Below are 57,671 nucleotides of genomic sequence, written 5' to 3' on the forward strand. Positions count from 1 at the left end.
GTACTTCAATCTCATATGACGTAACTGGTTATGATGAATATATTGAACATGGCGTAAATGGGTTAGTAAGTTACAATAGAGATAATAATGATATTGTAGATAAGATAAATCAACTTGTAGAAAATCGCTCACTATTAGCTTCATTAAAAACGAATGCTCTTGAAACAGCTAAAGATTGGCCTACATGGCAGGAAAGCTCCCAACAGTTCGAGCTTTCTTGTCAAAAAATATTAACTGAAACTAAGTTTGACCAAAATATCGACCAAATTTCAGTTAAAGCAGACTTAATGTTTTCAACATATGAGGCTCATATCGCTGTACCTCAAGGACAGGTCATTACACTAGGGATAAAAGCTGCATTAATACAAAGAATGCGTCTAAGTACACCGAACTTATTCAACTTATTAACGAAGGTAAGAAACTACCTACATCCCTTATTAAATAGGTAATTAAAGCTTAAGGAAGCGTTTTGAAAAAGATTTGTTTTTTGGTCGGCTCGATTGGGATAAGCGGTGGAACTTATGTAATAATTCAACATGCCTCTTATCTTAGAGAGCAAGGTTATAACGTATTCATAGCTATACAGTCGAGCTTCAATGAAAAAACCTTAAAGTGGCATGATAAATTAAGCCAGTTAAACTGTGTTTCCTTTGATGATGCAAAATTAGAAAAGTACGATCTAGTTATTGCGACTTGGTGGAAGACAGCGGTTCACCTTCACGAATTTAATTCTCAACACTTTGGGTATTTTATACAGTCTATAGAGTCTAAGTTCTACTCTTCTGAGCAAACTGCATTAAGGCAATATGTTGATGCAACATACAAGCTTCCTGTTCATATGGTTACGGAGGCAACTTGGATTCAAGGTTTTCTAAAACAACAATTCGGTCAAAATGCTTCATTAGTAAAAAACGGTATTAGAAAAGACATTTATAACAATACCAATAAGAGGGAAAGAACTGGCTTTCGAGTATTAGTTGAAGGGCATTTTGGTGTGCCATTTAAAAATACAGCGCTAGCTATAAAGCTTGCAAAACAAGCTAATGTTCGTGATATATGGGTTTTAACAGGCAGCCCTATAAAGTGGTTACCTGGAGTCAGTAAAGTGTTTTCTCAGATTCCAATGTCAGAAACAGCTAATATATATAAACAATGCGATGTGATCATTAAATTAAGTACGGTTGAAGGTATGTTTGGTCCACCCTTAGAAATGTTTCACTGCGGTGGTACAGCTATAGTATTCAATGTCTCAGGTCACGACGAATATATCATAAACAATTTCAATGCACGTGTAATTGAAGATAATAACGTTGATGAAGTTGTTCGTTTTATCCGAGAACTGCAAGAAGATGTCGATAAGCTAAACGCGTTAAAAGACGGAGCCTTGATCACTGCTGACTCTTGGCCTAGTTGGGATTATTCATCAAAAAAATTCTCCGAATGGATAAAAGGAATACTAATACAGCCTAACAGCAACTCTGTTAGTAATGATATTAAAGAAATAAATGACTTTCATCTCACAACTTATCGCACTTCAACAAGCGCCAAATTATCAAAACGAAGAAGTACTGCATTTGTTATGTTTGTGAAAAAATCATCTCATCACATACCAATACACATAAAATCTATAATCAAGCAATGCCAAGCAATTTTTGAAGTCCTTTCTCAAAAAAGAGATGTAAAATAATGACGAAACTACTTTCATTAGATGTTTGGGACACCTTAATACGTCGCGAAGTATATCCGGAGTATCCTAAACTCTACACTATGAATGTATTATTATGCATGTATCGCTCTCTGATTTATGATGAGTATAAATGTAAAAATAAACTTTATCAAAAGCGTATCTCTATCGAAGCACAACTGGTGAAGAATAATTCAACACTAAATGGTGAGTATGCAATTCAAGATGTATTTGAACAGTTACTCATAGATGTTACAGACCTAGATGATGTAGGTAAGTTAGCAAGTTTACTGATTGAGATAGAGATTAACTACGAGAAAAAGTATACTTATCTAGACTCTACAATACTTCAAGAAATATCTAAAATTGAGCGGGATTTTACTGTTTTCATTTCAGACTTCTACATGGATTCTAAGTCCATATCAAAAATATTAGCTAGCAACAATATCAATACACTTATTGATACCGGTTTTAGCTCTTGTGAAATGGGTACTAACAAAAGGTCCAAGAAATTATTTGAGTTAGTCCAGAATAAATTGAATATCACAAGCAATAATCATACACATATTGGGGACCATGAATTCTCTGATTTTACGGCACCCAAGTCTCTTGGTATTAATTCGATTCATTTTTGGCCAGATGAGGAATCCAGAAAGAGAATAATAAACGAATACCATTGGCATTCACGCGATTCTTTGTTAAAGCACTTATTATCAAGCTCAATACAGCAAACTAACGCAGAGAATAGTCTCGTCGAGCCCCTTACTCCATTAATGGTTGGGTTTCTTTTAGACATTGCAGAGCAAGCAATTGAAAACGAAATAGATTTCATAGGCTTTTGCACTAGAGAGGGAGAGTTTTTTTATGACTGTTGGAAGCGCCTATTTCCAACAGGCTTCTTCTTTGGTAAGCAATTACCAACTATCGAAGTAATTGAAGTTAGTCGAATGGCAACATTTTCGCCAACAATTACCGAAGTAACTACAGAACAAATGCAAAGAATGTGGTCGTTATTCAAAACACAGTCTATAAAGACGATGCTGAGTTCACTCAATATTCAAGTAAAACTGGTCGAACACATATTGGAAAGGCATAAAATTGACGCTAATTTCGAATATAGTGGTTTAAAGGATAATAAGGTTATCTCGCGATTATTTGAAGACAGCGAGTTTTGTCACATAATCGAATCACATTGTTTAAAGCAAAGAATGTTGATAAAAAAATATCTTGGTTCAAAATTTAACAATAGTAAAAAAGTTGCTCTTATCGATATAGGTTGGAGGGGGACTATACAAGATAACATTTGTCGAATATTTCCAGACATTGATTTTATTGGTTTTTACTTAGGGCTTCATAAATTCATTAACAATCAAGAATCTAATTCTAAAAAGAATGGGTATTGTTTTGACCTAAACATAGACAATTCAGATTCGATGCTACTTGAAGATGCTACTATCTACGAAATGCTCTTTAACTCCCCAAATGGGTCTGTAATTGGTTATAAAGAGAACGGAGATATGGTCATCGCAGAAAAAATAGTTTCTGATGATGAAAACAAAACCTACTTCGATTACTCCTTAATTTTTCAAAAAGGGATTATTGAAAATATTGAATTTTGGCCAAGGAATATTGAAAAGTACGTATTACATTCTAGAGAGTTTCGCCCCGTAGCAAGGCGTGCACTTGAAAACATTACTCGTAGCCCAGGAAAAAATTTAATTATTGCTCGATCCAATCTTCATCATAATGAAATGTTTGGTCTAGGAGAGTTCAGCTCATCTAGTCAAGTCCCAACTTATTATGAAATATTTACATCGTTGTTAATTAATCAAAGTAGAAAAGAGCTAATCACTTTCTTCAGAGCACATAAATGGGTTCAAAGTATTAAAATGATTGAGGGAATTTCGCCGTTAAAGAAAAATATCCTTATCGCTATACTAAGAGCCGTGAAACTAATTTTTCGAATCAAAACCCGATTTTTTTGAGAAACGAATGAATAATAAAAAACTTGTTTTTATAATTAATGTTGACTGGTATTTTAAACTTCATTGGATCGATCGTGCTAGATACTTTCAGAGTTTAGGTTATGATATTCATATTATAACTTCGTTTACAAAGAATAAAATACTTGATGAACTTTCATACGAAGGTATGCAGTGCTATAACTTAGAGTTTAAACGGAACAGTTTGAATGTATTAAGAGAGATTAAAACTACCATACAATTAAAAAAAATATTGTCTGACATTGAACCGGACATAATTCATTGCATCACAATCAAACCCAACATTTATGTGGGTTTGATTAACAGAATAATATTTAGAAAAAAAATAGTATATAGCATCACTGGACTTGGTGCCGTATTTAGCTCTGAAAACAAGAAATTCAGATTTATCAGAAAAGCCATACAGTCACTATATAAACTTGTATCAACAGACCATAGTATGTTCATATTTGAAAATAGTGAGGACTATGCCTTTTTCGAGAAAAAAAACATATTAAAGCACTCTAATGGTATAGTTATTAAAGGTGCAGGGATTGACCTGTCTCTATTTGATAAGAGCCAACATACACCTTGTCTAAATATTTTGTTTGCAGCTCGCCTGCTTGAAGACAAAGGCCTTCGCATTCTTATAAACGCTTGCAAGCAATTAAAACAAGAAGGTATTCCTATAAAGTTACTAGTTGCAGGAATTATAGATCTGGACGTCACATCAGCCATACCCATGGAAGAAATCAATCAATGGAATAAAGATGGTCACATTAAATGGCTAGGTAACGTCAAAGATATGCCTGATTTAATCAAATCCAGCCACATCATTTGCTTACCAACGGTGTATGGTGAGGGTGTTCCGAGAATACTAATAGAAGGTGCTTCTTGCCAGCGTCCTATTATAACTACAAATGTACCAGGTTGTAGAGAACTAGTTGAGCATAATGTTACCGGGTTGTTAGCCAAACCTGGAGATGTAAGCAGCCTAAAACATTGTATAAAAGCAGTTATACTTGATGATGATAATGCTCGTGCTATCGCTTACAATGCGCGAAAAAAAGTAGAGACCGAATTCTCACAAGAAATAGTTTTTAGAAGGACGAGAGAAGTTTATGACCGCCTGTATGACTCGTAACCTTCCCAGCGACTTTAAGGCGCTCGATGTTGCATATCATTTTAAAAATGACTTTAGCAAAGGTCAATGGTTTACAGATGTGCACTGCACTTAAAACCTCGCTATACTCCTACCCTATAATTTTTCGCCCAATAACGAATAAGAGTTCAAGATATGCAAGAGTTAGTTCCATTTGTTCAAGAGAATATGATTTTAGCCATCGTATGGATCGGCTTGGTTGTTGCCATCATTGCGAACGTTATCAAGACATCAAACGCAGCTTACAAAGAGATCACGGCAGCGCAAACCACACACATGATTAACCGTGAAAACGGTGTTGTGGTTGATATTCGAACTAAAGATGAGTTCAAAAAGGGCCATATTACTGACGCAGTTCACATTTTGCCGTCAGATATCAAAGCAAATAGCTTTGGTAGCCTTGAAAGCCACAAAGCAGACCCAATCATCGTAGTATGTAAGACAGGTCAAACAGCTCAAGAAAGCGCTAACCTACTGGTTAAAGCTGGTTTCGAAAACGTAAGCGTGCTGAAAAGCGGCTTAGTGGCTTGGAGCGAAGCTAACCTACCTTTGGTGAAAGGTAAAAAGTAGTTAAAGGTAAGCTGACCTAACTAAACGAATATGACTTTAAGGTTTTGTTCAACAGAGATGGCGAACGAAACCTAATTATAAATTTTTAAGGACAAGAAAATGGCTGAAGCAGCACAACAAGACGCACAACAGAACTTCGCAATCCAACGTATCTTCCTAAAAGACGTATCTTTCGAAGCGCCAAACTCTCCAGACATGTTTCAAAAAGAGTGGAACCCAGATGTAAAACTGGACCTAGACACTCAAAGTCGTGAACTTGGCGAAGGCGTGTACGAAGTAATCCTACGTCTAACGGTCACGGTTAAAAACGCAGAAGACACTGCATTCCTTTGTGAAGTTCAACAAGGCGGCATCTTCTCTGCAAGCGAAATGGAAGCAGGCCAACTGGCTCATTGCCTAGGTGCATTCTGCCCGAACATCCTGTTCCCATACGCTCGTGAAACAATTTCTAGCCTAGTGGTTAAAGGTACGTTCCCACAACTGAACCTAGCACCAGTTAACTTTGATGCTTTGTTCATGAACTACCTACAAAACCAAGCTCAACAAGCTGAAGGCGAACAAGCTTAAGTCTCAAAATAGAGCTTAACTCTAACGATTCAAGCGCTAGTTAGCTTTTAAATGCACATCGCAACTTCTGCGATGTGCATTTTTTCTTTACACTGTACTAAAATTGAAAGCTCCTCTGATTTTAGTGGATAGCTTTTCCAAGACTCTTCGATTTCCCTCATTATTTTTAGGTGGAAGCATGACAGAAACAACTCGCCCGACAATCTCGACAAACGCTTACGGCAAAGAGATCGCCATGACAGTCATTGGCGCAGGTTCTTACGGAACATCTTTAGCTATATCTCTAGCGCGAAACGGTGCAAACGTTGTTCTGTGGGGGCATGATCCTGTTCACATGGCTCGCCTCGAATCCGAGCGCGCAAATAATGAGTTTCTACCAAATATCGACTTCCCAGAAAGCCTAATCATCGAGTCGGATCTTGAGAAGGCAGTAACAGCAAGTCGTGATCTTCTTGTTGTCGTCCCTAGCCACGTGTTTGGTATTGTTTTAAATAGCCTTAAGCCTCACTTAACAGAGAACTCTCGCATCTGTTGGGCAACCAAAGGCTTAGAGCCAGAAACAGGCCGCCTGCTTAAAGATGTCGCGCACGGTGTACTGGGTGATGGTTACTCGTTAGCGGTTCTATCAGGGCCTACCTTCGCCAAAGAGTTAGCGATGGGCATGCCAACGGCTATCTCTGTGGCTTCCCCTGATGCAGAATTCCTTGAGCAACTTCAAGAAAAAATTCACTGTGGCAAAACGTTCCGTGTGTACGCAAATTCAGATTTTATTGGCATGCAACTTGGAGGTGCGGTGAAGAATGTTATCGCAATTGGCGCAGGCATGTCGGATGGTATTGGCTTTGGTGCCAATGCACGTACTGCACTCATCACTCGCGGCTTAGCTGAGATGAGCCGATTAGGCGCAGCTCTTGGTGCGCAACCAGAAACCTTCATGGGCATGGCTGGATTGGGTGACCTAGTGCTAACCTGTACTGATAACCAATCACGTAACCGTCGCTTTGGTTTGGCACTTGGCGCAGGTAAAGATGTAGATACAGCACAAGAAGAAATTGGCCAAGTAGTGGAAGGTTATCGCAACACCAAAGAAGTTTGGTTACTATCAGAACGTATGGGCGTTGAAATGCCCATTGTTGAACAGATTTATCAAGTGTTGTATCAAGGGAAAGATGCACACCTAGCAGCACAAGATCTGCTTGCTAGAGACAAAAAGTCAGAAAGATAGTAAGAGCAGATACGAAGAGAGTTAGAGGTACGGGGAATCAAGATGCGAATAGCATAAAGTAAATGACTCAAACAAAGTTCTCCAACTCGCTCCTCACTCTTGAAGATAACGTTAATATAATGTTCGTCATTCCAGAATTGAGGAACAAAGTATCTGGAATCTCATTTACGCTAATTGGTTTTTCTAAGCTTTTCGTATCTCTCATCTCGCTACGCGTATCTGGTTTAAAGGAATGGATGGAAAAATGAAACACTGTGAACAACAAAAAGTTTGGCAATGCATTGTGAAAGAAGCTCGACAGCAGTCTGAGCAAGAGCCTATGCTAGCGAGTTTTTACCATGCAACGATTATCAACCATGAAAGTTTAGGCGCTGCCCTTAGCTACATCCTAGCAAACAAGTTAAAGACAGCTTCAATGCCAGCAATGGCAGTCCGTGAAGTAGTTGAGCAAGCATTTAAGCAAGATCAATCGATTATTGATGCTGCTGCTTGTGATATTTGCGCAACGGTAAATCGAGATCCTGCGGTCGAAATGTACTCGATGCCTCTACTTTATCTGAAAGGCTACCACGCTCTGCAAGGTTACCGAGTAGCTAATTGGTTGTGGAAACAAGGGCGTATCGCACTTGCTACTTACCTACAAAACCAAATTTCAGTTGCTTGCCAAGTTGATATTCACCCAGCGGCTCGTATCGGTAAAGCTATCATGCTCGACCACGCCACTGGTATCGTGATTGGTGAAACTGCTATCGTCGAAAATGATGTATCGATCCTTCAAGACGTGACCCTTGGTGGTACCGGTAAAGAAGGCGGCGATCGTCACCCTAAGATTCGCGAAGGTGTGATGATTGGGGCCGGTGCTAAAATACTCGGCAACATTGAAGTAGGTGAAGGCGCGAAGATTGGGTCTTGCTCTGTTGTACTACAAGCCGTACCACCTCATACAACAGTCGCAGGCGTTCCTGCAAAAATTGTCGGAAAACCGAAAACAGATAAACCATCTTTAGATATGGACCAAGGCTTCAATGGTCGCTCGCAAAATTTCATTCATGGTGATGGAATATAAGAGCTGATTCTAGGTTCGATGAGCCGAGATACGAAAGACTTAAGAGCAGATGCTGAAAACTAATAAGAGCAACATGACGATAATGATGAAACCAGTCCAAGTAATTAGCACTGTTCTTTTGATATCAGCCAGCCTTTGCGCTGTTTTCTTCTCAACATCGCCACTTGCCGCATCGAAAGGGGAGCTGAAAGGTGTGTCGAGTGAGATATCTCGTCAACAAAAAACACTATCCTCACAACAGAAGAAGCTCGACAATTTACAAGCAAACCTCAAGCAACAAGAGCTCTCTATCTCCTTGCTTGAAAAAGCCATTAAAACAAGTAAAAAACAACTCAATACCGCCAATGCTAATGTTGCTAGCTTAGATAATAAGATTAAAGCGCTTACAGCACAGAAAAAAGCCCATACCGATAAGTTAGAGCAGCTGATTCAGACTTACTACATGACCAGCAGAGCCAAAGCCTCTTCTCACATCCTAAATACTGGCGTTGAAGAAGACCGCATCAGTCACTATTACCAACACCTCGCCAAAGTACGCTCTGCCACAATCAAAACGATCGAACAAACTCAACTTGAGTTAGAAGAAAGCCATAAGCAACGCCAACTTGAGCAAGAACAAATAGCAACACTGTTAAAACAACAGGTAGCAAAGCGCGATAAACTATCGCAGACCCAATCACTGCGTAAAAAGACCGTCGGCAGTATTAAGAAAAACATCTCTGGCGACAAAAATTACTTAGCCGAACTTCAACGCAATGAAACTCGCCTAAAAGCCGAAATAGCGAAAGCAGAAAAAGCCGCTCGAGAGAGACGCAATGCTATTCCTATGGATGGCTTAGCCAAACGTAAAGGTAAACTGCCTTGGCCAATCAAAGATAAAGTTCTGCATAACTACGGCTCACGCCAAACCGGCCAGGTAAATTGGAAAGGTATGGTGATCAAAGCGAAATACGGTCAGCAGGTAAAGTCTGTTTACTCAGGCACCGTCGTATTCGCTGAGTATTTACGTGGGTATGGTTTAGTGGTACTGCTTGATCACGGTAAAGGTGATATGACACTGTATGGCTTTAACCAAGCGCTTTTAAAGAAAGAAGGTGACAAGGTTAAAGCTGGTGAGGCTATTGCTCTCGCAGGTGACACTGGTGGACAAACCCGCCCATCGCTGTACTTTGAAATTCGTAGAAACAGCCAAGCTCAAAATCCGAAAAGATGGTTAGTTAGGTAAAAACAGATACGAGATATAAGTAACCGAGATGCGAAGAGCAAGCCCAAAGAGCTGAAAATCTCTGAATTCGCATTTATCAAACTCAGTCATTCCAGAATTGAGGGACGAAATATCTGGAATCTCTATCTCACATTGCCGTGAGTCATCTTTCGAGCCCTGACATAAAAAGATTCCCTATCACGCTCGTTCCTCGCTGTAGGGAATGACGTCGCGATTTATATCCCACCACTCGAATCTGCGCTTTCCCGCTCTCGTTACCCGAATCCCACTTACCGCTTACCCACATCTTCGCTTTTATTTGCTGTTCAACGCTCTTACACCATCTTCTAACAATGTCAGCTGCTCAAAGCCTTGAGTAGTTGCAATCGGTTTAACCGTGGCGATCATCTGCAACATTCCTTGATGCACAACTTGCTCTGTAATTTGAGCTTTTGGAGACATCGCAGACTGATACGCCAACCAACCCGATGCGATCAAGTGAAGAGAAGTCACCATCGATTTCATTTCTGTATCGGTTGCTTTGAGCAAGTTCAACTCAACAAAGGCTCTCATAATATCCACAAGATTCGTTTGCAGCTTTTCTTGAACGGCCATGTAATCAAGGTGCAGTTTTTCATCACGTGACAATATTTCAGGCAAATTTGCATAGAAGAATCGATACTTCCACATCAACGTGAAGATGGAATCTAAGTAGCTCTTTAGTAGCGTCAGGCTTTCTTGCTGCCCTTGAATCGGAGTAAACCTTTCAAGCAACTCTGTCGAATAGAGAGTAAAGATATCACGTACAATTTCTTGTTTGTTGCGGAAGTGGTAATAGAGGTTACCAGGGCTGATTTCGATGTGTTCAGCAATATGATTGGTCGTAATACTACGCTCGCCATGCTCATTAAAAAGCTCTAGAGCTGCGTAAACAATCTTGTCACGTGTTTTCATTAGCAATTAGATCCCTATCCGTTTAGTGGTTCAGTATATCGCCACTAAACAGATAGATCGACCTGTTCACATCTGGTCGAATTAGCTCTGACGAAAATAGAGTGGAATCAATCGTCCCTCAAATTAGCTAGGTCTATTGATTACAATATAGATTTTAGAGCCTGTGAAAAAGAGAGCGCACATTTATCTTTCTCCGATAGCTGAATAGATTGCTCTTGAGTCAAAGGCCACTCAACACCCAGTTCCGGATCATTCCACGCGATTGACATTTCCGCATCTGGGTTATAAAAGTCCGTACACTTATAAACAAACTCAGCCATATCGCTCGTCACATAAAAACCATGAGCAAAACCTTCGGGCACCCACATTTGACGCTTATTTTCTGCGGAAAGAATCTCTCCAACCCATTGACCAAAGGTCGCAGAGTCTTTGCGGATATCAACAGCAACATCAAATACCTCTCCCGAAATAACCCGAACTAATTTACCTTGGGTATTTTCAGTTTGGTAATGTAAACCGCGTAAAATACCCTTCTTAGACTTAGAGTGGTTATCTTGTACAAATTGTGTTGGCTTACCTGTGACTAATTTTTCAAATTGTTTTTTGTTCCACGTTTCCATGAAAAAACCGCGCTCGTCACCAAATACTTGGGGTTCTATAATTTTAACATCAGCTATGCGGGTATCTATCACTTTCATTATTTTATCCTGCGTACGCTTTGATATTGCTTAATGCCGCCTTCCAGTCACTAGGCTCGACCGCGAGAAGAGTCATAATTTTCTCTGTACTCAATTGAGAATTGCTTGGACGCTTTGCTGGCGTGGGATATTGTTCGGTCGCAATACTCGTGAGGCTCGGTTTGCTTGCAATGACACCTTGCTCGACTGCAATATTGAAAACAGCATCAGCAAATTCAAACCAACTCACATGCGGCAGACCCGAATAGTGATAAACACCATATTCCACCACATCACCTTCGTTAATGAGGTTCGCGATTTTGATCAAGGTACTTGCTATATCACCTGCATACGTAGGCCCACCAAACTGGTCACCCACGATACTCAATGTATCTCGGTTTTCACCTAAGCGAAGCATGGTCTTAACGAAATTATTGCCATTCTCACCAAACACCCAAGCAGTGCGAAGAATGATATGTTTATCACACGCTTCGGTAACAGCTATTTCACCAGCTAACTTACTTTTACCGTAAACACCTTGCGGGTTTGTGAGATCACTCTCTAGATACTCTCCTACTTTATCGCCTTCAAAAACATAGTCCGTCGAAATATGTAGAATCGCGGCCCCTAGGTTTTGCGCAGCTTGCGCTAAGAACTTAGGACCATCACGATTGATCGCATAAGAAAGCTCAACTTCCTCTTCAGCTTTATCAACCGCAGTATGCGCCGCTGCATTGATAATAATAGTAGGTTGAAATTCGCTAACAACGGCATTGACAGACTCTTGGCTCGTAATATCAAGATGCTCTCTATCAAGCGCTAATACCAATGTATTCTCATTGTTAGACAGTTGTTTAGTTAGACAAGAGCCAACTTGACCATTACAGCCAGTAATTAGTACGCGCATTAAGCTTTTGCCTTCTTTTGAAGTTCCGTGACTAAACGAGTCAAATACTGACCGTATTCATTTTTCATCATTGGCTTAGCAAGTATTAACATTTGCTCATCAGTTAACCAACCATTACGCCAAGCTATCTCTTCTAAACAAGCAACCTTTAGCCCTTGTACATTTTCAATAGTTTGAACAAAAGATGAAGCCTCATGAAGACTTTCATGTGTCCCTGTATCTAGCCACGCAAAACCACGACCTAATAGTTCCACATTCAGAGAACCATCATTTAGATACATTTCATTGAGAGTGGTAATTTCCAACTCACCTCGAAGAGATGGCTTCACTTGCTTTGCCATTTCTACAACTCGATTATCGTAGAAATACAAACCGGTTACCGCATAGTTAGATTTTGGTATTGCAGGCTTTTCTTCAATCGAAACAGCTTTCATTTTTTCATCAAATTCAACCACGCCAAAACGCTCAGGATCTTTAACTTGATAGCCAAAAACAGTAGCACCAGACTCTTTTGAAGCGGCATTTTGTAGCGTTCTAGAAAAAGACTGTCCGTAGAAGATATTATCCCCTAACACCAAACAAACACTGTCATCACCAATAAACTCTTCACCTATGATAAAAGCTTGCGCTAAACCATCAGGGCTTGGTTGAATTGCATACTCAAGGTTGATGCCAAAATCTGAGCCATCACCAAGTAAGCGTTGAAAACCAGCGTTATCCTCAGGGGTCGTAATAATCAAAATATCTTTGATACCAGCAAGCATTAACGTCGAGATGGGGTAAAAAACCATCGGCTTATCGTAAATGGGCAAAAGCTGTTTTGATACGCCGCGAGTAAGTGGATATAAACGCGTGCCTGAGCCTCCAGCAAGAACAATCCCTTTCATTACTTATCAACCTTACCATTTACAACTAAATCTGAAGAAACACCTAAGCGTTCACCAGCGTAAGAGCCATCTAATACGCGTGACCACCATTGTTTATTCTCTAAGTACCACTCGACTGTTTTACGAATACCTGATTCGAAAGTTTCTTCAGGCTTCCAACCCAATTCACGTTCGATCTTTGACGCATCGATTGCATAACGTACATCATGTCCAGGTCTATCAGTGACATAAGTTACTAAGTCAAGGTAGTTACCCACACCTTCTGGCTTATTGGGCACCAACTCTTCAAGTAATGAACAGATCGTTTTTACTACATCAATGTTTGCTTTTTCATTGTGACCACCAATATTATAGGTTTCACCTACCTCACCTTCAGTGACCACCTTGTACAACGCTCGTGCGTGGTCTTCGACAAACAGCCAATCACGGATTTGCATACCGTTGCCATACACTGGCAGAGGTTTTCCATCGAGAGCATTCAAGATCATCAATGGGATTAATTTTTCAGGGAAGTGGTAAGGGCCGTAGTTATTTGAGCAATTAGTTACGACGGTTGGTAAACCATAGGTGCGTAGCCAAGCTCGGACCAGATGATCAGAAGAAGCTTTCGAAGCGGAGTATGGGCTTGATGGCTCATACGACGTCGTCTCAGTAAACAAGTCATCCGTACCTTCTAAGTCGCCATAGACTTCGTCAGTAGAGATATGGTGGAAACGAAAAGCAGCTTTATCACTTTCAGAAAGCTCATTCCAATAGGCTCTAGTTGCTTCAAGTAATGTATATGTACCAACAATATTAGTTTCGATAAATGCAGCAGGGCCGTCAATCGAACGGTCAACATGAGATTCAGCAGCCAAGTGCATTACTGCATCAGGCTTATGCTGCTCAAAAATACGGTCTAGCTCAGTACGATTACAAATATCCACCGCTTCAAATGCATAGCGTTCGTGCTCTCCCACATCAACAAGAGACTCTAAGTTACCCGCATAAGTCAACTTATCAACATTCACGACGCTGCAAGATGTATTATTTATAATGTGACGAATGACTGCTGAACCGATGAAGCCAGCGCCGCCTGTAACTAATATCTTCATGAGATTTCTAAAACCCTAAAATTCAAAGGAAAAGTTCTTCTAATTTTGCAAATCTATTTATTACTATTCGAAGGATAGTTCGATACGTTAATACCAGCTCAAATGCTCACCAACTAAAATAGTTCAGAATCAATTGCGACTAAACAACGCTCATGTCGCGCGTAAGCCGCCCTTCAAAAAAAGTCGAAGACGTAGAATCTTTCATACTAAGACCGACAAGATCGTGTTGTGAGTAGGTAATAATGACTAGATTAACACAATCATATCACACTAGAATTAAAGAATTATTCCGCTAGCTCGCTTCGTTTGTTCCTTGCTATACTCGTGTGAGTTTGTATTCAAAAAAGTAGGAAGAAATATGATTATCGTAACTGGTGGTGCAGGCATGATTGGCAGCAATATTGTTAAGGCGCTCAATGAAGCAGGCCACAACGATATTCTAGTTGTCGACAACTTAAAAGATGGCAAAAAATTTAAGAACCTGGTTGACCTAGATATCACCGATTACATGGATCGTGATGACTTTCTAACTCAAGTTATGGCTGGTGATGATTTCGGTCATATTGAGGCTATTTTCCATGAAGGTGCATGTTCTGCGACCACCGAGTGGGATGGCAAATACATGATGCTCAACAACTATGAATACTCTAAAGAGTTACTGCATTACTGTATCGAGCGTGAGATTCCGTTCTTGTATGCTTCTTCTGCTGCCACTTATGGTGAAACCGATACCTTTATCGAAGAGCCGCAGTACGAAGGCGCGCTAAACGTATACGGCTATTCAAAACAGCAATTTGATAACTATGTGCGTCGCTTAACTGCAGATGCAACTGCACACAACGAAACGCTTTCTCAAATCACTGGGTTTCGATACTTCAATGTCTACGGTCCACGTGAACAGCACAAAGGCAGCATGGCTTCTGTCGCTTTCCACCTAAACAATCAAATGAACGCTGGTGAAAACCCGAAATTATTCGCAGGAAGCGAAACCTTCAAGCGTGATTTTGTGTATGTGGGTGATGTTGCGGCCGTAAACCTGTGGTTCTTAAAAAATGGCGTATCAGGTATCTTCAACCTAGGTACAGGTAATGCCGAATCATTTGAAGAAGTCGCAAAAGCGGTGATTAAACATCACGGTAAGGGAGAGATTGAAACTATCCCATTCCCTGAGCATTTGAAAGGTGCTTACCAAGAGTTTACTCAAGCTGATTTAACTAAGTTGCGTAATGCCGGTTGCGATGTTCAATTTAAATCGGTTGCTGAAGGTGTCAGCGAGTACATGCAGTCCGTTAATCGCTAGATTACACTCTCCTGAAAACAAGCTAACGGTATACTGTTAGCTTGTTCAATATATATCGCCAGTTAAAGGTTTACAGTGACAACTCAACGCGACGACTACGATCCTAAAGCATACAATCCTAAATTCATCAGTGCGTTTTTATCACCAAAACACTGGGGAACTTGGCTCGGGCTATGCCTATGTCTACCCATTTCTTTGCTGCCAAACTCGATTCGAGTAGCCATAGCAAAATTAGTGGCGACAAAAATGGCGAAGAAGCAACGTGGCTCAGTACAAAAGGCACGTATAAACCTCGCGCTTTGTTTTCCAGAAAAGTCTGTTCAAGAGCGTGAAACCATTCTAACCAATTGCCTAACAACTGCTGGCGCCTTTTTACTTGGTTTTCCTGCCATATCATTACGCAGTAAACGCTGGCTTGAAAGGCACTCAGAAATCATTGGATTAGAACACTTACAGCAGCTACAGCAAGACAATCAAAGTGCTATTTTGCTCGTACCTCACTCTTGGTGCATCGACATTCCGGCAATCCTTTTAGCTTCAAGAGGCTTACCCGTTTCTGCGATGGCAAATAGCCAGAAAAACCCTCTGACCGATTGGCTCATGCACAAGCAAAGAGTTCAGTATGGCGGGCGAGTTTATGATCGCAGTGGCGGCATTAAGCCTTTTATCAAATCAGTCAAAGATGGCTACTTGGGATATTACCTGCCAGATCAAGACCATGGCCCAGAGCAGAGTGTATTCTCAGACTTCTTTGCGACTGAAAAAGCGACCTTGCCCGGACTTGGAAAACTAGCAAAAGTAAGCCGAGCGAAGATTGTTCCGACTTTTGCCAGCTATAATATTGAGACGGGTAAGTACGAAATTGAAATCAAAGCGCCCATTGAGTTATCCGGCGATGAACATCAAGACGCTAGGGCAATGAATGAAGTCGTTGAAGGTTTTGTTAATCCGAAACCTGAGCAGTACATGTGGATTTTAAAGTTGTTAAAAACACGCAGGAATGGACAAGACCCATATGTGGGTTATTAACCTACATATGGGTATAAACCTACACGTAGGCATATAGACTCGATTGATTAGTTAGAAGTTTCTAACTAATCAATAACTTAAAATCTTTGATATTAATAAAGGCACCTTGATGCTCTTTGATTTTTTCAAGTGGCCATTCCCACCACTGTTCCATTAAAAGAGCTTCTCTTTCCTCTTCAGTAAAGCGCTTCTTAATTTCCTTCGCTGGAACACCACCCACAATACTGAATGCTTCTACATCTTTGGTCACAATAGAACCTGTTGCAATCACTGCACCATGCCCGATAGCCACTCCTGGGAATATTTTCACGTCTTCACCAATCCAAACATCGGATCCAACAACAACTTGGTAATGCTCCTCAACATACTTAGTATGCGAGTAAATAGTACCTTTGTTAAAATCCAATCCTTGTTTCTGCATCAGTCGATGATCTGCTCGATGAAAGCAAGGGTGAGTCGACACATAATCATTGACCGGGTGGTTATTTAGGACAATTTTCACATTATTAGCAATCGAGCAAAAACGACCTATTTTGACATTGTTCATATTACAATGAGTATCAATATAAGTACCGAAGCCAATATATGAAGCATTCACATCACAATCACTTGCTACAGAGTTACAGCCTTCAAATTGAGTGTCTGTAAAGTTTGATTTTCGAGAAAGGAAGTTCTTCTGTTTTTTTTGATCACGAATGAATATTAGCTTCTTAATCTTGCGTATGATTTTTTTCATAATGAGTCTATTCGCCATTACCAGATAGGAGTTTGTGATAAAAACCATCAACAGTATAATCTTCAAGCTTAATCAAAACTGATTCGTCAAAGTCGCTAGAGATAAAGCCTTCAATATTACTAGCAAGTTCATTTAGAGAGTCAAATATAAGAAAGTTATCTTTTGAGTATAAAGGGTGATTGTAAAGACTCGTATTATTCGTGATTACTTTTTTTCGAGCATATAACGCTTCTTTAACCCTCATAGTATCAGACGTCTGTCCATCAAGAACCATTTCCAATACACATTTGGTATTGAGCATCACGGTTAGGTATTCAACATAGGAATAAGACGGTTTCTTGTCAAAAACAATAAAATTGCACTTAAACCCATCCAGTGCATCTTTTATTTTTTGAACCTTTTCTTTCCTTCCTTTATCAACACCAACAAAAGAAACATCGTAATCAGATGATTTTGCTATCTCATCGATGATTTTAAGTTGAGGCATAGGTAGGTAAATATGCTTAAAGTTGTACTTTTCCGCATCACCTTCATCAAAAGTATACGTTTCGAAACCTTTTAGATGATGGTTCAGGCTTCCATCTGTGACATTTCTAAAAACAATCACCTTCCTCCCATCTACCTTTGATATCGACTTTATATCCCTCAAAGAGTCGGTGGTGAATATGACATCGAAGCCATTTAGTGCCTTTATTTTTCGTCTTATGATCGCTCCATAAGCCTCATGATAATGTTTTTTACTATAGAAAAATAAAAAGGAAACCAATTTAACTAGCCACTTACTTAGGAAAATATGATGCTTTTCATAATCAGACGATAGGACGTCAATTTCTAGTTTTTCATACTGTTGCTTATAGCCTACAAAAACCAGTTTCGGTTTCAATTTATCGTTCATAAGGCAACCTTTTAAAAGACTCGACAATACTTCCTAATGCACTATTGGCTTTATTACCTTCAACTACCTTCTCGTAATAACTAACATACGCTGCAGCCATGACATTGGCATTGAATTGATCTCTCGCGTATTCATTACAACGAGCTGAATCATAGGTGTCAGAATTTAAGATCCCCTCTACGAGCTCTTGTTCACAGCTCGATAAAAGACCTACCTCACTAGAAACTAATTCCGGCAGTGAGCCATAGGGTGTACCAAACACAGGGCAACCAAAATACAAACTCTCTGTAATCGCTAAGCCAAACGGTTCATGCCAAGTCACGGGGAATATCAGACCTTTTGACTGAGTCATGATCTGAGATTTCGTTGTATCGTCCACCATCCCTAAAAAACGAACATGACGATCTAACGTTAACCTGAAACCCATTTTTAGGTTCAAGCGATGCCCGCCCAAGACATCAAGCTGCTGGCCAGCTTTCTTGGTAATATCAATGGCACCTTGAACATTTTTAACTCGCCACGCCGCTTTCCCAAGAAAATGGAAACGTTCTCGTTTCAAGTTAAAGTTAGGCTTTTGGTAGTTATCCCAATTCAAGCCATTGTACACATAAGCTTGTGCACCATGATTTTTTGCGTGCTGAGATGAAACAAAGACGGTATTAGGGTCAATAGGGCCGTCTGAATTACCATGCTGCGTTAAAATGTAGGGATAAGAGATAGGCTCTAGATCAGAGTGGAAATGTACAACATCAATATCATTTGGAAGCTGACTTTGCAGTGGTACATTCGGTTGATACTCGATGACTCTCGCCCAATCACACTTTGTGCCTTTGCCAGCGAGCAGCGTCACTCGGTGCCCGGCAAGATGCAAAGCATAAACTAAGTCCCAAATGACTCGTTCGGTTCCACCATAATTCACCACAGGTAACGTGGCTCTTGTATACATTAAAATATTCATAATCACTTAATTTTTAAAAGCTTTTACTTTAGCGACAACAGCTTGATGAACACACTCTGGAACAAATTGCTCTATGTCTCCACCATGAATAGCGACTTCACGAACCAATGTTGATGATAAAAAAGCAAACTCTTCTGAAGGTGTCAAAAACAAGCTCTCTAGTTCTGGTTTTAATCGACGATACATTGTCGTCAAACCAAATTCATACTCAAAGTCCATTGTCGTTCTTAAGCCACGCACCAAAATTGAGGCGTTTTGCTCGGTCGCGAAATCAACCAGCAAACCGCTAAAACCTTCAACGGAAACATTAGGTAATTCATGGCAAGTTTCTCGCAATAAGGCCACACGCTCATCTAAGCTAAATAAGGTGGCTTTACTTGGGCTCTCTGCGACACCAATGACAAGTTTTTCAAACATACATGAGGCACGTTTAATTAAGTCATAATGGCCGTTAGTCACTGGATCAAAAGTACCTGGGTATATTGCTATTTTCATGACATTCCTTTATTCACTGGATGTTTTCTTGTTTTTCAATCGGCCTAATACACGGTCTAGCTGCTCAATCACCGATTCTGTAGAAATAAGAGCCATAAAATCTTTTCCTTTTACTCGGGTTCCCCATGGAAGCTCGTCAACCGCTTTACCGTGTTGCTCTTCAGCAATCTGTTCATAGACAGAAACCACACTGTCTAAACTATGGTAAGGCCCTGTTCGCATTGGGTTACTGTGCGCATACAAACCAATCACGGGGACACCTTGAGTCGTCGCAATGTGTGCAGGCCCTGAATCAGGAGCGATCACAACACTGGATTTACCAATCACTGCGGTAAGCTGCTTTAACGAGGTTGATCCTACTAAGTTAATACAAGGTGATGTCATGTGCTGAGAGATATTGTCGGTTAAATTGCGCTCTCTATCCGTTGGAGCACCACAAAAAACCACTTTAAAGCCTAACTGATAAGCGTGATCGGCGACAGCGGCATAGCGCTCAACTAACCAGTTTCTCTCATCTTTACTCGCGGCAGGGCTAATAACAATATACGGCTCATGCGCAAGCTCCATCGATAGTCTTTGATCTTCATCAGACAAAGCAAGATCCCATGTCGGCACCTGTTTGGGACATCCCAAAAAGTAAGCAAATTCAGAAAAATTATCTAACACATGAGATGCGTCCGTTTTTGGTAGCTTGCGATTGGTAAAGAGCCACTGCCCCTCTTTAGCACGTGTCCAACTAAAACCAAGTTTTACTTTTGCCTTTATTCCTAACGTTAACAGACTGGCTCTTAATGCAACTTGCATATGCAGTAAATAATCAAACCGAGTTGGACGCAGGGATACCCATACTTCTTTCATTCCTTTTAGGCCGCGTTTTTTATCAAACACTACAACTTGAATTCCAGGTATATCACCAAGTAATTGAGCTTCGATTTTTCCCATCACCCACGTGATCTGACATTCTGGATAGGTAGCTTGAATAAGTTGCACCACAGAAAGGGCATGACAAACGTCACCAATGGCAGATAAACGCAGAATACAAATAGATTTTGGAGCAGAAAGAGCGTTATTCATTGATCGATTCCAATGGCATCATTTCTAGAACAGCAGAAACAACGTTATCTGGCTTGATATCTTGAAGGCATGGCGAATAGACATCATCGCTAATTTGACATCTGTTTTTATAACAAGGGACGCAATTACGTTCAGATTGCACAAGTCGAATATTAGCGACTCTTTGGGAGCTAACACCATTGCTGTATAAATTGTTCGTTACATCAATTGGCTCTTCATATGGCCAAGGTGACCACATGCTTGCTGGCGCTACGCTAATAATAGATACAATTGGGATAGAGTAACCTGATGCGAGGTGACCCGGGCCACTATCAGGTCCAACAAAACCATCACTGTGTTTTATTAATACAGAGGTTTGAGCTAATGATAATTCCCCCAAAACACTGACCAGTTGATTCGATTCAGGAACTTGGCTAATGATTTGTTCAACAATGGTCTCGTCTCGTTCTAATTTAGCGCCAGATAAGACAATATTATAACCTGTAGATATCAGACGATTGATGACTTCAACCCAATACGAGACTGGCCACTGCTTAATTTCGTTGGAGGATGGCGCATGAACAACAATGTAGTTTGATGGCAATCTCTTTTGAACCGCTGAAGGTAATAACTCTTCGGGAGAGACTAGCCGTGCAATACAATTAACATCTATGGTATCCAGCATACGAGCAACGCGACTCATTTTATGCTCAAAACGATGCTGTTCTTTAATGTAATGAGTATAAATTAACTTTTTAACCCATGCTCCAGAAAGCGATTCATCAATTGCACCAAGTCTTTTCTTGCCAAAGATAAAACTATAGATAGCGGTTCTATCATTAAGCATTTCATTGATGACTAAATCATATCGACCATGCGCTTTTAAAATCCGGTAATAGTCCTTAATTGATGCTCTTGGCGGAATTTCAACTAAAGAGTCAACGTCTGGATTGGTACCAAAAACCATCTCCCCTCTAGCATTCACTAACACATCTATTGTTGCGGTCGGAAACGCTTTTCTCAGACTATGGGTAAAAGCAGAGATCAACAAACTATCACCAATGCAATGAGTGGCAACAACTAATATTTTTTGGTAACTACATGAATCGTTCATTAATCTGTTCGGCGTTTGATATACTGTTCTACCAAGTATGCCATAAACTCCCCAATACGAGACAGTGATTCATGTTTACAACAAAGCAAATCCATAAAACAACGTACTGGTATAATCCTAAATTACTCACCGAAGACGTTGAATTGGCTTTTTCTGTGGATTATTGGAAGGCGAATCAAGCAATACTGGGGCACGCTCAAGGTAGAGGAACAACATGGTTTGTTAAGGGAGAAAAAAGCGATTTCGCTCTTCGACATTATCACCGCGGCGGCTTGTTTGGAAAACTCGTTCGAGACAGCTATTTATTTACTGGATTAGAGAGCTCACGAGCATACCAAGAGTTAATGTTACTTGAGCTTCTAGCTAAACATAACGTTAATGTCCCAAGCCCAGTTGCTGCAAAGGTATCGAGAGAAGGGATCGTTTACAAAGCCGATATTTTAATTGAAAAGATTTCCGACGCAGAAGACTTAGTAAAGATATTGTCGAACAAAAAACTATCCGATACCCATTTCAACGATATTGGCCATCAAATTCGAAAAATGCACGATGCAGGGGTCAATCATACCGACCTCAATATCCATAACATTCTCGTAGATAAAGCAGGTAAGGTTTGGATTATCGATTTTGATAAATGCTTAACGCAGACAGGCAGCAACTGGAAAGAGAGTAATCTAAAGCGACTCGAGCGCTCATTCGAAAAAGAAGTTCGATTAGGAAGGATTGATGCTCAGCACTTTGATTTTTCACAAATTGAACAAGGGTACAAAGTGAGTACCCTTGAGAAACTGTGATTTATTCTTCTTTCAAACCAAATAACTTACGAAGTTTCTTTTTCTTTTTATAGATATGCCCTCGAATCACTTCAGCAAGAGGGCGCTTGAAGGACACTTCTTTAGCTAAGCGTATTTGCTCTTCAAATGGTTTATCTCCATGTGCTTCAAAGAACTGTTCCAACACCGTTCTCGCCCAGTCTTTTCGTCCACTCGTTGAATAATGATTGAGCCAAGCTTTCGCTGGTTCAATATTCACCTGTGTAGAGAGCGCTTCAGATAACGCAAACTGCTCTAAAGTGTGCGCCTCACACCCTTCTTGACGTAACGCTTGAATCAACACATCGGCATAATCAAAAGCTGATGTGTGTTTCCCGGTGATACCGATGACTGCCGACGCCCACATAACTGAGTCTGGATTGGTGCGGTAGACACTGCCATCCATAAGCTTTATATCTCTATCTCTAATATGTGCGTATTCATTGGTGCTTGGCAAAGTATTGATGTTCACTTCAGAGCAAAACAGTAACGCGTTTTTATCCGATATAGAGTCGAAGTAGACGTTTGTTGGCACGTTAAAATACGTATCTGTATCTAAAAAAAGCAGTTTATCTTCAGGACTCAACTCTAAATTATCACAAAGATATTTTAAGCCGCGGTTCTTGATTCTAAAGTGATAAGTATTGTCTAGACTCCATTCAGCCTTTTGAGCTGGCGATATCGGAAACACTTTAATTGGCATATTAGCGAAGTGCTCAGGCTCTTCTGCTAGAACAGAAATTTCAGGCCTAGTTCCATTTGCCTCAACCCAATTGGCTAAAAAAGACAAAATGCAAAATCTTGCGCCTTGATAGTAAGTTCTATCATTGCCATAAATGACAAATGTTAAGTGTTTTCTAGCCAATTCTGATTTCATAATTTAGTACTTCGTAATATTTTTAAAAAGTGCTTTGTGCTTGCTGCTGACATGGCTTCGAACATGAGTTCGGTATCCCTCTTTAAACCAACTTCTAACCGTCGCATAAAGTCCTGAGGTTCTACCACTCAACTCACTATCAAATGCACCGGTTTTACTGCCCTGACGAACCAAAGGTGGGTGTGTCCAAAAAATATTGTACTCTAATGTCGTTCGCTCATTACCAATATAGCCATCAATAGGTGCGTCAGTTATATTGCTTTCCATATGCTCTACCATTGCACGAGCAAAACTAAGGTCATAAAGCAAACCACCAGTAAGCTTGTTCGTTTTACACAAGTACAGATGTTGATTTGGAACTCTTACTGATGCAGGTACTAAGCTCGACGCCTCTTCAATATTGACAAGATACCTTTCTTCACCACGAAGTTCATTTTGGAAAGCTTCTAGTTGCTCAATAAAATCGCTATTTAAAAAAGCATCATCTTCTAACACTAATACTTGTGGAATTTGTTCTTCTACGACTTTTTTCATCACTAAGTAGTGCTTATAAAAGCAAGACTTCTCAGGGAGCCTCAGTGAGTCGTCAAAAAAACCATTTCTAACGTCATCAGATAGATCATCGATATCACCAGCTAACATATATTCGTAATCAGTGATGCCCACTTCTGGCAGGTGCTTATCTATATGTTTTCTACGTTCTTCGTAGCCTTTGCTTACATGAATAACAAAAGTTTTGATCATGGTGATGTCTCAATATTGGTTGACTGATTATTGGTGACTGAATGATGTATCAATTGGAGTGTTTGTTGTAACGCACCTTGATTCTGTTGAACTATACCATAGCCTATTCGCCCTTTTTCAATTAACTCTTTAGGCTTGGATAATGCACTGATCATTTGTAAAGCAAGCTCATTCTCATCGGCTACAACAGACAGTGCGCTCGAGTCGATCAATTGATTCGCCAGGTCTGCAAAATTGAAATAGCTCGGCCCTGTTAAGCAGTATTTTTGAAGCAATGCAGGTTCGATGAAGTTATGCCCTCCTACTTTCTTTCCAAGTAGGCTTCCTCCCATAAAAACAAGATCGCTCGCAGAAAGCATAACCATAAGCTCTCCCATCGTATCCCCCAAGTAAACGTCGACATCGAGCGGTAACTCGTCAACAACTTCGGTTCGACGAACCAAAACTAAGCCTTGGTTTTTGGCCAATTCAGCAACTGAATCAAACCGTTCAGGGTGACGAGGTACTATCACTAAGAGTAATTTTGGCAGTTGGATTTTGGCTTGTTGATAAGCTCTAAATATTTGTTCATCTTCGCCCGCATGAGTGCTCGCTGCGACCAAAACTTGCCTATCCTGTCCCAAAATACTTTTAAGATGTTCACCTTGTGCGATTACATGATTATCAATCGACACATCGTACTTAATTGACCCTGTGACAATGACTTTTTCGCTCGGCGCACCTAGTAACTCAAATCGAGATTTATCATCAGAGTGTACCGTCAATATTAAACTTAACTTAGAAATTGTCGGATAAATTAACGAACTCATTTTTTGATAATTACTGGCTGATTTTTCGGATAATCGTCCATTGACTAATATCATCGGAATATCATTTTTAGCAACGGTGTTAATGGTGTTTGGCCATAATTCCGTTTCAATAATGAGCATGTTGTCTGGCTGAACGCGGTTGATAAAACGTTGAACACACCAACTAAAATCAATAGGCATATAACGATGGCTAATCGAACCGCTCATCTTTTCGACCTGCTCAGCGCCTGTACTCGTTGTTGTAGTGATCAGTATTCTTTTATCTGGGTTTTGTATCGCCAGTTGTTCAACTAACTTTTTACTCGCCAGCACTTCCCCTACTGAAACGGCATGAATCCAAATCACACCCGATTGTCTATTCTTAATAGGCGGTGTAAATCCGAAATGCTCTTTCCAGCGATGACCAAAAGGCGGTTTGTTTGCTTTGGAGCGATATAAGCCCCAAAGCAGAATAGGGCTAACAAGGAAAAGTAGCGCAGTATAGGCCCAACGAACGACGATGCTCATATAACGACCTTATTTATATTTTGCCTTGAGAAATAACATCAAACTGCTCAATAGCACTAATGACTCTACTCGGCATTAACTCAGTTAGGCACTTTAGGTGCTGCTTGGGACAAGTTCGTTCAAAGCAAGGTCGGCACTCAATATCGGTATTGATGATCGCCAGTTTGTTGGTTAGCGGAGGCGTATATTTAGGTGAACTAGAGCCGTAAACAGCCACGACATTACAGCCCACCGCAGCGGCCACATGCATCAGCCCAGAATCATTGCTAACGACAGTACGACAAGCCCCGATCAAGTCTACAGCCTGAATTAAGCTCGTATCTCCAGCTAAATTGAAGCAATGCTGCTGCATATTAACAGGGACTTGTTCGATTATCTTTTGGGTTACTTCACGATCTTTAGCCGAGCCAAACAACCACACTTGGTAACCTTGCTTTATCATCGCTGTCGCTGCTGTTGCAAAGTGATTATCAGGCCAACGTTTCGCAGGGCCAAACTCAGCACCAGGACATAAACCAAGGACAGGCCTTTGATTGTTTAAACCAAATTGCTCCATAGCCTCTTGTTGGCTGGAGTCAACAACTTGTAGGCTTGGAAAAGGTAATGATGACAATTCACCTAAACAACCACTACCCGTCATTTCAGCTTTAGGGTGCGCTAACGCTACATACCGCTCTAACATGTATTGAAACGCTTTTTTATTGGTTCTAACGTCATTAAGCAAACCAAAACGCATTTCACCTTTCCAGCCAACTCGTTCAGGAACGCGTGCAAACAGGGGAATCAAAGCTGATTTCGCGGAGTTAGGTAATACGTACGCTTTATCGTACTGTACTTCCCTCAACGATTTGCCGATCTTATAACGAGATTTCAGATCAAATTGCCCATGCCCTAGTGGCATTTCAAGAGCTTGATTGACTTGTGGCATTCTTTCCAAAATAGGCTTACACCACGCTGGCGCTAAAACATCAATTTTTGCGTCAGGATACTGTCTTTGCAACTCAATATATAAGCCTTGAGACATTACCATGTCTCCAACCCATGACGGGCCAATAATCAGAATTTTCATTTGTCTTGCTCGTTAATAGCGTGTTCGTTAATAGCTTGGCCAGATAGTCTAAAATATTCTTGAAGTGTTTTAATGCAAACCAATTTTTCTAGTTGTTCATCTTGGAAAGGAGCAAGGTATTCATGCGCATTTTTGATCATCTGTTCAGACTCTTTAGGGTTGTCTAAATAGTATTTGATTTTTTGCTCAAAATCCGACCAGTCATCCTTCACCTCTACATAATGTATGCCTGGCTGCAGAGTGCCTTCCATAAACCACGTTTCAAATTTCATTTTTGGAGTAACGACAAGTGAGTTTGAAGACATTGCCCATTTCAAGTTTGATGCAACATCGTTCCCTTCAAGACAAATAATGAATTTGTATTGAAGCTGCTCTTCTACTGTCATAAATGGCTGTTGCCACTCTGGGTGTTGCTCTGAAGTATTCGATTGACCTGCATTCATCAGTGGATGACCATACAGAGTTTCCATAAAACGAATTCTATGTGGTTGAGTCACAGCACCACGAAACACGGCCATATTTTTTTTATCAGAAAAACTTAAGCTATCATCCACGAATCGGAAATGACGACGCTTATCTAATTTAAATAGTACAGAGTTACTATTGTTCCCATCAATCGGACGAGCTTTAAATAACGTTGGAACTGGCTCTATATGCGTTTCATCACCAAAGTAGTAACTGAAACGAAAGTACTTTGGAAAATAATGAAGAAACTCTTTAAGATCAAAGAAATAAGATGTATAGCCTTTTCGAGAATAATTACTAATCTCGCAGCTTAGACTAGCCTTATCAAAGTCGCCGAGCCCTTTCACATAATAATTTACTCTGCTTTTTATATAGTCAGCTTGATCGGAATATGACTTTTCCAGCTTTTCAAACTGTTTTGAAAAATACAAACGAGGTGCGATAGAGAGCAAGGCATGTTTTAGATAATAAAATATCTTCATAGTTTCTCTTTATATTTTATTTTTGCGTAATGTAACGAAGGCAAAGTCAGCAGCCATAGGTAAGGAATTATCTACAAAGCTCTAGAGGTAGACTCTGCCTTTAGAAATGAAGACGATAAATCCCACAATAATACCTGTAATTTTATCAGATAAAGTGCCCTAGACACAGCTTCAAGTGATATCAACTTCTGTATTGAGAAGGACACATCTATACCTGACAGCTAGAGCAATAAAACGTGTTTCTTTGCCCTATTTTAAGTTCCTGAATCAGCTCTTCACAGTTAGGACACTGTTCACCCGCCTTACCATAAACCTGCAGCTCTTGAGCAAAATATCCCGGTTTTCCATCCGCTTGGGCAAAGTCTTTTAGCGTTGTTCCACCCTGTCTGATAGCCGTCGCGAGTACTTGCTTGATCTCTTTGGTTAACAAGAGCCACTCTTGTTTTGTAACCTTACTTGCAGAGCGCAAAGGATTAATTCGTGAAGAAAACAGAGCTTCATTGGCGTAGATATTACCCACACCGACCACGACTTTGTTGTCCATAATGAACTGTTTGACGGCAACCTTACGCTTTTCTGCTTTCTCGGCAATGTAATCTGCGTTGAAGTCATCGGTTAACGGCTCAGGACCAGAGCCAAGTAGTACAGTATGTATCTCATCAGGCGCCGACCATAGCCAAGCACCAAAACGACGCGGATCGTTGTAACGCAATATCTTGCCATTGGTTAGCTTAAGATCCACGTGATCGTGTTTTGCTGGCGAGAAATCTGCGTCTAACACGCGCAGTGAGCCAGACATACCAAGGTGAACAATGGCTGTGCCCATATCGGTTTCAATCAGTAGGTACTTTGCGCGACGCGAGATAGAGCGAATCACCTGCCCTTCTAATCGTTTAAGCTCTTGTGGGATATCCCAGCGCAGCTTGGGGGTACGAAAGGTAAGCGTTTTAATCGTCTCGCCAACTAAATGAGGCGAGATCCCCATGCGGCTTACTTCAACTTCGGGTAATTCAGGCATAGTTAATCGTCCGATAGAGATGCTTCATCTGATATAGATAGCTTGTCTGATTTAAATGAATCTTCTGAGCTAAATTCTGGAAACAGGTAGCTTTCTTCAATAGACACCGCTAACCACTGATCATTCCAGTTTTTTAGCAACCAGAACTGAGGTAGTTGATAATAAGTAATACGTTGTGGTTCTTCTTGATCTTGATACCACACCTCAATGGTGTGCGGGGTATTCAATTGTGGTGAGAGATCGGTATAGGTTTGAGAGTCAACTTCGGTGCCCACAAGTTCCTGCCATCTCTGTGACAACTCTTGTGCACTGGTAGTTTGAGGAAGCACTATGTCTTTAAATTGATAAGCCCAATGATCGTCTTCGAGTACAACTGACCAATTAGCAAAATGCAAAGCTTGAAGCTCAGCTGCTGGATTTAAAAGAGAAGGATAAGAACCGCTGACCTTAACTTCAGGTTCAGGCTCGATAAGGTACGTTTTGATCAAAGTTGGAAGGTTTAACACGCCAATAAAAGCGATCACACTGAACATGAGTATGTTGTTCCACCGGCGTCCACGATATCTCATCTGATTCTGCTCATCTAACCTATTGAGTGTTCAGTATATCGTGAAAATGGCGACACATTCTATCCTGAGTGATTTTCTATCACATAAGCTCATCGGCAAGTGTAACGTCTGTACGGTAGGTGCCAAATTGAGCCAATAATGCTTACCCTTATCAAAAACACTGGGGCTTCCCAAATTTTGGGCATAAAAAAACCCAGCTATAAGCTGGGTTTTTAATTTATTCTTCTATAAAAGAAGAGACAAAGGGGCTATCAATTACTTGATTTTAGCTTCTTTGTACATAACGTGCTGGCGAACTACTGGATCAAACTTTTTGATCTCAAATTTGCCTGGCATGTTACGCTTGTTCTTGTCAGTTGTGTAGAAGTGACCAGTTCCAGCAGAAGATACTAGACGGATTTTCTCACGAATGCCTTTAGCCATTGCTTAATTCCTCTTAAACGTTTTCGCCACGTGCACGGATATCAACAAGAACAGCATCGATGCCTTTCTTATCAATAATACGCATGCCTTTAGCAGTTAGACGTAGTTTAACAAAACGTTTTTCGCTCTCTACCCAGAAACGGTGAGTTTGTAGGTTCGGCAGAAAACGACGCTTGGTAGCATTGCGTGCGTGTGAACGGTTGTTACCCGTTACTGGACGCTTACCAGTTACTTGACATACTCGGGACATGAATGTCTCTCCAAATCGTTTCAGCTCGATATCAACCTTGGTGGCCGAACCTCTCTATCAATTCTGAAAATAGAGGTAAAAACCATAATGGAAAATCCATTCAAGGCTATCAAAGGTCGCGTATTATACTAACTTGACATGCATTGCTCAAGACCCGAACAGATCCTTTTTAAGGATTTCGTGATCTTTTTTTGAACAGGGCAGCTATTTGAGTAATCAGAGCTGATTTAAGGTTCTAAAATGTGGGCGGAATGATAGCAGATTTAACGCAACTAACAACCTAAAATGTGATTCAAATCCATCCGCGCTCTGCAAAAGAGATAACTTCGCCATCTCCAACGACAAAATGGTCGAGAATTCGGATGTCCACTAGTGCCAATGCGTCGGTTAATCTACGTGTAATTCGCCTATCTGCTTGGCTTGGCTCTGCGACACCGGAAGGATGGTTGTGCGCTAGGATTAAAGCGGCTGCATTATGATGAAGTGCCCGTTTAACCACTTCTCTTGGGTAAACAGATGCTGCATCGATGGTTCCTTCAAACATCACTTCATCCTTTATTACTCTGTTTTGGTTATCTAGGAACAATATATAGAAGGCTTCTCGCTGGCGATCACGCAATATACTCGAAAGATACAACTTGGTGTGACTTGGGCTAGTTAGTGCATCCCCTCGAGATAAAGTCTCGGCCAAATAACGTTGCGTCATCTCCAAAACAGCCTGCAACTGGACATATTTCGCCTGCCCCATCCCTTTATGGGCACAAAACTCGGCCTCCGTTGCAGAAAAAAGATGGCGAAGCGAACCAAAATCTTTGATCAACTTGTCTGATAGCTCTAAAACGTTCATTCCTTGTGTGCCCGTCCGAAGAAATATAGCTAACAACTCCGCATCACTTAAGGAGTCAGGACCTCTACTCAGTAACTTTTCTCTTGGCATCGACTCAACAGGCATTTTACTTATAGGCATATAAAGGCTATCTAGGGTGATGAATACGATCCATCAGCCTAATCCGTTTGTCTACGGATAGCTTCCACAGCGTTATAAAGAAGACTAATGCCTAGCAAAACCGTGTAATTGATAAGTTTGATAACATCAACTTGATGAGTGTCAAACCTGTTCCAATTCTGCTTCTAGGCACTAATCCTTTGTTCTGATATCGTTAGTCCCAGAGAAATTAAGGAACAGAATCATGCAAACATTGGTTAATCAACTGGATAACGCTGACCAACAAGGCCTAGCTGGAAAAAAAATCCTCCTTGGCATTAGTGGTGGTATCGCAGCTTATAAATGTGCCGAACTGACTCGACGCTTAATCGAACGTGGTGCGCAAGTACAAGTCGTCATGACTAATGCGGCTAAGGAGTTCATTACTCCTCTCACCATGCAAGCCGTCTCTGGAAGGCCAGTGTCTGATAGTTTGCTTGATCCTGCGGCTGAAGCTTCGATGGGGCACATCGAACTGGCGAAATGGGCTGACCTCGTGTTATTAGCACCCGCAACCGCTGACCTGATTGCGCGCATGACCGCAGGAATGGGTAACGACCTACTGACCACTCTGGTTTTAGCAACCGATGCGCCAGTTGCGGTATCCCCAGCAATGAACCAACAGATGTACAGCCACCCGGCAACTCAAGAGAACATCGCAACGTTAAAACGTCGTGGCTGTGAAATCTGGGGACCCGCGGCTGGTGAGCAAGCCTGTGGTGATGTTGGTATGGGTCGCATGTTAGAGCCAATGCAACTCGTACATCGTTGTGAAGACTTCTTCCAACCTAAGCCGCTTGCTGGCCGTTCTGTGTTAATTACTGCGGGTCCAACTCGCGAAGCGATCGACCCGGTTCGTTACATTACTAACCATAGCTCGGGAAAGATGGGCTATGCACTGGCTGAATCGGCCGCGAAACAAGGCGCCACTGTGACTCTAATTAGCGGCCCGGTTTCATTAACGACGCCAAACAAGGTTAATCGCATTGATGTCGACAGCGCACAACAGATGTTTGATGCGGTTAGTGCCAATGCTGCTCAACACGATATTTTCATCAGCTGCGCTGCGGTTGCCGATTACCGCCCAGAGAGCATTGCAGACCAGAAGCTTAAAAAAGTCGATGGTAAAGATGACATGACCATTCAAATGGTTAAGAACCCAGACATTGTGGCTTCCGTTGCCTCAATGACTGAAGATCGTCCATTTACTGTCGGCTTCGCAGCAGAAACTCAAGATGTCGAGAAGTATGCGCGCGGAAAACTGGAAAGAAAGAACCTCGATATGATTTGTGCTAACGATGTCTCTGTCGAAGGCCAAGGCTTTAATAGTAGTCGTAATGAGTTGCACCTTTATTGGAAAGGTGGCGATAAATCTCTACCTCTAGATAGCAAAGACTCTCTTGGATTCCAGATCCTTAATCAGATCCAACAGCTTATTGACGTATAAACGCACAATTTTACCCTGACAATACGCTGACACCTCTCGATTCTGTTGACCTAGGTCTTACAAAACTAGGAACAGAATTGAATGGTGTTTATAATCCTGCTTCACTCAATCCTCATCTTTAGGAAAGGAAGTAAATAGATGGCCGGTACTCGAAAATCAAACCGTCGTGAAGAAATCCTGCAAGCTCTAGCACAAATGTTGGAATCGACCGAAGGTGCTTCTCGTATCACAACGGTAAAGTTGGCCAAGCAAGTTGGTGTTTCTGAAGCTGCGTTATACCGCCACTTCCCAAGCAAAGCTCGCATGTTTGAAGGCTTGATCGAGTTCATTGAAGAAGCGTTGATGTCTCGAATCAACCGTATTCTAGATGAAGAGAAAGACACACTAGAGCGCATACGCCTAGTGCTACAACTTATCTTGGTTTTCTCAGAACGTAACCCAGGCCTGACTCGAATTTTGTCTGGTCATGCTCTAATGTTTGAAAATGAACGCCTACGCGATCGCATCAATCAGCTTTTCGAACGTATTGAGACACAACTTCGTCAAATTCTACGAGAAAGAAAGCTTCGAGAAGGGAAGTCATTCCCGGTTGATGAAAAAATCTTAGCGGCTCAATTGTTAGGTCAGGTTGAAGGAAGTTTAAATCGATTTGTTCGCTCGGACTTCAAATATCAACCGACAGAAAACTTTGATGCTTATTGGGCTCTACTCAGCGCTCAGATTAAGTAAACTCAATATCTTAAGTGATGGTTATGACGACGAAAAACTCTCCTGCAAGTAGCACGGTACAACACGTTATTAATAAGCCACCTTTTACCCTAGCACTACTGCACCCTAAATATTGGGGAGTTTGGTTTGGCTTTGGGTTACTGGCTTTTATAGTCAACATTCTACCTTACCGAGTATTACTACTATTAGGCCGTTCGTTAGGTGCTCTTGGTGCCCGCTATGGAAAAAAACGCGTAGCGGTAGCGACACGTAACTTGGAATTAGCCTTCCCCGATAAGCCAGCAGATGAAGTCGCGGCAATGGTCAGCGAGAATTTTAAAAATACTGGTATGGCATTGGTTGAAACCGGTATTACGTGGTTTTGGCCAACATGGCGCTTCAAGCGCATCCTAGTTGATAAAGATACCGAAGTTCTTCGTAGTCATCAGGCTAACGGTAAAGGCGTTCTACTATGTTGTGTTCATGCCTTGAATCTAGAGATCACAGCCCGAGCAATGCCGATCTTGGGTATTCCTGGCCTAGGTGTTTATCGCCCGCATAACAACCCAGCTTATGAGTTCATTCAATACCGCGGTCGAACTCAAAACGGCAACCGTCTAGTTCACCGTAAAGACGTAAAACGTATGATCCGAAGACTGCGACAAGGTGAGACCCTTTTCTACCTCCCTGATCATGACTACGGTCGCAATAAATCTGTATTCGTACCTTTCTTTGCAGTAGAGGATGCAAGCACCACCACTGGAACCAGCATTTTGGCTTACACCAGTCGATGCGCGGTCGTTATTGGGTCTGGCTTTAGAAATGCCGACGGTAAATATGAAATCATGGCCGACGAATCAATCGAAGATAACTATCCGCAGAAAGATGAAAAAGCGGCAGCAGCGTATATGAACCGCTATCTTGAGAAGATTATCTTAAGAGCCCCAGAGCAATGGATGTGGCTACACAAGCGCTTCAAAACCATGGAAGATCCAGAAGCGGAAAAAGGCATTCGTTACAAGTAAACGAGCCTTGTTCTGTCCAATAAGATTTAAGTAAAAAAATGCCCGAAAGAGTTGCATCTCTCGGGCATTTTTCTTTTTTTAAACTCTAAACAGAGGGAACTAAACCATTAGGTTCAACTTCTTCAGTTTACGAATTAGATTCCGTATTGAGCTCGGTACGCTTTTACTGACTCAAGATGTGCTGCGTCTGTGCCTTTCTCTTCAAGAAAAGTCACTAAATCAGTCAGGCTAACGATTGAGATAATCGCACAACCGAAGTCACGCTCTACTTCTTGAATCGCAGACAACTCACCTTTGCCCTTCTCTTGACGGTCGATAGCAACAAGCACACCCGCTAAATCAGCGCCGTTTGCTTGGATGATTTCCATCGACTCACGAATCGCAGTACCAGCAGTGATCACATCATCCACTAGCATGATGCGACCTTCAAGTTCGCTACCCACTAGGTTGCCACCTTCACCGTGGTTTTTCGCTTCTTTACGGTTGAAGCAGTAAGGCGTGTCCACATCATGGTGATCCGCTAGTGCAACCGCTGTTGTTGTTGCGATTGGGATGCCTTTGTATGCAGGGCCAAATAGTACATCGAACTCAATACCTGAATCTGCCAATGCTGCTGCGTAGAAGCGACCTAAACGTGCTAGGTCACGACCTGTATTAAACAATCCAGCATTGAAGAAGTAAGGGCTCTTACGGCCAGACTTTAAAGTAAACTCACCAAACTTAAGTACTTCTTTCTCTAGTGCAAATTCAATAAATTCACGTTGATATGCTTTCATGTTTTTCCTCTACGTTTATTCAATAAAACTTAATTAACTTAAACTCATCTCAGTATCTTCTAAGTAGTCGTGCTTTCCGCTAGGCAACAAGCTTGCGAACCCCGTGAGCTTACGAGTAGTAAGTGATTCGGGTGAGTAAGCGCAGTTAACAACGCGGAGGGCGCGAATACGACGAAGATAAAAAAATAGCTCCTTGTGAAAGGAGCTATCTAAAAACTATTCTGCTAACGCCGACTTCTGCGCTTCGACGATATCGGCAATGCCCTTATTTGCCAGGGCTAAAAGCTGCATCAGCTCTTCGTGGCTGAACGGTTCGCCTTCTGCGGTGCCTTGAATCTCGATCATCTTACCGTCTTCCGTCATTACAACGTTCATGTCGGTATCAGCTGCTGAGTCTTCAACGTACTCAAGGTCACACAGTGCTTGTGCACCAACGATGCCCACTGAAACTGCCGCTACGTGGCCTTTCATTGGGTTCTTTTTCAGTTTGCCGCTTGCTAGTAAGCTGTTGATAGCGTCAGCCATTGCAACGCTTGCACCTGAGATAGAAGCAGTACGAGTACCACCGTCTGCTTGGATAACATCACAATCGACAGTGATCATGATTTCACCCATGACTTTTAGATCAACAACAGCACGTAGGCTACGCGCGATCAGACGTTGGATTTCCATCGTACGACCACCTTGCTTACCGCTCGCCGCTTCACGACGGTTACGAGTGTGCGTTGCACGTGGAAGCATGCCGTATTCAGCGGTTACCCAACCCTTTCCTTGGCCTTTTAACCAACGCGGTACGTTTTCTTCTACCGTCGCATTACATAGAACTTTAGTGTTGCCGAACTCAACTAATACAGAACCTTCAGCATAAGCTGTGTAGTTACGAGTAATTTTAATTGGACGAATTTGATCTACAGCGCGGTCATTTGGACGCATTGGTATCTACCTTATTAACAGTCTGAAGTGATTTACTATCGAAAGAGTGCATCACCTAAGAAAGGGGTGAGACAGTTTTGATTGGGGCAAGATTATATAGCAGTTTATCTTTCAAATCTATTTACCGTTCAAATCTATTTACCGTTCAAAGCTATTTATAATGAAAGGCTATTTATAGTGAAAAGCGACAAGCTTCGGGAGCACCTCATATCGTGATACTATGCGTGCGCGTTATTTTCAGAATTATAAAAGACAGGAAAATTCGATGATTTATAGTATGACCGCGTACGCGCGCAAAGAAGTAAAAGGCGATTGGGGCACAGCAGTATGGGAAATCCGTAGTGTAAACCAACGCTACCTTGAAACTTACTTCCGTATGCCTGAACAGTTCCGTGGTTTAGAGCCAATCTTACGTGAGCGTTTCCGTAAGCGTCTAGCGCGCGGCAAGGTTGAATGTAACCTACGTTTTGAAGCAAACCCAGCTGCGAAAGGCGAGCTAAGCATTAACGAAAGTTTGGCTCAGCAAGTAATCAATGCTGCTAACCAAGTAATGACGATGACAGGTGAAGACAGCCGTTTGAACCCATTCCAAATAATGAACTGGCCTGGCGTAATGGAAACTCCAGAGCAAGACATGGATACCATCAACAAAGATCTACTTGAAGCATTCAACGATGCCATCGCAGAATTCATTGACGCTCGTGCTCGTGAAGGCGAAAACATGAAAGCGCTCATCGTTCAGCGTTTAGATGCAATCACTGAAGAAGTCGTTAAAGTTCGTGCACGCATGCCTGAGATCCTAGAATGGCAACGTGAGCGTCTTCTTACCAAATTTGAAGATGCGAAGATTGAACTTGAAGGTTCTCGCGTTGAGCAAGAGCTTATCCTACTGGCTCAGAAGTCAGACGTAGCAGAAGAACTAGACCGCCTAGACTCTCACGTGAAAGAAGCGAATGTAGTATTGAAGAAAGGTGGCGCTTGTGGCCGTAAACTTGACTTCATGATGCAAGAGTTCAACCGTGAATCAAACACGCTAGCATCTAAGTCTATCAGCACAGACATCACAGCATCGGGCGTTGAGCTTAAAGTTCTTATCGAACAAATGCGTGAGCAGATCCAGAACATTGAATAACAGTTCGTCAGTAACACACTGTGGATAGCCACTAGCTGAATCAGTGTTGATTAGATCAAGATAAGCTCCTAGTTTTTGGGGCTTTTTTTATGGATACAATAATGACAATCAGGATGACTAAGTGAGCAGATTATTACGCCGGAGATGTACTTAGCACAAAAAATAGATACAGCGATAGATAGAACTGAGCAGGTGTACAAAAGGATTTTTAATATTAAGAGGAGGTGTTGCAAGTGGAGAAGAATGTTACGGTAAAACTGGTTTGAGAGAGAAAGTGACGCAAGTTGCTATTGCAACCTGCGCCGACTTAAAATCTTATAGAGCTACAACGTTTGCAGCTTGAAGACCTTTTTGGCCTTGCTCTACTTCGAAAGACACTTGTTGGCCTTCTTTAAGAGTCTTGAAACCTTCAGAAGCGATAGCACGGAAGTGAACGAATACGTCAGCGCCGCCGTTGTCTTGAGTTAGGAAACCGAAACCTTTCTCTTCGTTAAACCATTTTACTACGCCGTTTGTTTTGTTAGACATGATGTGTCCCTTATATAAAAATAAAAAATTAATCGCCAAAAGTGCGATGCGCTGAAAGCTTGAATTATTTAATGTATCTATGAAGCCAAGGGAAACACTGAGAATAACAATGAAGCAATACTAAGGGTTTTACTTTACAACTGATGTTTCATTTAATAACTCTGAAAACAGAGCGAGGCCATTCTTGGTGATCTGGGTCGGGTTGTAAAGCTTTATTTGAAAATAATTGATGTTTTTTTGTTCGGTTGACTCAGATTACAGCCTTACTACGCCATTAAGCTCATTTATAACGCTTTGATCTTAAAAAATTATTCATCCGGCTGCTTGGTTCGAAGATCCACATATGGCCAGTAATAATGTTCTACTAGAATCAAGAGTACGACAAAAGCAAAAACAAACGCCGCAACAGCACTCTCCACGTAACTAAACTACCAGTATCTTCACACCAAGTTCTCGTAAAGCATCAAGCACCTTAGGGTCAGCGCCGTCATCTGTAATCAATGTGTCAATCTGAGAAGCGGTAGCGAGTAACTTCCCACCATGCTTACCTACTTTGCTGCTATCTATCAGAGCCACAATACGATCACCATACTCCAGCAGCTTTTTCTCTGCCATATAGACCAATAGATCAGAGGTATGCACGCCAGCTGTCGTAACACCCGTACCCGTAAAGAAGACAAAACGACTTTTATGGTCATCTGCTGCTTCTTCATCTGGAGAAATAGTGATCTGACGTTCGGGTAGATATTGGCCACCAAGTATGATGATACTTTGATGATCTTGACTAATCAGCTGATAAGCCAATGGCATAAAATTCGTCACAACTTGCACATCACGATGCGCTAAATGCTCTCCCATCAAAAAAGTCGTATTGCTACCACTCACAATAATACTGTCGTGTTCTTCACACATATCTGCCGCAGCTTTAGCAATTCGCTTTTTCGCTACATAGCTTTCTATATCTGTTTCGCAGGGGATAAAGCTGCTTGGTGCATGAGTTGCGGCTAGGGACGAGTCAAAATTGATTACCTCTGCCCCATTACGGATTTTTTTCAGCCTTCCTTCTTCCGCCAACTTTGTAATGTCCCGACGAGCTGTAGATAAAGAGATATCTAACATCTTTACATAGTCATTTGTCGTTATAAACGTGTGACTTGCTAGATGATCCAACAAGCTTCTATGACGCTGAGCTTCATTCATTGTTCATACCATTAAGTTCTTTTGAAGTATTTTGACGCATTATGAACTTTTGAGCAATTGAATTCTTAATATGACCTTTTATGAAGTATTCTGACTTAAAATATGTGATCAACACCATTATTTTGTTCACAATAAATCAAAAATGACTTTACGTGACCGCATTTGACCACTTATAGTCAACTTGCGTCATGAGAAGTCACTGGAGAGTAAAATGAAATACCAAGCAGTAATGATTGATTTAGATGGAACACTGTTAAGTGATGCTGAGCAGATCTGCGTGACTAACAAACAAGCGATTTGTCTTGCCGTTAATAATGGATATCAGGTGAGCTTGGCGAGTGGTAGACCGCACCAGCTGATGATGCCATATGTTGACCAACTTCAATTATCGCTACCAATCATCTGCTGCAATGGTGCCTATATTTATGACCCTAAAACACAACGTGTTCAACATCAGCACACAATTAGTCATGAATCACTAACGGGTCTGTTGAGCTTACTGAATGATGGACATTTCACCTTCACCATCTATTCAAGTAAAGGCATCTTTGCTCAAAAAGAATCAACTCATACAAAGGGTTTAGAAAAAAAGGCTGAGGTTATTAATGCCGCAATGGAGCTGCAGATCATCCCAACGCTGACCGAACTCATCGCTCGCAGTGGCGATGTATACAAGGTATTAGTGTCTAGCCAAGACAAAGAATCTCTAAACCAGTTACGAGATTCCTTAAAAACGCACTTCCAAGCTGACTTATCAACACCGAATAAATTGGACATTACGTCTAAAGCAGCCACCAAAGGCCACGCTCTTCAGCAGTGGCTAAATGACCAAAGAATTTCATCTCATAACACCATTGCTTTTGGGGATGGGGACAACGATGCCTCTATGTTCCGACTTGTCGGAGAACCTGTCGCAATGGCTAATGCCAGCCCTGCTTTAAAAGGCATGGCTAATCTAATTGTTACCAATAACAACGGCTGTGGAATTGGCCAGTACCTTCGCTTGATAGTGCAAGAAGGCCAACACACATGCCAAAACACTTTTAGTTACTAAGGATAAATCATGAAAAAAGTAAAAATTGCCGCAGGATTAGCACACGTAGATTACGGCCACATTGCAGACGTAGTGAAAGAAGTATCTGATGCTGGTGCCGATTACATCCACTGTGATGCAGCAGATATGCATGACCTGAAAAACCTGCAATTGATGGGGGGGCATCAAATTGTTGAAGGCATTCGTCCTTACACTGAAAAGCCAATTGAAGTTCACGCTTACTTCAAAGATTGCGACAAATTATTTATCGATAAAATCGCAGCTGCTGGTGCAGACATGCTGATTCTACCAGCTGAGCATTTTATCGGTGCTCCTCTGTGTTACATCATTAAGTACTGTCAAAACCACGGTATGAAATTTGGTTTAACCGTTGGTGCATTAACGCCAGTGTCATTTGTTAAAGAATCTATCTACTACCTAGACCGTTTACACATTGTTATTCACGGCATTACTGATGGCGATGATGAATGGTTATGGCGCAAATCTGCGATTGCAATGATCCGCGAAGCACGTGAACTCATCAACGAACGCAACCCTAACTGTGAGCTATGTGTAGATGGCGGTATCCGTAACCACAACATCGAAGAACTGCTTAATGAAGATATTGATGTGATGGTTGCATCGACAAATATCTTTGGCCACAAAGACGGCATCACAGCAGGCGTTCGTGACTTCCGCGCAGCAATCGACCAACTGGAAGATAAAGCAGCGGCAGACACAAAAGAAGTCGAAACCGTTTAAGTAATTGCCTAGCGCAGTTTCTATCGAATCGATGCGCCACAGCAATCTAGAAATAACGGTGCTAAACCTACCCCCCTCTATGCTCGGGTTTGGCACCACTACCAAGGATTAAACCATGACACAGTTTCAACACTATCAACCGACCAAGCTAACCTTTGGTGCGGGTGAGATTCAGAAAATAGGTCAGCTTATCGCTCAATATGGCACACGTTGCCTAGTAGTATCCGAACCTATTTTTGATGCAGTAAAGCCAGCCTATGACCGCATTTTTACTTTGCTTTCAGAGCAAGGAATTGAAGTGACTCATTTTGATGGTGTCGTACCGAATCCGCCTACAACCGTCGTTGAACTTGGCCGCCAAGTGGCCATCGGAAATAACTGTGATGTGGTTTTGGCCATTGGTGGTGGTTCATCGATTGATACAGCAAAAATCATTTCGGCAACGATCAATACAGAGTCTCTAGATTGGGCTCATTGGTTTGCCACTTATGATTCACCGTTTGGGGACGTCAACCCACTACCCGCGAAAGTCGTACCTTTGATCGCTGTACCTACAACATCGGGAACTGGCTCTCAAGTGACGCAAGCGGCAGTGATTACCGACCTTGAGCAACATGCAAAGCTAACACTGTTTCACCCTGAATTTTTCCCTTGTGAAGCGTTAATCGATCCAGAGCTCATGCTGACACTGCCTCCACGTATGACAGCTATGACAGGATTTGATGCTTTTTCACATGCGTTTGAATCATTTACGGGTACTCGACCATCTCCATTTGTTGATGGTATGGCGTTAGAAGCAATGAAGCTTGTCATTGATCACCTACCGAGTGTTGTCGACAACGGCGCAGATTTACATGGCCGCTGCCAACTCGCGAAAGCAGACACACTTGGCGGGATCTCGCTAGCTAATGGCGGTGCGGGGGCGCCACACCCTTTAGGCGAAATCTTAGGTAGTAGCAAAACAAACCTACCACATGGGTTAACACTCGCAGTGGTTTATCCAGCTTATGCACAACTTCAATGGCGCAAGCAACCAGAGAGATTTGCTCAAGTGGCTGAGTTATTTGGTGCTGTGGGAAGTACCGAAGAAAAAGCTCAATCATTAGCGGCTGCTCTTGTGAAATTCCTTGAACGCATCGGTCTTGAATCGAACTTAACTCAAGTAGGTGTCACCAAAGAAGATGTTCAAAAGTTGGAGCCGGCTTTTTGCTTTGATCTACCACTAACCAGTGGTGAAGAAATGAAAAAAGTATTGCAGGCCAGTTTGGTTGAATAAGCGACAGTCACAAATTCACGTTTGTCATAATTAAAGAAAATGGAGATTGAAACATGGAATGCAAGAACAACACTTTAGGTCATACAGCTTTGAAATTGGAAAGAGAGGAATTCATTGCCAGTAACCTAAAAGCGTTGGTCTTTGACTTCGATGGTCTTCTCGTCGATACAGAAACCTGTATGTTCAAAGCCTGGGAAGCTTTGTTAAAACCATACGGCGTTGAAGTTTCGCCACTCCAGGTTGCTGGCCTAGTTGGGAGCTCAGCGCCAGCAACCTACCTTTATCAACTATTCAACAAAGCGTCGAATCAAAAGCTGTCCGATTCACAAATTCGCGATCGAGTGATCGCTCATGCCTACCAATTAATTGCTTCAATAACAGAACGAGAAGGTGTCCGTCAGTATCTAGACTTTGCTAAATCACACTCATTGAGCATTGCACTGGCCACCAGCTCAGAGGCTGATCATTACATGCCAATTCTGAATCGTTTGAACCTTACACACTATTTCGACTGCTTTATCGGAGCAGAAGACATTGCCTCAGATAGACGGAAACCACATCCCGATGTGTATTTAGCGGCATTAGAACAACTCGGTGTATCTGCCCATCAAGCCATCGCTTTCGAAGATTCCCCTCCTGGAATTATGGCGGCTCGATCGGCAGGAATACCAACAGTTGCAGTAACCAATTTGCTCACTCGTCACCTCGATGTCTCGCTAGCCAACGTGGTGCTGAGTTCGATGAATGATCAAACGCTACTGCAATTGATAAACCAACTTACCGAGAATGAACAATGAATAAATTAGAACAACTGAAAAAGCACACCACTGTCGTTGCCGACACAGGTGATATTGATGCTATTGCTGCATTTCAACCTGAAGACGCCACAACTAACCCATCTCTAGTACTAAAAGCCGCAGAAATGCCGCAATACGATCACTTAATCGCCGATGCGATCACTTGGGCAAAAGCACAAAGCAACGACAAATCACAACAGTTGATCGACGCTGGAGACAAACTGGCGGTCAACATTGGTTTAGAAATTCTAAAAACGGTACCGGGGCGCATCTCAACAGAAGTCGACGCTCGTATGTCATTCGACAGAGTCGCAAGCTTGGCAAAAGCTCGTAAGCTTATCGGCATGTATAACGAAGCTGGCATCAGTAACGACCGAATCCTAATTAAGTTAGCGTCAACTTGGGAAGGCATTCGAGCAGCTCAAGAGCTAGAGAAAGAAGGCATCAACTGCAACCTAACTCTGCTGTTCAACTTTGCACAAGCCAAAGCCTGTGCAGAAGCTGGTGTTTTCTTAATCTCACCTTTTGTCGGTCGTATCCTAGATTGGTACAAAACCAATACCGATAAAAAAGAGTACCTTCCTCATGAAGATCCTGGTGTCGTTTCAGTATCTGAAATTTACAACTACTACAAAGATCATGGCTACAACACGGTTGTGATGGGCGCGAGCTTCCGCAATGCCGATGAAGTCCTAGCATTAGCGGGCTGTGACCGTTTGACCATAGGCCCTGCAATTTTAGACCAACTTGCAGCACAAGAAGGCTCTGTTGAGCGCCTACTCTTTGCCGACCGTGACACCATCAAAGATACACCAACAGCTATGACTGAAGCACAGTTCCGCTGGGAGATGAACCAAGACCCGATGGCAACAGAAAAGCTAGCCGAAGGCATCCGTAACTTTGCAGTCGATCAAGGCAAGTTAGAAACCATGATCGAAGCACGCCTGTAGGAGAAGCATAATGATTACACGAACTAAATTAGCTGACGCTATTCGCGTTCTAAGCATGGACGCTGTACAAAAAGCAGGCTCGGGCCACCCCGGAGCACCGATGGGCATGGCCGATATCGCTGAAGTTCTATGGCGTGATTTTCTAAAACACAATCCGAGCAACCCTAACTGGGCCGACCGCGACCGTTTTATCTTGTCGAATGGCCATGGCTCAATGCTTATCTATAGCTTGTTACACCTATCTGGTTACGAGCTATCAATGGATGACATCAAATCTTTCCGTCAATTACACAGTAAAACCGCAGGTCACCCTGAATACGGTTACGCTCCAGGTATTGAAACCACTACAGGCCCATTAGGGCAAGGCATCACCAACGGTGTCGGCATGGCTTTGGCTGAAAAGGTGCTGGCTGAACAGTTCAACCGTGAAGGCCACGATATTGTTGATCACCACACCTACGTGTTCATGGGCGACGGCTGCATGATGGAAGGTATTTCTCATGAAGCATGTTCACTTGCCGGTACGCTTGGACTAGGGAAGCTGGTCGCTTTTTGGGATGACAATGGCATTTCGATTGATGGCGAAGTCGACGGCTGGTTCTCTGATGACACACCAAAACGTTTTGAAGCCTACGGTTGGCATGTTATTGCTGATGTTGATGGTCATAACGCTGATGATATTCACAAAGCGATTACTGAAGCTAAAGCCGTAACAGATAAACCAACCTTAATTTGCTGCAAAACCGTGATTGGTTTTGGCTCACCAAACAAGTCAGCCAGTCATGACTGTCATGGTGCTCCGTTAGGTGCTGATGAAGTCGCATTGGTTCGACTCAACCTCGGCTGGGACCATCCTGAATTTGAAATTCCTCAAGATGTATACCAAGCATGGGATGGGAAAGATAAAGGACAAAGCAATGAAGATGACTGGCAAACACGTTTCAATGCTTATCAAGAGGCGCACCCAGAATTAGCCGCTGAGTTTTTGCGTCGTAGCCAGAACCTATTACCTGAAAATTGGGATCAGCACACTCAAGATCTAATCCAGACTTTGCAAGCGAATCCACAAACCATCGCGACTCGCAAAGCATCACAAAATACTATTGAAGCATTCGGACCATTACTGCCAGAGTTTTTGGGAGGTTCTGCCGATTTAACCCCTTCAAACTTAACTAACTGGTCAGGCTCAAAAGCAATTACCGCTCAAGATGCGTCAGGAAACTACTTGAGTTACGGCGTTCGTGAATTTGCGATGTCTGCAATGATGAATGGCGTGGCGTTGCATGGTGGCTTTATCCCATACGGCGGTACGTTCTTGATGTTCATGGAGTACGCTCGTAACGCGCTTCGTATGGCAGCACTAATGAAGCAACGCAGTATCTTCGTTTATACCCATGACTCTATCGGTTTGGGGGAAGATGGTCCGACACACCAACCGGTTGAACAAATCGCATCGCTTCGACTTACCCCAAACATGAGCACTTGGCGTCCTTGCGACCAAGTAGAAACCGCGGTGGCTTGGAAGTCTGCTATCGAACGTTTTGATGGCCCAACGTCATTGATTTTCTCTCGCCAGAACCTTGTTCAATTCGAACGTGATCAAGACACGCTTTCCAATGTAGCGAAAGGTGGATACATCCTTTCTGACTGTGAAGGTGACCCACAGCTGATTCTAATCGCTACGGGCTCTGAAGTAGCACTCGCCATGGAAGCAAAAGTACAACTCAGCCATGTTCGCTGCCGCGTAGTTTCAATGCCGGCCACCGATATTTTTGACGCACAAAGCGCGGAATACAAGGAACAGGTTTTACCAAGCCATGTTACAGCACGAGTTGCCATAGAAGCTGGTATCCGTGACTACTGGTTCAAGTATGTCGGGCTACACGGCGACATTGTGGGAATGACAAGCTTTGGTGAATCAGCACCAGCAGAGCAACTCTTCGAAATGTTTGGATTTACGGTTGAAAACATCGTTGAAAAATCCCTAGCGGTTCTGGAGAAGTAATATGAGCATGGCACAACGCTTTATTGAAAACCAAAGCCAAGACTGCCTGCGAACTAAGGCTGCAAAAGTAGCCTTAGAGCAAGTCCTAAAAACGCTAACACCTTCTAGCGTGATTGGTATCGGCACTGGTGCAACAGTTGAAGTTTTCATTCAACTATTGAAAGAGAGTGGCGCTGAGTTTGCTCATTGCGTATCCAGTTCGGTTCGCTCAAGTCGAGCTTTATCCTCTGCAGGGCTGAATGAGATATCCATATCTGAATGTGGCCGTGTTGATTTCTACATTGATGGCATTGATGAAGGTCTTACAACCGGCATGACCGTGAAAGGTGGTGGTGCAGCACTGGCTCGTGAAAAAGTACTCGCGACGCTTGCTCTAAGCTTCATCACCATCGCGGATAGCGGTCGATTGGTCACTCAACTCGGAAAGTTCCCACTCCCTGTAGAGGTTTTACCTGCCGCACAAACCGCTGTGTTTAATGCCTTACAAAGCCTTGGTGGACACCCGACGTTGCGTCAAGACTGCACCACTGATAACGGCAATATCATTCTCGATGTTGCTCATTTGGACATCGCTGAACCAAAGCGATTAGAACTCCAAATTAACGCTATTCCTGGCGTCGTCGAGAACGGTATTTTCGCGCAAAGAACGGCCGATTTCATGGCTTTTTCGAATGCAGAAGGTACGTATTTATTATCAAAATAACACGTTCAATAGCTGGGATTTATAATCAAAATGAGACCTCGCTTGCAAGTCTATTTACAAGCATGTCAGTAAGGATAATTTAGGAATAAAACATGACGGAAAGCAATTTTTCAGCTCAAACACTGCGCTATTTTGATTCAAATATTGAAACGTTTACGCGTGATCTATCTGAGCTAATTGCTATTCCGTCTGTACGAGATATCAGCAGCTGTTCACCCAATGCTCCTTTTGGTTTACCGATTAGAAACGCATTCGACTTTCTAATTAACTGGGCGAAACGAGAAGGGTTTGAAGTCCGTGATCATGATGGTTATGCCTTGGACATCAGCCATGGCGAAGGCTTACAAGAAATCGGCATATTGCATCATGTAGATGTGGTAGAAGCAGGTAATTTGGACTCATGGTTAACCCCTGCATTTGAGATGCACCAACACGGTGATGACTTATTAGGGCGAGGCGTTACCGACAACAAAGGCCCGTTAATGGCCAGTCTGTATATTCTCAAGATGTTTAAAGCGCTTGATGTAAGACTCGACAAAAAAATAAGAGTAATCATCGGCGGCGCAGAAGAGACAACTTGGGAATGTGTAGAGCATTATTTTAATCATAACCCTCAACCGGATTATGGTTTCTCTCCAGATGGCGACTTCCCAATCGTTAATGGAGAAAAAGGCATCCTATATGCGTCATTACAACGAGAATTCCCAACTCACAATGGCCTAGGAACTTGTCAGATCGTAAGCATTGAAAGTGAGCGTGACAGAACATCCACCTGCTATCAATTATCGATTTATCTGACAGGAGAAAAAGCGGCTGAAGTAGCAGCAATATTTGAAACTTCAGCAACGGTCACTCTTGCCAATGTGGCACAAAGTGACAACCACCAACAAAAGGAGTTGTACTGCGTTGAGTTGTCAACGCCGTGGGAGAAATCTCGCAACCCGCATAAGGTCGATAACTGTATGGATCAGTTTGTTCGTCACATGCGACATGTTGAAGGGTTAGACACTAACTCTCGAAATTTAATTGATTTACTAGACGCGTGTTTTAGTGATTCCAATGATGCTTCGAAATTAGGGCTAGCACACCAAGATAATGAAATGGGGTCGACTACATGCTGTGTCTCCTCCATCAATTTGAATCAACATGGCTACAACTTGGATTTTGATTTTCGGTTTCCTAAAGGACTGACTATCGATCAAGCTCGTACCCAACTCCAGTATGTATCCCAACAATACGGAGTGAGATTGATTGAACACCAGTACTTACCTCTATCTTACCTCTCACCCGAAAGTGAACTTATCCAAGCAATGGGAAAAGCTTATTCCGAAGTTACCAAAATGGACGCTCAGTGCTTTAGTAAAGGTGCGGCTTCTTACGCGCGCGCGCTAAACAATGGTGTGGCATTCGGACCTACTTTTCCTGGTGATGTGACTCGTGTCCATGAGCCTAATGAAAGGCTCAGCCTCGAGTCATTAAAAAGAGCAATAACAATATACGTGAAAGTTCTCATATCACTTTAGGAGTAAATTATGAGAGATAAGGTTCAAGCACTTGCTGGAGGTATGATGGTATCCATCATCGTACTGGTTATCGCAGGTATATTTATTGGTGTAGGCGCTGGTGTTGTAAACCAAATGTCTGCTACCGACTCTGTTATTTGGGCATTCTTTAAGCTGATGTTAGATCTTGGCTTGATGGTCATGCGCAACCTACCGCCTTTCTTTGCGATTGGTCTAGCGTTCGCGCTGGCGAAATCTGAAAAAGGTTGGGCAGCCTTCACTGGCTTTACCATGTTCATGTGTTTCAATGTCGCTATCGGGTCGATCGCTGCATTTCACGGATGGACTCAAGAAACCACAAGCGTTGCGTCATTAATGAATGATGCTGGCTACGACAAAGTAGCAGCGCAAAACTTCAACTCTTTATGGGGTGAGTCTCTAGGTATCTTCGCTTACAACATGGGGATCTTTAGCGGTATTCTTGTTGGTTGTATTACGGCTTGGATCCACAACCGTTACTACAAATTCGAAATGCCTGCACTCTTGAGCTTCTTCTCTGGCCCTCGTGCCGTAGTGATTTTCGCTTACTTCGCTATCATGCCTATCGCGCTGTTTGTTTACTACGCTTGGCCGCCGATCGCTGGGGCACTGCAGTCCATCACTACCTTGATTACTAGCTCAGGTATTTTTGGCTCTTTCCTATTTGGCGTATTTGACAAAGGCTTATTGCCATTTGGCTTACATCACCTTATCGCCTTCCCTATTGAATACACTCGTGTTGGTGGCGTAATGGAGATTGATGGTGTTGTTTACGAAGGTGTTCGTAACATCATGAATGGCCAAATGAGTTCACCAGAGACAACGAGCTACATTACACATAACTTTACCAGCGGTCGTATTCCAATCCAAATTGGTGGCCTAACGGGTGCTGCTTATGCAATGTACGTAACAGCAAAAACAGCCAATCGTAAGAAGGTAGCCGCTATCATGGTGCCTGCAGTATTTACGGCTGCTGTTATCGGTATTACCGAGCCACTGGAATACACCTTCCTATTCGTCCAACCATTCCTATTCTTTGCAGTGCATGTTCCGCTAAATGGTCTTGCTTATGTGATCACCGAAATGATGGGTGTTTCAATTCACGGTAATCAGCTGCTATTTATGGTGCCTAACCTACTACAACCTGAAAAGGTTCATGCTTGGGCTCTATTGTGGATTATCCCACTATACTTCGCGATTTACTTCTACACATTCAAGTTCTTCATCCTGAAGTTTGATTCAAAAACCCCAGGTCGCGAAGACGAAGATGGCGATATCGCACTTTACTCAAAGGAAGACTTTAAAAAGAAAAAAGAGCAAACCTCAAAAGGTCTGCCAGTTGAAATCATTGAAGCGCTTGGCGGTGCAGACAACATCGAGAACGTAACAAACTGTGCGACTCGACTGCGTGTTTCGCTGCACGACGAGTCGCTAGCCGCGAGCGATAAAGTATGGAAACAACAGCTCAACGCTATTGGAGTCGTCAGAATGAACAAAGGCATTCAAGTGATATACGGAGCGAACGTTATTACGATTGCGTCTGGTATCAAAGAAGCCCTTGGCATTGATTCTTAACCAAGCACTTCCTCGGTAACCCTACCGTTACGAGTTTATAAAACCTTAGCAATTGCAATCTCTCCTGTGGCTACAAGTCACAGGAAGGGGTTCGTGCACCTGAAATATGGAAATTATAAAAATGAAAACAATAACTAAACATGCAGTTACTTTACTTGCTCTTTGTGTTTCTGGCGTCCTACACGCAAACGAAAATACAACATCAAGCTGGTCTGAGCGCAACCCTATCGCCTTCTGGGGAGATAGAACCAATGAAGACTGGAGCTATGTCGATGGTCTAGACGAAAGTCAAAAAAGCTTTTCAGAAAAACTCAAACGCTTAGATATTGATGACAGTGGTGACTGGAAAGTCTCATTTAGCGGTAATGTAAAAGCCGCACTCGATAACCGCTGGAATCACATGTACGACGGAGAAAACCGCAAGAAAAATGAACTGCGTACTCGCATGCAATTCTCCACCGATGTGACTTACCAAGACTGGATGCGTGTATTTGGTGAAATTCGAACCAATTACACTAACCTCGATAGTCCGGGTCCAGTAGACGATGCCGGTACTGACTTCCACCAGTTGTTTACCGAATTCAAATTACTCGATGACGGTGAGCAATACCTAAGTACCCGCCTTGGTCGCCAAGAAATATACTTAAATGAATGGCAAATGATGAACCGTGAACCAACGCCAGTTCAATCAAGTTGGAATGCAGCCAGCGCAAAATACAGCGTAGCAGGCATCAATTTTGACGCATACTACGGCGAGGAAGTATTCCCTCTCTACAAAGATGGCAGCTTCGGTGGTAACTGGGATGATAAAACCAATGGCAAAAAATCGACCGGCTTATTCGCTAATTGGAGAACTGACTTCGGGGCAATGCAAGCCTACATAATGAGTAATAAACTCACCAATGAAAGCTTTGTTAATGCACCTGACGGTGATGTCGACATTCAAGTTTTAGGCTTACATGCACATGATTTTGTGAGTGAAGGATTTGGTTACATGCTCGATGGTGTTTACCAATTTGGCGATCATGCAGGTAAAGATATCTCAGCCTACATGGCTTATGCCGATTTGAACTACAACTGGAAAGCAGACTGGAACTATCGCTTAGGTCTGAACCTACATTACGCATCAGGTTCAGATAAAGACAGCGACAAAGTGAACACGTTTAACCCTTTGTGGACAGGTGACCCACTGGGTTTCGCGCATGATGGCGCTTACGGTAACGCAATGCAGGTCGGTTCTTACACTGTGATTGAGTATCAGCCGAAACAATCCATCATCGCTGGCTTTATGTCGACATGGCGTGCCAACACAGATGATGCAATCTACACACTCAACCAAGATGTATTATTTGGTGCAGAGTCTGACGAAAAATACGCTTACACCCAGTTCTATCTGCAATTCCATAATTACATCACAGGCAACTTAAAGTCTGAGTTAAATATGTACTACGCATTAGATAGCGACTACACACGTGACGTAGTCGGCAGTAGCAGTGATGACATTTCTCGTGTTGAAATCGCACTGATCTATAACTTCTAACACTGCTTATCAGGTTAGTATGTTACTAAATGAGTTCGCCCAGCAGTGCTGGGCGAATTTTTTAGATCATCATATTTCAGTTAATTGAATTACTCATCCGGCTGCTTGGTTCGAAGATCCACATATGGCCAGTAATGGTGCCCTACTCGAATCAAAAGTGTTGCCGCTGCTAAGATAAACGCTGCAACAGACAACCAAACGATGAGTACTGCATCCAACTCTTTCATGCCTAACGTGATGTAACGGGCTATTGCCATCATCGCGATATAGATTGGGTATCGAACCGGGATCTTACCGTTCATCACAAACTGCTGAACCATCGCCAACACTTCTAAATAGATGAACATCAGTAGAATATCGGTCAACTGGACTCGGCGTTCAGCAAAAACATGCATGAACTCTTCGACCATCGCAAACAAGGTCGCGAGCGTGATCGCCACCAGCAATACCGCTTCCATAATGTGAAATACTTTTAAAAACGGCTTACTAAAAGATTTAGGTAAGTGAGAAGGCATAGTCACTCTTCAAAAAATAATTAATCCAGTCTCTACATTAGCATGCATCTATATAAGTCGCGCACTCTCAAAGCATCGACTTTAGAATGACGCCATCAATTAACGATTAGCTAAGCTTGCAGATACAGATACAGATACAGATACAGATACAAAAATGGCCCCACATTCACTGCAGAGCCATCGACTTGTTTTTTTACTTAGCTACTTTCTAGTGGCTAACTAACCTTACAACAGAATCAGGTACGTTAAGAACACCACACACAGCCCGTAGATCAATGGGTGCACTTCTTTGCGCTTACCTGCCACAACCATCGTGAATGCGTAGCTGATGAAGCCCATCGCCATGCCGTTTGCTGGAGAGAAGCTTAGAACGGTGAACATAATGGTAAAGAAGGCTGCAATGCGTGACTCTTTCTTTTCCCAGTTAATCTGACCAAGACGACCCACCATGTAGATGCCTACCACAACCATCGCAGGCGCGACCATTGCCGCTGAGAAGATAGAGAAGATTGGGTATAGGAATAGAGACACTAGGAATAGGCCAGCCACCATGACTGCCGCTAAACCTGTTTTCGCACCTTGAGAAGAAGCAATACCCGATTCAGAGAAAGCAGTGATCGATGTGGTACCAAGAATCGAACCAATCACCGTACCGCCCGCATCTGCCACTAGCGCCGATTTCGCGTTTGGCACCTTACCGTCTTTGTCGATGATGCCCGCATCGCGGCCAACGCCGACAATCGTGCTCAAACCATCAAAGAAATCGACAATCAGGAAGATAAGTACGATGAACAACAAATCGAACATTTTCTCAGGCGTAAAAGCAGAGAAATCAAAGATAGCGCCAAAGCTGCCCGCCATACTTGGGGGCATTGAAAAGAATTGGTCTGGGATGGGTGCGTTTGATGTGCCCATGAATACATCAGCAAGAATGGTCAGCGCGATAGCAGAAACGAACGAGATGAAGGTTGCTAGTTTAATGTCACGAACCATACAGCCCAATGCGATGAAGATACTCACATAAGCGATAATCACCTTCGGATCGGAAATGTCACCTAAGCCAACCAGTACGAACGGGTTAGAAACGATGATCCCCGCATTCTTAAGGCCTAAGAAAGCAATGAACAAGCCGAGAGAGACAGTAATCGCCAACTTCAAATCTTCAGGAATCGATTCAATCATCGACTTACGGATATTGGTCAATGAGAAAGCAAGATAAAGAATACCCGATAGGAAGATGCCAAATAATGCTTCATTCCAAAGTACCGCTACTGAACCACTTAACAATAAACCTTTGAAGAAGCCATTCATGCTCATGCCAGGTGCTAGCATGACTGGATAGTTACCCCAAATGCCCATGATAAGCGTTGCAATAGCAGCAGAAAGAGCGGTCGCCGTAAAGACTGCACCTTTGTCCATTCCCGGAATGCCACCCAAAATTGCTGGGTTAACCGCCAAGATATAACTCATCGCTAAAAAGGTAATAAAACCTGCGTATAGCTCAGTGCTGATCGTGGTCTTTCTCTCTGAGAGTTTGAACATGGTGTCAAGTGAGCCAGATGTCTTCTGGGCTTTCAGGGTGGAGTCGGTATTCACAACAAAACCTATGTATTAAATTAAGAAATTTGAGATTCAAATGCTGTGAGAATAGAGGGATCTCTACACTAAAAACTGTAGTCACCAAGGTAGGCTCGGTAGTAGAAACATCTAGACCTTTTTACTAGACATATACAGCATTTAATCGTTTGCGCGGATTGTAAGGATTGAGATTAAAACTTCAACAAATTTTATCGAGATCACATAAAAAAGTGAATATGACGAGTCATTACATTTATACAACGATCCTTAGCAAGATCATTCTCCAATAAATAACGATCAAGTCAGTTGTTCTCAATCATCTAAATATGCTACTCTTCGCCTCCATTTTTCTGACCTAATTTTCACCAATTGTCTCTATTAGTTTCACTCGTTATCTCTTTATAGATGTAACCACCGGAACAATGAGTAGATGCACCACCGGAACAAAAATTAGGGTCAGTGCTATCTTTTATAGTGTCGGGTTATCACCTTCACTCAATCCAACCAACAGTGGAATTATACAGATGGGCAAAGGTACTCTTTACATCGTATCTGCACCTAGTGGCGCAGGTAAGTCGAGCTTGATCTCAGCAATGCTAGAAACCAATCCAACCTACGCAATGAAGGTATCTGTTTCACACACCACTCGCGGTATGCGCCCTGGTGAAGAAAATGGTGTTCACTACCACTTCGTAGAGAAGCATCATTTTGAAGACCTTATTGGTAAAGGTGAGTTCCTAGAATACGCTGAAGTATTCGGCAACTACTACGGTACTTCACGCGTTTGGATTGAAGAAAACCTAGACCGCGGTATCGATGTATTCCTCGATATCGACTGGCAAGGTGCTCGTCAGATCCGTGAACAAATGCCTCAAGCGAAGAGTGTCTTCATTCTTCCACCGTCAAATGGTGAGCTAGAGCGTCGTTTGAATGTTCGCGGTCAAGATAGCGACGAAGTTATTGCGAAACGCATGAGCGAAGCAAAATCAGAAATTTCTCACTATGCAGAATATGATTATGTGATCGTGAATGATGACTTTGATGCAGCCTTAATGGACTTCAGAGCAATCATTCGTGCGGAGCGCTTAAAAGAAGATAAGCAAGCAGCTAAATACAGCGGCATGCTTACTGCTTTATTAGCGGAATAATCTAGATCCCCTAGATTTTCCATTGAGATAAGTATACGGTGAGCTAGAAAGTCTCTAGTTAAACTTGTATACTTTCTCGTCATCTAAAATTTATTAGTTAATTACTATTTGGAGTCCTCATGGCACGCGTAACTGTTCAAGACGCTGTTGAAAAAGTTGGCAACCGTTTCGACCTAGTTCTTATTGCGGCTCGCCGCGCACGTCAAATGCAAACTGGCGGCAAAGATTCACTAGTGCCTGAAGAAAACGATAAGCCAACGGTTATCGCTCTTCGCGAAATCGAAGAAGGTCTTATCACTAAAGACGTACTAGATGCTCGTGAGCGTCAAGAGCAACAAGAGCAAGAAGCGGCTGAACTTGCAGCAGTAAGCAGCATCGCGCACACTCGATAGCTCATATTCGCTGATAGAATCAACGTCATTCGAACTAATTAACCTTCCGGGCCTTTAATTTGTATCTATTCGATAGCCTCAAAGACGTTGCCCAAGAATACCTAACAGAGCCTCAAATTGAGGCTCTGCGTCAATCTTATGTGGTAGCGAGAGACGCCCATGAAGGGCAAACCCGTTCAACGGGTGAACCATACATTATCCACCCTGTAGCGGTTTCAAGAATCCTGGCAGAAATGCGTCTGGATATCGAAACTCTGCAAGCAGCCCTACTCCACGATGTAATTGAAGATACTGAAGTTACAAAAGAGGAGCTAGAAGCTCAATTCGGCAATACCGTTGCTGAATTGGTTGATGGTGTATCTAAGCTGGATAAGCTTAAATTTCGTGATCGCAAAGAAGCGCAAGCAGAGAACTTCCGTAAGATGGTTCTCGCTATGGTGCAAGACATCCGCGTTATCTTGATCAAATTAGCTGACCGTACTCACAACATGCGTACGCTTGGGGCACTTCGTCCTGATAAAAAGCGTCGTATTGCTCGTGAAACCCTCGAAATTTATTCTCCGCTAGCTCACCGTCTTGGTATTCATAACATCAAGACCGAACTAGAAGAGCTGGGCTTCGAAGCCCTTTATCCTAACCGTTATCGCGTCCTGAAAAACGTAGTGAAAGCTGCGCGTGGTAACCGTAAGGAGATGATCCAACGTATCCATAGCGAAATCGAAGGCCGCCTTGAAGAAGTCGGTTTGCCTGCTCGCGTACTTGGTCGTGAAAAGAACCTGTTCTCCATCTATAACAAGATGAAAACCAAAGAGCAGCGCTTCCACACCATTATGGACATCTACGCTTTCCGCGTAGTGGTTGATACCCCAGATACTTGCTATCGCGTACTTGGTCAGGCTCACAGCCTGTACAAGCCTCGTCCTGGCCGCATGAAAGACTATATTGCGGTACCAAAAGCCAACGGCTACCAATCTCTGCACACGTCAATGATCGGCCCTCACGGGGTGCCTGTTGAGGTCCAGATCCGTACGGAAGATATGGAGCAAATGGCAGATAAAGGTGTCGCGGCACACTGGTCTTACAAAGGCAATGGCTCACGCAGTAGCAACGGGACAACCGCACAGGTTAAAGCACAACGTTGGATGCAGAGCTTACTTGAGCTGCAACAAAGCGCAGGGAACTCATTCGAATTCATTGAAAACGTTAAATCTGATCTGTTCCCAGATGAGATCTTCGTATTCACGCCGAAAGGTCGCATTGTCGAACTTCCAGCAGGTGCAACAGCGGTCGACTTTGCTTACGCGGTACATACCGACGTCGGCAACATGTGTGTAGGGGCTCGTGTCGACATGAACCCTTACCCACTCAGCAAGTCGCTGAAGAATGGCCAAACCATTGAGATCATCAGTGCTCCGGGCGCACGTCCAAATGCAGCATGGCTCAACTACGTGGTGACCTCACGTGCGCGTACGAAGATCCGTCAGGTTCTGAAAACGATGCGTCGTGAAGAGTCGATTACCCTTGGCCGTCGCCTACTGAACCATGCACTTGGTGAACACTCTATTGCCGATGTCGGTCAAGAGAATATCGAACATGTACTGTCAGACTTACGCTTAGAAAACGTTGAAGACTTGCTAGCATCGATTGGTCTTGGTGAACTGATGAGTATCGTTATTGCTCGTCGTTTACTAGGTGATGCTGACGAACTGACTGAAGTAGTAAACAACAGCGATACGCCGAGGAAGAAATTGCCTATCCGTGGCGCTGAAGGCCTGCTACTAACGTTCGCTAACTGTTGTCACCCGATTCCAGATGATCACATCATAGCCCATGTATCTCCAGGTCGTGGCCTTGTGGTGCACCGTGAAACGTGTCCAAACGTTCGTGGTTACCAGAAAGAACCGGATAAATACATGGCGGTTGAATGGTCTGACGATTACAACCAAGAGTTCACCGCTGAACTTCAGGTCGAATTGCAGAACCATCAAGGTGCACTGGCTGAGCTAACTAACGTTATCTCGAAAACAGGCTCGAACATTCACGGTATCTCAACCGAAGAACGTGACGGACGCTTGTACACAGTAACTATCTTGTTGACCACTAAAGATCGAGTTCATTTAGCGAGCATTATGAAGAAGCTACGTGTGATGCCACACGCGCTCAAAGTAAGACGTCGTAAGAACTAACGTTCGAACTTGTTAGCAGCTTTGCTAAGAATTTAAATCCCCTTAATGCTTTATCGCTTAAGGGGATTTTTTATGTCTGCAATCCTAGAATTTCCCCTCACTTCATGCTATTCATGCCTGTACAAAAATCCAGTAAAATGCTTGAATAGATTATCTCTCTTACGTTTATGAGCCTTGTTATGTCACAGCTTTTATCTGCTATCCCTCTCAACTCTTTATCTGGAGTCGGCGCAAAAGTCGCAGAGAAACTGGAAAAGGTTGGGCTTAACAACGTACAAGATCTGCTTTTTCACCTGCCTTTGCGCTACGAAGATAGAACACGTATCTACCCAATCGTAAAACTGCACGCGGGCTTATGGGCTGCAGTGCAAGGCAAGGTAATGCATGTCGATACCATTTTCGGTAAACGTAAGATGCTCGCAGTAAAGATCAGCGATGGTAACGGCACTATTACCCTACGCTTTTTCAACTTCACCGCAGGTATGAAGAATAACTTTGCCGAAGGCAAACAAGTGCATGCCTATGGTGAGATCAAGCGCGGTAACATGGGGCTTGAGATCGTCCATCCAGACTACAAATTCTTTGCTCCTAGGCAACAGCCAGATGTTGAAGCTAACCTAACTCCGGTGTATCCAACCACCGAAGGGCTAAGACAAGTCACGCTGCGTAACCTTACCGACCAAGCGTTAGAGCTAATCGACAAAGCCGCAGTGAATGAGCTGCTACCATCAGGTTTATACGATCACCAAATTACCCTCGCACAAGCACTGCATACCATTCATAGACCGCCACCAGGAATCGACCTAGAGTTGTTTGATGAAGGTAAACACCCTGCGCAGCTACGCCTGATTATGGAAGAGCTACTGGCTCAGAACTTATCGATGCTGTCTGTTCGTAGTAAGGGGCAACAAGACAAAGCGATGCCTTTTCCTCCAGTAAATACTCTTAAAGATAAGCTACTCGCTCAGTTACCGTTCTCGCCAACCAATGCACAAGCACGGGTCACCAAAGAGATCGAAGCTGACCTTGAAAAGCCGCACCCAATGATGCGTTTAGTTCAGGGCGATGTAGGCTCAGGTAAAACTTTGGTCGCTGCGCTTGCGGCTGTTCGCGCACTCGAACACGGTCAACAAGTTGCGCTAATGGCACCCACCGAATTGCTTGCGGAACAACACGCGATCAACTTTGCTAACTGGTTTGAGGCGATGGGCATTCAAGTTGGGTGGCTAGCAGGCAAACTCAAAGGCAAAGCTCGCGAAACCGAGCTCGTTCGTATTGCCAGTGGTGAAGCACAAATGGTGGTCGGTACTCATGCTTTGTTCCAAGAACATGTCGAGTTCAAAAACCTTGGC

Annotated in this window: 57 protein-coding genes, 1 pseudogene and 1 riboswitch (2 of these 59 cut by a window edge); of the genes and pseudogenes, 30 read left to right on the plus strand and 28 right to left on the minus strand. The window is 42.7% G+C overall.

Features of this window, described 5'->3' with window-relative positions; genetic code table 11:
* The 9 genes from K08M4_RS13855 to K08M4_RS13900 all read left to right on the plus strand — a co-directional run.
* A protein-coding gene (locus K08M4_RS13855) for a glycosyltransferase (protein WP_086050221.1) crosses the window boundary here: on the plus strand, positions 1 to 449 show its 3' end. It extends 766 nt beyond the left edge of the window; only the last 449 of its 1,215 coding nucleotides appear in the window; its start codon lies off the left edge, out of view; its stop codon occupies positions 447 to 449.
* Positions 450 to 469: 20 nt separating this feature from the next.
* Positions 470 to 1,687: a glycosyltransferase gene (locus K08M4_RS13860; RefSeq protein WP_198299298.1), complete on the plus strand. Its 1,218-nt coding sequence runs from the start codon at positions 470 to 472 to the stop codon at positions 1,685 to 1,687.
* Complete coding sequence (locus tag K08M4_RS13865; protein WP_086050222.1) at positions 1,687 to 3,669, plus strand: hypothetical protein; 1,983 nt, start codon at positions 1,687 to 1,689, stop codon at positions 3,667 to 3,669. The genes K08M4_RS13860 and K08M4_RS13865 overlap by 1 nt, the downstream gene beginning before the upstream one ends.
* Before the next feature lie 7 nt (positions 3,670 to 3,676).
* Complete coding sequence (locus tag K08M4_RS13870; RefSeq protein ID WP_086050223.1) at positions 3,677 to 4,810, plus strand: glycosyltransferase family 4 protein; 1,134 nt, start codon at positions 3,677 to 3,679, stop codon at positions 4,808 to 4,810.
* A 153-nt stretch (positions 4,811 to 4,963) separates the two neighbouring features.
* A complete protein-coding gene (locus K08M4_RS13875) occupies positions 4,964 to 5,398 on the plus strand; it encodes a rhodanese-like domain-containing protein (RefSeq protein ID WP_016786319.1) in 435 nt (144 codons plus the stop codon).
* Positions 5,399 to 5,497: 99 nt separating this feature from the next.
* Positions 5,498 to 5,965 (plus strand): protein-export chaperone SecB, encoded by a 468-nt coding sequence (gene secB, locus K08M4_RS13880; RefSeq protein ID WP_009847959.1) that lies wholly within the window; start codon positions 5,498 to 5,500, stop codon positions 5,963 to 5,965.
* Between the two features lie 178 nt (positions 5,966 to 6,143).
* Positions 6,144 to 7,190, plus strand: coding sequence for an NAD(P)H-dependent glycerol-3-phosphate dehydrogenase (gpsA, locus tag K08M4_RS13885; RefSeq protein ID WP_086050224.1), 1,047 nt, complete (start codon positions 6,144 to 6,146; stop codon positions 7,188 to 7,190).
* 244 nt (positions 7,191 to 7,434) lie between these two features.
* Positions 7,435 to 8,256, plus strand: a complete 822-nt coding sequence (gene cysE / locus K08M4_RS13895) for a serine O-acetyltransferase (RefSeq protein ID WP_052880228.1) — start codon at positions 7,435 to 7,437, stop codon at positions 8,254 to 8,256.
* Between the two features lie 73 nt (positions 8,257 to 8,329).
* A complete protein-coding gene (locus K08M4_RS13900; RefSeq protein ID WP_257789242.1) occupies positions 8,330 to 9,481 on the plus strand; it encodes a murein hydrolase activator EnvC family protein in 1,152 nt (383 codons plus the stop codon).
* A gap of 294 nt (positions 9,482 to 9,775) precedes the next feature.
* Here K08M4_RS13900 and K08M4_RS13905 read toward each other — a convergent pair whose 3' ends face one another.
* From K08M4_RS13905 to rffG, 5 genes are all read right to left on the minus strand, one after another.
* Positions 9,776 to 10,414 (minus strand): TetR/AcrR family transcriptional regulator, encoded by a 639-nt coding sequence (locus K08M4_RS13905; RefSeq protein ID WP_086050227.1) that lies wholly within the window; start codon positions 10,412 to 10,414, stop codon positions 9,776 to 9,778.
* Positions 10,415 to 10,554: 140 nt separating this feature from the next.
* Positions 10,555 to 11,112 carry a dTDP-4-dehydrorhamnose 3,5-epimerase gene (gene rfbC / locus K08M4_RS13910; protein ID WP_086050228.1) on the minus strand — a complete coding sequence of 186 codons (558 nt, stop codon included), beginning with the start codon at positions 11,110 to 11,112 and terminating at the stop codon, positions 10,555 to 10,557.
* Positions 11,113 to 11,116: 4 nt separating this feature from the next.
* On the minus strand, positions 11,117 to 11,998 hold the full coding sequence (rfbD, locus tag K08M4_RS13915; RefSeq protein ID WP_086050229.1) for a dTDP-4-dehydrorhamnose reductase: 882 nt from the start codon (positions 11,996 to 11,998) through the stop codon (positions 11,117 to 11,119).
* A complete protein-coding gene (gene rfbA, locus K08M4_RS13920; protein WP_086050230.1) occupies positions 11,998 to 12,885 on the minus strand; it encodes a glucose-1-phosphate thymidylyltransferase RfbA in 888 nt (295 codons plus the stop codon). Before rfbA ends, rfbD begins: the two co-directional genes overlap by 1 nt.
* Positions 12,885 to 13,979: a dTDP-glucose 4,6-dehydratase gene (gene rffG / locus K08M4_RS13925; RefSeq protein ID WP_086050231.1), complete on the minus strand. Its 1,095-nt coding sequence runs from the start codon at positions 13,977 to 13,979 to the stop codon at positions 12,885 to 12,887. Before rffG ends, rfbA begins: the two co-directional genes overlap by 1 nt.
* 358 nt (positions 13,980 to 14,337) lie before the next feature.
* Between rffG and rfaD the strand changes: the two genes are divergently transcribed.
* On the plus strand, positions 14,338 to 15,279 hold the full coding sequence (gene rfaD, locus K08M4_RS13930) for an ADP-glyceromanno-heptose 6-epimerase (protein ID WP_041472718.1): 942 nt from the start codon (positions 14,338 to 14,340) through the stop codon (positions 15,277 to 15,279).
* 75 nt (positions 15,280 to 15,354) lie between these two features.
* Complete coding sequence (gene lpxM / locus K08M4_RS13935) at positions 15,355 to 16,308, plus strand: lauroyl-Kdo(2)-lipid IV(A) myristoyltransferase (RefSeq protein WP_086050232.1); 954 nt, start codon at positions 15,355 to 15,357, stop codon at positions 16,306 to 16,308.
* A gap of 61 nt (positions 16,309 to 16,369) precedes the next feature.
* On the opposite strand, the gene K08M4_RS13940 is transcribed toward lpxM, so the two are convergent.
* The 6 genes from K08M4_RS13940 to K08M4_RS13965 are packed head-to-tail and all read right to left on the minus strand — an operon-like array spanning position 16,370 to position 21,559.
* A complete protein-coding gene (locus K08M4_RS13940; protein ID WP_012603052.1) occupies positions 16,370 to 17,044 on the minus strand; it encodes a CatB-related O-acetyltransferase in 675 nt (224 codons plus the stop codon).
* 7 nt (positions 17,045 to 17,051) lie between these two features.
* On the minus strand, positions 17,052 to 17,939 hold the full coding sequence (locus K08M4_RS13945) for a WaaS/CpsH family glycosyltransferase (RefSeq protein ID WP_086050233.1): 888 nt from the start codon (positions 17,937 to 17,939) through the stop codon (positions 17,052 to 17,054).
* Positions 17,929 to 18,885 carry a glycosyltransferase gene (locus K08M4_RS13950; RefSeq protein ID WP_198299299.1) on the minus strand — a complete coding sequence of 319 codons (957 nt, stop codon included), beginning with the start codon at positions 18,883 to 18,885 and terminating at the stop codon, positions 17,929 to 17,931. Before K08M4_RS13950 ends, K08M4_RS13945 begins: the two co-directional genes overlap by 11 nt.
* A gap of 18 nt (positions 18,886 to 18,903) precedes the next feature.
* The gene (coaD, locus tag K08M4_RS13955; RefSeq protein WP_086050234.1) at positions 18,904 to 19,392 is read right to left on the minus strand and encodes a pantetheine-phosphate adenylyltransferase; all 489 of its coding nucleotides are present in this window, start codon (positions 19,390 to 19,392) and stop codon (positions 18,904 to 18,906) included.
* A 9-nt stretch (positions 19,393 to 19,401) separates the two neighbouring features.
* Positions 19,402 to 20,466: a glycosyltransferase family 9 protein gene (locus tag K08M4_RS13960; RefSeq protein ID WP_086050235.1), complete on the minus strand. Its 1,065-nt coding sequence runs from the start codon at positions 20,464 to 20,466 to the stop codon at positions 19,402 to 19,404.
* Positions 20,459 to 21,559 (minus strand): glycosyltransferase family 9 protein, encoded by a 1,101-nt coding sequence (locus K08M4_RS13965; protein WP_086050236.1) that lies wholly within the window; start codon positions 21,557 to 21,559, stop codon positions 20,459 to 20,461. The genes K08M4_RS13960 and K08M4_RS13965 overlap by 8 nt, the downstream gene beginning before the upstream one ends.
* 71 nt (positions 21,560 to 21,630) lie before the next feature.
* Here K08M4_RS13965 and K08M4_RS13970 point away from each other — a divergent pair, with 71 nt between their 5' ends.
* Positions 21,631 to 22,353 (plus strand): 3-deoxy-D-manno-octulosonic acid kinase, encoded by a 723-nt coding sequence (locus K08M4_RS13970; protein ID WP_086050237.1) that lies wholly within the window; start codon positions 21,631 to 21,633, stop codon positions 22,351 to 22,353.
* Position 22,354: 1 nt separating this feature from the next.
* On the opposite strand, the gene K08M4_RS13975 is transcribed toward K08M4_RS13970, so the two are convergent.
* The 10 genes from K08M4_RS13975 to radC all read right to left on the minus strand — a co-directional run bounded on the left by K08M4_RS13975 (position 22,355) and on the right by radC (position 30,551).
* Positions 22,355 to 23,248 carry a hypothetical protein gene (locus K08M4_RS13975; protein WP_086050238.1) on the minus strand — a complete coding sequence of 298 codons (894 nt, stop codon included), beginning with the start codon at positions 23,246 to 23,248 and terminating at the stop codon, positions 22,355 to 22,357.
* A gap of 3 nt (positions 23,249 to 23,251) precedes the next feature.
* Positions 23,252 to 23,992, minus strand: coding sequence for a glycosyltransferase family 25 protein (locus tag K08M4_RS13980; protein ID WP_086050239.1), 741 nt, complete (start codon positions 23,990 to 23,992; stop codon positions 23,252 to 23,254).
* Positions 23,989 to 25,308: a lipid IV(A) 3-deoxy-D-manno-octulosonic acid transferase gene (gene waaA / locus K08M4_RS13985; RefSeq protein ID WP_086050240.1), complete on the minus strand. Its 1,320-nt coding sequence runs from the start codon at positions 25,306 to 25,308 to the stop codon at positions 23,989 to 23,991. The genes K08M4_RS13980 and waaA overlap by 4 nt, the downstream gene beginning before the upstream one ends.
* Before the next feature lie 13 nt (positions 25,309 to 25,321).
* Complete coding sequence (waaF, locus tag K08M4_RS13990; protein WP_009847976.1) at positions 25,322 to 26,377, minus strand: lipopolysaccharide heptosyltransferase II; 1,056 nt, start codon at positions 26,375 to 26,377, stop codon at positions 25,322 to 25,324.
* The gene (locus K08M4_RS13995; RefSeq protein ID WP_086050241.1) at positions 26,374 to 27,324 is read right to left on the minus strand and encodes a glycosyl transferase family 90; all 951 of its coding nucleotides are present in this window, start codon (positions 27,322 to 27,324) and stop codon (positions 26,374 to 26,376) included. Before K08M4_RS13995 ends, waaF begins: the two co-directional genes overlap by 4 nt.
* A gap of 208 nt (positions 27,325 to 27,532) precedes the next feature.
* A complete protein-coding gene (gene mutM / locus K08M4_RS14000) occupies positions 27,533 to 28,342 on the minus strand; it encodes a bifunctional DNA-formamidopyrimidine glycosylase/DNA-(apurinic or apyrimidinic site) lyase (protein ID WP_086050242.1) in 810 nt (269 codons plus the stop codon).
* A gap of 2 nt (positions 28,343 to 28,344) precedes the next feature.
* Positions 28,345 to 28,911 (minus strand): hypothetical protein, encoded by a 567-nt coding sequence (locus K08M4_RS14005; RefSeq protein ID WP_086050243.1) that lies wholly within the window; start codon positions 28,909 to 28,911, stop codon positions 28,345 to 28,347.
* A gap of 255 nt (positions 28,912 to 29,166) precedes the next feature.
* Entirely contained in the window at positions 29,167 to 29,334 is a 168-nt protein-coding gene (rpmG, locus tag K08M4_RS14010; RefSeq protein ID WP_002535344.1) for a 50S ribosomal protein L33, read from the minus strand.
* A 13-nt stretch (positions 29,335 to 29,347) separates the two neighbouring features.
* On the minus strand, positions 29,348 to 29,584 hold the full coding sequence (gene rpmB, locus K08M4_RS14015) for a 50S ribosomal protein L28 (RefSeq protein WP_004728407.1): 237 nt from the start codon (positions 29,582 to 29,584) through the stop codon (positions 29,348 to 29,350).
* 292 nt (positions 29,585 to 29,876) lie between these two features.
* On the minus strand, positions 29,877 to 30,551 hold the full coding sequence (gene radC, locus K08M4_RS14020; protein ID WP_012603038.1) for a RadC family protein: 675 nt from the start codon (positions 30,549 to 30,551) through the stop codon (positions 29,877 to 29,879).
* Between the two features lie 223 nt (positions 30,552 to 30,774).
* Here radC and coaBC point away from each other — a divergent pair, with 223 nt between their 5' ends.
* The 3 genes from coaBC (at position 30,775) to K08M4_RS14035 (ending at position 33,749) form a co-directional block, all read left to right on the plus strand.
* Positions 30,775 to 32,016 (plus strand): bifunctional phosphopantothenoylcysteine decarboxylase/phosphopantothenate--cysteine ligase CoaBC, encoded by a 1,242-nt coding sequence (gene coaBC / locus K08M4_RS14025; protein WP_086050244.1) that lies wholly within the window; start codon positions 30,775 to 30,777, stop codon positions 32,014 to 32,016.
* Between the two features lie 138 nt (positions 32,017 to 32,154).
* The gene (gene slmA / locus K08M4_RS14030) at positions 32,155 to 32,745 is read left to right on the plus strand and encodes a nucleoid occlusion factor SlmA (protein ID WP_004741428.1); all 591 of its coding nucleotides are present in this window, start codon (positions 32,155 to 32,157) and stop codon (positions 32,743 to 32,745) included.
* Positions 32,746 to 32,768: 23 nt separating this feature from the next.
* Positions 32,769 to 33,749 carry a Kdo(2)-lipid IV(A) acyltransferase gene (locus tag K08M4_RS14035; RefSeq protein WP_029223859.1) on the plus strand — a complete coding sequence of 327 codons (981 nt, stop codon included), beginning with the start codon at positions 32,769 to 32,771 and terminating at the stop codon, positions 33,747 to 33,749.
* Between the two features lie 134 nt (positions 33,750 to 33,883).
* Here the strand turns inward: K08M4_RS14035 and pyrE are convergent, their stop codons facing one another.
* Positions 33,884 to 34,525: an orotate phosphoribosyltransferase gene (pyrE, locus tag K08M4_RS14040; protein WP_004735727.1), complete on the minus strand. Its 642-nt coding sequence runs from the start codon at positions 34,523 to 34,525 to the stop codon at positions 33,884 to 33,886.
* A 216-nt stretch (positions 34,526 to 34,741) separates the two neighbouring features.
* Entirely contained in the window at positions 34,742 to 35,458 is a 717-nt protein-coding gene (gene rph, locus K08M4_RS14045; protein ID WP_019826449.1) for a ribonuclease PH, read from the minus strand.
* Positions 35,459 to 35,723: 265 nt separating this feature from the next.
* Here rph and K08M4_RS14050 point away from each other — a divergent pair, with 265 nt between their 5' ends.
* Positions 35,724 to 36,590: a YicC/YloC family endoribonuclease gene (locus K08M4_RS14050; protein ID WP_086050245.1), complete on the plus strand. Its 867-nt coding sequence runs from the start codon at positions 35,724 to 35,726 to the stop codon at positions 36,588 to 36,590.
* 315 nt (positions 36,591 to 36,905) lie between these two features.
* Here K08M4_RS14050 and cspE read toward each other — a convergent pair whose 3' ends face one another.
* The 3 genes and pseudogenes from cspE to ulaR all read right to left on the minus strand — a co-directional run bounded on the left by cspE (position 36,906) and on the right by ulaR (position 38,318).
* Positions 36,906 to 37,118, minus strand: a complete 213-nt coding sequence (cspE, locus tag K08M4_RS14055; protein ID WP_004735656.1) for a transcription antiterminator/RNA stability regulator CspE — start codon at positions 37,116 to 37,118, stop codon at positions 36,906 to 36,908.
* A 308-nt stretch (positions 37,119 to 37,426) separates the two neighbouring features.
* A pseudogene (locus K08M4_RS22325) lies at positions 37,427 to 37,528 on the minus strand (phosphate-starvation-inducible E); the annotation flags it as partial.
* Positions 37,529 to 37,541: 13 nt separating this feature from the next.
* A complete protein-coding gene (gene ulaR / locus K08M4_RS14060) occupies positions 37,542 to 38,318 on the minus strand; it encodes an HTH-type transcriptional regulator UlaR (protein ID WP_086050246.1) in 777 nt (258 codons plus the stop codon).
* Between the two features lie 211 nt (positions 38,319 to 38,529).
* On the opposite strand from ulaR, the gene K08M4_RS14065 reads away from it, so the two are divergent.
* The 10 genes from K08M4_RS14065 (at position 38,530) to K08M4_RS14110 (ending at position 50,500) form a co-directional block, all read left to right on the plus strand.
* A complete protein-coding gene (locus K08M4_RS14065) occupies positions 38,530 to 39,372 on the plus strand; it encodes an HAD family hydrolase (protein ID WP_086050247.1) in 843 nt (280 codons plus the stop codon).
* Between the two features lie 9 nt (positions 39,373 to 39,381).
* Entirely contained in the window at positions 39,382 to 40,113 is a 732-nt protein-coding gene (locus K08M4_RS14070) for a ribulose-phosphate 3-epimerase (RefSeq protein WP_012603032.1), read from the plus strand.
* 115 nt (positions 40,114 to 40,228) lie between these two features.
* Positions 40,229 to 41,389, plus strand: coding sequence for an iron-containing alcohol dehydrogenase (locus K08M4_RS14075; RefSeq protein WP_012603031.1), 1,161 nt, complete (start codon positions 40,229 to 40,231; stop codon positions 41,387 to 41,389).
* Between the two features lie 53 nt (positions 41,390 to 41,442).
* Complete coding sequence (locus K08M4_RS14080; RefSeq protein ID WP_012603030.1) at positions 41,443 to 42,186, plus strand: HAD family hydrolase; 744 nt, start codon at positions 41,443 to 41,445, stop codon at positions 42,184 to 42,186.
* On the plus strand, positions 42,183 to 43,136 hold the full coding sequence (gene tal / locus K08M4_RS14085) for a transaldolase (protein WP_012603029.1): 954 nt from the start codon (positions 42,183 to 42,185) through the stop codon (positions 43,134 to 43,136). The genes K08M4_RS14080 and tal overlap by 4 nt, the downstream gene beginning before the upstream one ends.
* A gap of 10 nt (positions 43,137 to 43,146) precedes the next feature.
* Positions 43,147 to 45,141 (plus strand): transketolase, encoded by a 1,995-nt coding sequence (gene tkt / locus K08M4_RS14090; protein ID WP_086050248.1) that lies wholly within the window; start codon positions 43,147 to 43,149, stop codon positions 45,139 to 45,141.
* Position 45,142: 1 nt separating this feature from the next.
* Positions 45,143 to 45,844, plus strand: a complete 702-nt coding sequence (rpiA, locus tag K08M4_RS14095; protein WP_086050249.1) for a ribose-5-phosphate isomerase RpiA — start codon at positions 45,143 to 45,145, stop codon at positions 45,842 to 45,844.
* A gap of 92 nt (positions 45,845 to 45,936) precedes the next feature.
* The gene (locus K08M4_RS14100; protein ID WP_086050250.1) at positions 45,937 to 47,367 is read left to right on the plus strand and encodes a Sapep family Mn(2+)-dependent dipeptidase; all 1,431 of its coding nucleotides are present in this window, start codon (positions 45,937 to 45,939) and stop codon (positions 47,365 to 47,367) included.
* Positions 47,368 to 47,376: 9 nt separating this feature from the next.
* Complete coding sequence (locus K08M4_RS14105) at positions 47,377 to 48,960, plus strand: PTS transporter subunit EIIC (protein ID WP_086050251.1); 1,584 nt, start codon at positions 47,377 to 47,379, stop codon at positions 48,958 to 48,960.
* 121 nt (positions 48,961 to 49,081) lie between these two features.
* Positions 49,082 to 50,500, plus strand: a complete 1,419-nt coding sequence (locus K08M4_RS14110; protein ID WP_086050252.1) for an alginate export family protein — start codon at positions 49,082 to 49,084, stop codon at positions 50,498 to 50,500.
* 89 nt (positions 50,501 to 50,589) lie between these two features.
* Here the strand turns inward: K08M4_RS14110 and K08M4_RS14115 are convergent, their stop codons facing one another.
* On the minus strand, positions 50,590 to 51,015 hold the full coding sequence (locus K08M4_RS14115) for a phosphate-starvation-inducible protein PsiE (protein WP_009848000.1): 426 nt from the start codon (positions 51,013 to 51,015) through the stop codon (positions 50,590 to 50,592).
* Between the two features lie 225 nt (positions 51,016 to 51,240).
* Positions 51,241 to 52,611, minus strand: coding sequence for an NCS2 family permease (locus tag K08M4_RS14120; RefSeq protein WP_086050253.1), 1,371 nt, complete (start codon positions 52,609 to 52,611; stop codon positions 51,241 to 51,243).
* Between the two features lie 58 nt (positions 52,612 to 52,669).
* Positions 52,670 to 52,769, minus strand: a riboswitch (purine riboswitch).
* Positions 52,770 to 53,117: 348 nt separating this feature from the next.
* Between K08M4_RS14120 and gmk the strand changes: the two genes are divergently transcribed.
* From gmk to recG, 4 genes are all read left to right on the plus strand, one after another.
* Positions 53,118 to 53,741, plus strand: a complete 624-nt coding sequence (gmk, locus tag K08M4_RS14125; protein WP_048661314.1) for a guanylate kinase — start codon at positions 53,118 to 53,120, stop codon at positions 53,739 to 53,741.
* 119 nt (positions 53,742 to 53,860) lie between these two features.
* A complete protein-coding gene (gene rpoZ, locus K08M4_RS14130; RefSeq protein WP_009848003.1) occupies positions 53,861 to 54,133 on the plus strand; it encodes a DNA-directed RNA polymerase subunit omega in 273 nt (90 codons plus the stop codon).
* A gap of 59 nt (positions 54,134 to 54,192) precedes the next feature.
* Positions 54,193 to 56,319, plus strand: coding sequence for a bifunctional GTP diphosphokinase/guanosine-3',5'-bis pyrophosphate 3'-pyrophosphohydrolase (gene spoT, locus K08M4_RS14135; protein ID WP_086050254.1), 2,127 nt, complete (start codon positions 54,193 to 54,195; stop codon positions 56,317 to 56,319).
* Positions 56,320 to 56,498: 179 nt separating this feature from the next.
* A protein-coding gene (recG, locus tag K08M4_RS14140; protein WP_010433624.1) for an ATP-dependent DNA helicase RecG crosses the window boundary here: on the plus strand, positions 56,499 to 57,671 show its 5' portion. Its footprint extends 906 nt past the window's final position; the window shows 1,173 of its 2,079 coding nt (coding positions 1–1,173); its start codon is at positions 56,499 to 56,501; its stop codon lies beyond the right edge, outside the window.

The sequence above is a fragment of the Vibrio syngnathi genome (genome assembly GCF_002119525.1).
GTDB classification, from domain to species: Bacteria; Pseudomonadota; Gammaproteobacteria; order Enterobacterales; family Vibrionaceae; genus Vibrio; species Vibrio syngnathi.

What these genes read in the sequence shown, in the direction of transcription:
- mutM (WP_086050242.1), bottom strand. Translation starts at nt 28,342, where the DNA reads ATGCCTGAATTACCCGAAGTTGAAGTAAGCCGCATGGGGATCTCGCCT.
- tal (WP_012603029.1), top strand. Translation starts at nt 42,183, where the DNA reads ATGAATAAATTAGAACAACTGAAAAAGCACACCACTGTCGTTGCCGAC.
- K08M4_RS13865 (WP_086050222.1), top strand. Translation starts at nt 1,687, where the DNA reads ATGACGAAACTACTTTCATTAGATGTTTGGGACACCTTAATACGTCGC.
- coaD (WP_086050234.1), bottom strand. Translation starts at nt 19,392, where the DNA reads ATGAAAATAGCAATATACCCAGGTACTTTTGATCCAGTGACTAACGGC.
- K08M4_RS13975 (WP_086050238.1), bottom strand. Translation starts at nt 23,248, where the DNA reads ATGAAATCAGAATTGGCTAGAAAACACTTAACATTTGTCATTTATGGC.
- rpmB (WP_004728407.1), bottom strand. Translation starts at nt 29,584, where the DNA reads ATGTCCCGAGTATGTCAAGTAACTGGTAAGCGTCCAGTAACGGGTAAC.
- K08M4_RS13960 (WP_086050235.1), bottom strand. Translation starts at nt 20,466, where the DNA reads ATGAATAACGCTCTTTCTGCTCCAAAATCTATTTGTATTCTGCGTTTA.
- K08M4_RS14100 (WP_086050250.1), top strand. Translation starts at nt 45,937, where the DNA reads ATGACGGAAAGCAATTTTTCAGCTCAAACACTGCGCTATTTTGATTCA.
- rffG (WP_086050231.1), bottom strand. Translation starts at nt 13,979, where the DNA reads ATGAAGATATTAGTTACAGGCGGCGCTGGCTTCATCGGTTCAGCAGTC.
- rpiA (WP_086050249.1), top strand. Translation starts at nt 45,143, where the DNA reads ATGAGCATGGCACAACGCTTTATTGAAAACCAAAGCCAAGACTGCCTG.
- tkt (WP_086050248.1), top strand. Translation starts at nt 43,147, where the DNA reads ATGATTACACGAACTAAATTAGCTGACGCTATTCGCGTTCTAAGCATG.
- K08M4_RS14050 (WP_086050245.1), top strand. Translation starts at nt 35,724, where the DNA reads ATGATTTATAGTATGACCGCGTACGCGCGCAAAGAAGTAAAAGGCGAT.
- K08M4_RS13950 (WP_198299299.1), bottom strand. Translation starts at nt 18,885, where the DNA reads ATGTATACAAGAGCCACGTTACCTGTGGTGAATTATGGTGGAACCGAA.
- K08M4_RS13980 (WP_086050239.1), bottom strand. Translation starts at nt 23,992, where the DNA reads ATGATCAAAACTTTTGTTATTCATGTAAGCAAAGGCTACGAAGAACGT.
- K08M4_RS13970 (WP_086050237.1), top strand. Translation starts at nt 21,631, where the DNA reads ATGTTTACAACAAAGCAAATCCATAAAACAACGTACTGGTATAATCCT.
- K08M4_RS14035 (WP_029223859.1), top strand. Translation starts at nt 32,769, where the DNA reads ATGACGACGAAAAACTCTCCTGCAAGTAGCACGGTACAACACGTTATT.
- K08M4_RS13875 (WP_016786319.1), top strand. Translation starts at nt 4,964, where the DNA reads ATGCAAGAGTTAGTTCCATTTGTTCAAGAGAATATGATTTTAGCCATC.
- K08M4_RS14065 (WP_086050247.1), top strand. Translation starts at nt 38,530, where the DNA reads ATGAAATACCAAGCAGTAATGATTGATTTAGATGGAACACTGTTAAGT.
- rpmG (WP_002535344.1), bottom strand. Translation starts at nt 29,334, where the DNA reads ATGGCTAAAGGCATTCGTGAGAAAATCCGTCTAGTATCTTCTGCTGGA.
- K08M4_RS13905 (WP_086050227.1), bottom strand. Translation starts at nt 10,414, where the DNA reads ATGAAAACACGTGACAAGATTGTTTACGCAGCTCTAGAGCTTTTTAAT.
- K08M4_RS13995 (WP_086050241.1), bottom strand. Translation starts at nt 27,324, where the DNA reads ATGAAGATATTTTATTATCTAAAACATGCCTTGCTCTCTATCGCACCT.
- waaF (WP_009847976.1), bottom strand. Translation starts at nt 26,377, where the DNA reads ATGAAAATTCTGATTATTGGCCCGTCATGGGTTGGAGACATGGTAATG.
- K08M4_RS13965 (WP_086050236.1), bottom strand. Translation starts at nt 21,559, where the DNA reads ATGAACGATTCATGTAGTTACCAAAAAATATTAGTTGTTGCCACTCAT.
- K08M4_RS14110 (WP_086050252.1), top strand. Translation starts at nt 49,082, where the DNA reads ATGAAAACAATAACTAAACATGCAGTTACTTTACTTGCTCTTTGTGTT.
- K08M4_RS14005 (WP_086050243.1), bottom strand. Translation starts at nt 28,911, where the DNA reads ATGAGATATCGTGGACGCCGGTGGAACAACATACTCATGTTCAGTGTG.
- K08M4_RS14070 (WP_012603032.1), top strand. Translation starts at nt 39,382, where the DNA reads ATGAAAAAAGTAAAAATTGCCGCAGGATTAGCACACGTAGATTACGGC.
- rfbD (WP_086050229.1), bottom strand. Translation starts at nt 11,998, where the DNA reads ATGCGCGTACTAATTACTGGCTGTAATGGTCAAGTTGGCTCTTGTCTA.
- K08M4_RS13870 (WP_086050223.1), top strand. Translation starts at nt 3,677, where the DNA reads ATGAATAATAAAAAACTTGTTTTTATAATTAATGTTGACTGGTATTTT.
- waaA (WP_086050240.1), bottom strand. Translation starts at nt 25,308, where the DNA reads ATGAGCATCGTCGTTCGTTGGGCCTATACTGCGCTACTTTTCCTTGTT.
- coaBC (WP_086050244.1), top strand. Translation starts at nt 30,775, where the DNA reads ATGCAAACATTGGTTAATCAACTGGATAACGCTGACCAACAAGGCCTA.
- ulaR (WP_086050246.1), bottom strand. Translation starts at nt 38,318, where the DNA reads ATGAATGAAGCTCAGCGTCATAGAAGCTTGTTGGATCATCTAGCAAGT.
- gpsA (WP_086050224.1), top strand. Translation starts at nt 6,144, where the DNA reads ATGACAGAAACAACTCGCCCGACAATCTCGACAAACGCTTACGGCAAA.
- rfbA (WP_086050230.1), bottom strand. Translation starts at nt 12,885, where the DNA reads ATGAAAGGGATTGTTCTTGCTGGAGGCTCAGGCACGCGTTTATATCCA.
- gmk (WP_048661314.1), top strand. Translation starts at nt 53,118, where the DNA reads ATGGGCAAAGGTACTCTTTACATCGTATCTGCACCTAGTGGCGCAGGT.
- cspE (WP_004735656.1), bottom strand. Translation starts at nt 37,118, where the DNA reads ATGTCTAACAAAACAAACGGCGTAGTAAAATGGTTTAACGAAGAGAAA.
- K08M4_RS13945 (WP_086050233.1), bottom strand. Translation starts at nt 17,939, where the DNA reads ATGAACGATAAATTGAAACCGAAACTGGTTTTTGTAGGCTATAAGCAA.
- rpoZ (WP_009848003.1), top strand. Translation starts at nt 53,861, where the DNA reads ATGGCACGCGTAACTGTTCAAGACGCTGTTGAAAAAGTTGGCAACCGT.
- K08M4_RS14075 (WP_012603031.1), top strand. Translation starts at nt 40,229, where the DNA reads ATGACACAGTTTCAACACTATCAACCGACCAAGCTAACCTTTGGTGCG.
- rfaD (WP_041472718.1), top strand. Translation starts at nt 14,338, where the DNA reads ATGATTATCGTAACTGGTGGTGCAGGCATGATTGGCAGCAATATTGTT.
- radC (WP_012603038.1), bottom strand. Translation starts at nt 30,551, where the DNA reads ATGCCTATAAGTAAAATGCCTGTTGAGTCGATGCCAAGAGAAAAGTTA.
- secB (WP_009847959.1), top strand. Translation starts at nt 5,498, where the DNA reads ATGGCTGAAGCAGCACAACAAGACGCACAACAGAACTTCGCAATCCAA.
- K08M4_RS14105 (WP_086050251.1), top strand. Translation starts at nt 47,377, where the DNA reads ATGAGAGATAAGGTTCAAGCACTTGCTGGAGGTATGATGGTATCCATC.
- rfbC (WP_086050228.1), bottom strand. Translation starts at nt 11,112, where the DNA reads ATGAAAGTGATAGATACCCGCATAGCTGATGTTAAAATTATAGAACCC.
- K08M4_RS14080 (WP_012603030.1), top strand. Translation starts at nt 41,443, where the DNA reads ATGGAATGCAAGAACAACACTTTAGGTCATACAGCTTTGAAATTGGAA.
- rph (WP_019826449.1), bottom strand. Translation starts at nt 35,458, where the DNA reads ATGCGTCCAAATGACCGCGCTGTAGATCAAATTCGTCCAATTAAAATT.
- pyrE (WP_004735727.1), bottom strand. Translation starts at nt 34,525, where the DNA reads ATGAAAGCATATCAACGTGAATTTATTGAATTTGCACTAGAGAAAGAA.
- K08M4_RS13900 (WP_257789242.1), top strand. Translation starts at nt 8,330, where the DNA reads ATGACGATAATGATGAAACCAGTCCAAGTAATTAGCACTGTTCTTTTG.
- K08M4_RS14115 (WP_009848000.1), bottom strand. Translation starts at nt 51,015, where the DNA reads ATGCCTTCTCACTTACCTAAATCTTTTAGTAAGCCGTTTTTAAAAGTA.
- K08M4_RS13940 (WP_012603052.1), bottom strand. Translation starts at nt 17,044, where the DNA reads ATGAAAAAAATCATACGCAAGATTAAGAAGCTAATATTCATTCGTGAT.
- cysE (WP_052880228.1), top strand. Translation starts at nt 7,435, where the DNA reads ATGAAACACTGTGAACAACAAAAAGTTTGGCAATGCATTGTGAAAGAA.
- slmA (WP_004741428.1), top strand. Translation starts at nt 32,155, where the DNA reads ATGGCCGGTACTCGAAAATCAAACCGTCGTGAAGAAATCCTGCAAGCT.